The sequence below is a fragment of the Streptococcus moroccensis genome (assembly GCF_030812835.1).
GTDB lineage: Bacteria > Bacillota > Bacilli > Lactobacillales > Streptococcaceae > Streptococcus > Streptococcus moroccensis.
Genome location: NZ_JAUSTM010000013.1, coordinates 1 through 57,671 on the forward strand (window position 1 = coordinate 1; position 57,671 = coordinate 57,671).

Consider the following 57,671-nt stretch of genomic DNA (forward strand, 5'->3'; position numbering starts at 1 on the left):
TGAAACTCAAAGGAATTGACGGGGGCCCGCACAAGCGGTGGAGCATGTGGTTTAATTCGAAGCAACGCGAAGAACCTTACCAGGTCTTGACATCCCAGTGACCGTCCTAGAGATAGGATTTTTCTTCGGAACACTGGTGACAGGTGGTGCATGGTTGTCGTCAGCTCGTGTCGTGAGATGTTGGGTTAAGTCCCGCAACGAGCGCAACCCCTATTGTTAGTTGCCATCATTTAGTTGGGCACTCTAGCGAGACTGCCGGTAATAAACCGGAGGAAGGTGGGGATGACGTCAAATCATCATGCCCCTTATGACCTGGGCTACACACGTGCTACAATGGTTGGTACAACGAGTCGCAAGCCGGTGACGGCAAGCTAATCTCTTAAAGCCAATCTCAGTTCGGATTGGAGGCTGCAACTCGCCTCCATGAAGTCGGAATCGCTAGTAATCGCGGATCAGCACGCCGCGGTGAATACGTTCCCGGGCCTTGTACACACCGCCCGTCACACCACGAGAGTTTGTAACACCCGAAGTCGGTGAGGTAACCTATTAGGAGCCAGCCGCCTAAGGTGGGATAGATGATTGGGGTGAAGTCGTAACAAGGTAGCCGTATCGGAAGGTGCGGCTGGATCACCTCCTTTCTAAGGAAATGGAACTGCACGATCGTCTTATTTAGTTTTGAGTGGTTTTAGTAAACCAATTGAAGATGTGGGGCCTTAGCTCAGCTGGGAGAGCGCCTGCTTTGCACGCAGGAGGTCAGCGGTTCGATCCCGCTAGGCTCCATAGACAACGAAGTCTATAAAATAGGAGACCATTGAAAATTGAATATCTATATCAAATTCCACGATTCAAGAAATTGGATTGTAGAAAAGTAACAAGAAAATAAACCGAAACGCTGTAGTATTGAGTTTTTTAATATTATAAAGAATTAATTTAAAGGTTAAGTTAATAAGGGCGCACGGTGGATGCCTTGGCACTAGAAGCCGAAGAAGGACGTGACTAACGACGAAATGCGTTGGGGAGCTGTAAGTAAGCGAAGATCCAGCGATGTCCGAATGGGGGAACCCGGCAGCTAATGGCTGTCACTCACCACTGTTAAGGTGGTGAAGAGGAAGACGCAGTGAACTGAAACATCTAAGTAGCTGCAGGAAGAGAAAGCAAACGCGATTGCCTTAGTAGCGGCGAGCGAAACGGCAGGAGGGCAAACCGGAGTGTTTACACTCCGGGGTTGTAGGACTGCGACGTGGGACTATAAAGGATAGAAGAATGACCTGGGAAGGTCAGCCAAAGAGAGTAACAGCCTCGTATTTAAAATCCTGAGTAGCCCTAGCAGTATCCTGAGTACGGCGAGACACGCGAAATCTCGTCGGAATCTGGGAGGACCATCTCCCAACCCTAAATACTCTCTAGTGACCGATAGTGAACCAGTACCGTGAGGGAAAGGTGAAAAGCACCCCGGAAGGGGAGTGAAATAGAACCTGAAACCGTGTGCCTACAACAAGTTCGAGCCCGTTAATGGGTGAGAGCGTGCCTTTTGTAGAATGAACCGGCGAGTTACGTTATGATGCGAGGTTAAGTTGAAGAGACGGAGCCGAAGGGAAACCGAGTCTTAATAGGGCGGATTAGTATCATGATGTAGACCCGAAACCATGTGACCTACCCATGAGCAGGTTGAAGGTGCGGTAAAACGCACTGGAGGACCGAACCAGGGCACGTTGAAAAGTGCTTGGATGACTTGTGGGTAGCGGAGAAATTCCAAACGAACTTGGAGATAGCTGGTTCTCTCCGAAATAGCTTTAGGGCTAGCGTCGACATTAAGATCTCTTGGAGGTAGAGCACTGTTTGGGTGAGGGGTCCATCTCGGATTACCAATCTCAGATAAACTCCGAATGCCAAAGAGATATGGTCGGCAGTCAGACTGCGAGTGCTAAGATCCGTAGTCGAAAGGGAAACAGCCCAGACCACCAGCTAAGGTCCCAAAATAACTGTTAAGTGGAAAAGGATGTGGGGTTGCACAGACAACTAGGATGTTAGCTTAGAAGCAGCTATTCATTCAAAGAGTGCGTAATAGCTCACTAGTCGAGTGACCCTGCGCCGAAAATGTACCGGGGCTAAACAGTTTACCGAAGCTGTGGATAACACGTAAGTGTTATGGTAGGAGAGCGTTCTATATGTGAAGAAGGTGTACCGTGAGGAGCGCTGGAACGTATAGAAGTGAGAATGCCGGTATGAGTAGCGCAAGACAGGTGAGAATCCTGTCCACCGTAAGACTAAGGTTTCCAGGGGAAGGCTCGTCCGCCCTGGGTTAGTCGGGACCTAAGGAGAGACCGAAAGGTGTATCCGATGGCCAACAGGTTGATATTCCTGTACTAGAGTATATAGTGATGGAGGGACGCAGTAGGCTAACTAAAGCAGGCGATTGGAAGAGCCTGTCTAAGCAGTGAGGTGTGAGATGAGTCAAATGCTTATCTCTATAACATTGAGCTGTGATGGGGAGCGAAGTTTAGTAGCGAAGTTAGTGATGTCACACTGCCAAGAAAAGCTTCTAGCGTTAATTATACTCTACCCGTACCGCAAACCGACACAGGTAGTCGAGGCGAGTAGCCTCAGGTGATCGAGAGAACTCTCGTTAAGGAACTCGGCAAAATGACCCCGTAACTTCGGGAGAAGGGGTGCTGATTTAGGTCAGCCGCAGTGAATAGGCCCAAGCAACTGTTTATCAAAAACACAGCTCTCTGCTAAATCGTAAGATGATGTATAGGGGGTGACGCCTGCCCGGTGCTGGAAGGTTAAGAGGAGCGCTTAGCGAAAGCGAAGGTGTGAATTGAAGCCCCAGTAAACGGCGGCCGTAACTATAACGGTCCTAAGGTAGCGAAATTCCTTGTCGGGTAAGTTCCGACCCGCACGAAAGGCGTAATGATTTGGGCACTGTCTCAACGAGAGACTCGGTGAAATTTTAGTACCTGTGAAGATGCAGGTTACCCGCGACAGGACGGAAAGACCCCATGGAGCTTTACTGCAGTTTGATATTGAGTATCTGTACCACATGTACAGGATAGGTAGGAGCCAATGAAGTCGGGACGCCAGTTTCGACAGAGGCGTTGTTGGGATACTACCCTTGTGTTATGGCTACTCTAACCCGGATTGGTTATCCCAATCGGAGACAGTGTCTGACGGGCAGTTTGACTGGGGCGGTCGCCTCCTAAAGCGTAACGGAGGCGCCCAAAGGTTCCCTCAGATTGGTTGGAAATCAATCGCAGAGTGTAAAGGTATAAGGGAGCTTGACTGCGAGAGCTACAACTCGAGCAGGGACGAAAGTCGGGCTTAGTGATCCGGTGGTACCGTATGGAAGGGCCATCGCTCAACGGATAAAAGCTACCCTGGGGATAACAGGCTTATCTCCCCCAAGAGTTCACATCGACGGGGAGGTTTGGCACCTCGATGTCGGCTCGTCGCATCCTGGGGCTGTAGTCGGTCCCAAGGGTTGGGCTGTTCGCCCATTAAAGCGGCACGCGAGCTGGGTTCAGAACGTCGTGAGACAGTTCGGTCCCTATCCGTCGCGGGCGTAGGAAATTTGAGAGGCTCTGCTCCTAGTACGAGAGGACCAGAGTGGACTTACCGCTGGTGTACCAGTTGTCTCGCCAGAGGCATCGCTGGGTAGCTATGTAGGGAAGGGATAAACGCTGAAAGCATCTAAGTGTGAAACCCACCTCAAGATGAGATTTCCCATAACTTTATGTTAGTAAGGGCCCTGAGAGAAGATCAGGTTGATAGGTTAGGAGTGTAAGTATGGTGACATATGAAGCGGACTAATACTAATCGCCCGAGGACTTATCCGAGAATAAGTTAAGAGAACGTTAAGAAAAGCGTATGATTTCAGGAAATCCACGCAGAAGTCTCAGGACTTCAAGAGGATTTATCTAAATCACTAGCTTTTTAGTTCGAATACAATTAAACAGTATTGACAGCATTTGGAAAACTTGTTATAGTATAGATATTCAATTTTGAGTGGTTTCACTCAGCGATAGTTAAGCGATGATAGCCTAGGAGATACACCTGTACCCATGCCGAACACAGCAGTTAAGCCCTAGAACGCCTGAAGTAGTTGGGGGTTTCCCCCTGTGAGATACGGAAGTCGCTTAGCGCATAGGGAGTTTAGCTCAGCTGGGAGAGCATCTGCCTTACAAGCAGAGGGTCAGCGGTTCGATCCCGTTAACTCCCATTTTAATAAGCGGGTGTAGTTTAGTGGTAAAACTACAGCCTTCCAAGCTGTTGTCGCGAGTTCGATTCTCGTCACCCGCTTTGAACATAGTGTTCATATACCAAGCATATTTATGGCTTGGGCGCGTAGCTCAGATGGTTAGAGCGCACGCCTGATAAGCGTGAGGTCGATGGTTCGATTCCATTCGTGCCCATTAACTGAATAAGTTAAAAATGGTCCGTTGGTCAAGGGGTTAAGACACCGCCTTTTCACGGCGGTAACACGGGTTCGAATCCCGTACGGACTATTTTAGGAGGATTACCCAAGTCCGGCTGAAGGGAACGGTCTTGAAAACCGTCAGGCGTGTAAAAGCGTGCGTGGGTTCGAATCCCACATCCTCCTTTTTTTATTATCGCGGGATGGAGCAGTTAGGTAGCTCGTCGGGCTCATAACCCGAAGGTCGTAGGTTCAAATCCTGCTCCCGCAATGTTGGCTCGGTAGCTCAGTTGGTAGAGCAATGGATTGAAGCTCCATGTGTCGGCGGTTCGATTCCGTCTCGCGCCATATTAATTTAATAATTCTGGAGAGATAGCGAAGAGGCTAAACGCGGCGGACTGTAAATCCGCTCCTTCGGGTTCGGGGGTTCGAATCCCTCTCTCTCCATACCTTTACGGGCATAGTTTAAAGGTAGAACTAAGGTCTCCAAAACCTTCAGTGTGGGTTCAATTCCTACTGCCCGTGTAATAATATGGCGGGTGTGGTGAAGTGGTTAACACATCAGATTGTGGCTCTGACATTCGTGGGTTCGATTCCCATCACTCGCCTATTTTATTTATGGGGTATAGCCAAGCGGTAAGGCAAGGGACTTTGACTCCCTCATGCGTTGGTTCGAATCCAGCTACCCCAGTAATCATTGTGCCGGCGTGGCGGAATTGGCAGACGCGCTGGACTCAAAATCCAGTGTCCTCACGGACGTGCCGGTTCGACCCCGGCCGCCGGTATCGCATAATGTAGTTGAAAAGACAAGGCCTAACTAACCTTGTCTTTTCTCTTTGTCGACTTTTAGGCTAGTTTTCAACTGTTGTGGGTTGGTGAATATTGAAGTTAGGAGGACTACATAGGTTCACATTTTTGTAACGACTAAAGGTATGTCGGATATCTGGATCCAATCCTGAGGGTGTGCATTAATTAGTTGTGGGATAGCTTTTCGAAAATATTACATATAATGAAATTTTATAGTCATCAAAATGATACTATTGTCATATAACGCTTTCAATACTTGATATATTAGCTTTTTTTATGTCATACTACACTAACCTTAAAAGAATCTTAAACTTTTTCTTAAAATTACCTTAAAAATGATTGACATTTATTCAGGTGTGTTATATACTATAATCAATCCCGATGGGAAAAAAATAAAATTTTAGGAGATTTTTTAAAATGAAAAAATCAGTTCTTATGCTTGCTTTGGCAGGTTTGTTGGTAGCTCCAACTGCAGTTCTTGCTGGTGAAGTTGGCTCTTATGTTGATGGTTCTTTAATTGTGGAAAAAGATTTAACATCTGATGAAGATCAAGAGCGTAACCGTACTGAAGAGCATGATCCAGTATTTATCGTTGATAATGAAGGTGGTAAAACTGATAATCGTGGAGCTGCTCCAGTTGGACCAGATGGAAAACCTCTTCCACGTGTAAACATCGATGTTCCTTTCGGTGAGCCTACTCCATTCTCTCCAGCTGAAGAAACTCCAGCTCCAGAAGTTAAAGAAGAAACTAAAGCTTCTGAAGACAAAAAAGCTGAAGGCGCTAAAGAAGTTAAAGCTGCTGCAACTAAAACTGGTTCAAAAGCACTTCCAAAAACATCTGCAGCTAAATAATTTAGTTTGCTAAATGAAAAGTTGCCTTCGGGCAACTTTTTCTATTTTTAGAGGAGAAATCATGACAAACAAAAAATTGTGGTCAAGACTTATAGCTCTCGTGACTGTTGCCCTTTTATTTTTAGCAGGTTGTGGAAATAAGGAAGCTGAGAAAGCTGAAAAAACAACAACACCGCTTCAGATTGAATCGACTTACACAGTTAGTGATGAGGAAAAAGCAGAACGTCAGGCTCAGTTTGAAAGCTTAAAAGCGATAAATAGTGAAGCTGTTGCCTATATTTATGCTCCGGGTACCTTGCTAGATGAACCTGTTGTTCAGACGACAGACAATGCTACCTACCTCGACAAAACCTTTGAGGGTGGCTATGAGCCATATATGGGGACTGTCTTTATGGATATGGATAATGCGGCTGACTTTAGTGATAATCTCACCTGGCTATTTGGTCATGCTCGTGGTAGCACGGTTCCTGATCACCGGATGTTCAATGATGTCAACTATTATGATGATCAGGCCTTCTTTGATGAGCATCCTTATGTGGTGGTTCAAACCCCTGAGAGAAACTATTATTATGAAGCAGCCTTCTTGATTATCGTTCCTGAGACGACAGCTTACTACCGGACAGAGTTTGATAGTGATGAGCAGTTTGCTCAGCAGTTAACGGAAGTGAGTGAGCAGGCCCACACGAAGAATGCTACTATCAAAATCTCTGAGTCAGATAAGTACTTGGTCTTGTCAACCTGTCGTGAGGATGATGAAACGATTCGTTCGAACCTATACTTGCGTCAAATTCCTGATTCTGAGTTGACAGAATTCTTGGCTGAGAATGAAGGGAAATTGGCTTACACGCCAACCCGTTAATAAATAAAAAGAAGTTGGGAGTCCAGCTTCTTTTTTGCTTATTTTAAAAGTAGGGCTATTTGTGTAGGTGCGTGTCCCATTTGGTCTGAAAAGATAGTATAATAGAGACAGATGAAAAGGAGGATACTATGGCTAAGTTTGGTTTTTTAGAGGTGTTGGATGAGCTGTTAGAGCAGCGTTTCACTTATGACTACGAGATTAACTGGGATAAGAAGAATCATGCGGTGGAACTTGGTTTTGTGCTTGAGGTGCAAAATGCGTCTGCTGTGCAGACGGTGGATGCGGATGGGGAACTGTCTGATCAGGATATTCTTTTTGAAGATGTGTTGGTCTTTTATAACCCAGAGAAAAGCAAGATTGACGTGGATGACTACCTGGTTGCTCTGCCTTATGAGCCGAAAAAAGGCCTCTCACGAGAGTTTTTGACCTATCTGGTTCAGTTCCTAGATGAGACTGCAGAACGTGGTCTGGATGATTTGATGGACTTTCTGGCTGATCCTGAGGCTGAGGCATTTGCTATTGTCTGGGACAAGGAGGCTTTTGAGGCTGGCTTAGAGAAGCTAGAGGAGTCTACTTTTTACCCCTATCCGAGGTATTAGGATGTTAGATAAACGGTTTTCTTTTTCAGGGGTGAAGCTGGCGCTTTTTTGTGAGGGTCAGGTCTTGACGATTTTGAGAGATGATATAAAGAGCATTCCTTTTCCGAATTTTTGGGACCTGCCAGGTGGTGGCCGTGAGGAGAATGAGACGCCTTTTGAGTGTGTGGCTCGTGAGGTTTATGAGGAACTTAACATAAGGCTGAGTCCGGAGCAAATTGCTTGGGTTAAGGCCTATCAGGGAGTGGTCGATCCTGATCAGACCTCGGTTTTTATGGTTGGTGAGTTAGCTCGGTCGGAGCATGAGGCGATAAGATTCGGCGATGAAGGGCAGGGGTACAGGCTCATGCCTGTTGACGATTTTTTGACCGACAAGCAGGTGATTCCGCAGTTGCAGGAGCGGTTATGGGATTATGTAAGGGATTAATACAGTAGTTATTCGACTAGCGTGTGATGAAAGGGACGAATGATAAGATGAACAACTGGCAAGAATTAACCATCACCATCAACCGTGAGGCGGAAGAGATGGTGAGCAACTTATTGATTGAGACAGGAAGTCAGGGTGTGGCCATTAGCGACACGGCAGACTACCTGGATAAGGAAGACCATTTCGGAGAGATTGTACCGGAAGTGGCACAGTCTGACCGGATCGCAGTGACTGCCTATTACCCTGATACGGTGGCTATTGATGTGGTCAAAGCAGAGCTGGAGACAGGTCTGAAACAACTCGCTGAGTTTGGAGTGGACGCTGGGGATATCCAGATTTTCAGCCAGGAATTGGCCGAGGAAGATTGGGCGGACAACTGGAAGAAATACTACGAGCCTACTCGGATTACTCATGACTTGACCATTGTGCCAAGCTGGACAGACTATGAAGCAGGAGCGGGTGAGAACATCATCAAACTAGACCCAGGCATGGCCTTTGGGACAGGGACCCACCCGACGACCAAGATGAGTCTTTTTGCCCTGTCACAAGTCTTGCGTGGTGGAGAGACCGTGATTGATGTGGGGACTGGTTCGGGGGTCCTTTCGATCGCTAGCTCACTCCTCGGGGCAAAAGAAATTTTTGCCTATGATTTGGACGATGTGGCGGTGCGCGTGGCTCAAGAAAATATTGAGCTCAACCACAATATGGACAACATCCATGTGGCAGCAGGCGACCTTCTAAAAGGTGTGGACCATGAAGCGGATGTCATCGTGGCCAATATCTTGGCAGATATTCTCATTCATCTGACAGAAGACGCCTACCGATTGGTCAAGGACGAAGGTTACCTGATCATGTCGGGTATTATCTCTGAAAAATGGGATATGGTCCGTTTGGCAGCTGAAAGTGCAGGCTTTTTCCTCGAGACCCATATGATCCAGGGCGAGTGGAATTGCTGCGTCTTTAAGAAGACGGATGACCGTTCCGGTGTGATTGGAGGCTAGATGCAACAGTATTTTGTAAAAGGCAACGCAGAAAATCCAGTGACCATCACCGATAAGGAAACGGCCAAGCACATGTTTTCGGTCATGCGCTTGGCAGCAGGCGATGAAGTGGTCTTGGTCTTTGATGACGGGGTGAAACGCCTGGCGCGTGTCCTTTCTAGTCAAGACCAGCAGTTTGAACTGGTCGAAAACTTGGCAGAAAATGTCGAGATGCCTGTCGAGGTGACCATCGCTTCAGGCTTTCCAAAAGGGGACAAGCTGGAACTCATCAGTCAAAAAGCGACTGAACTGGGTGCATCGGCTATCTGGGCCTATCCTGCTGACTGGTCTGTGGTCAAGTGGGACGGCAAGAAGTTGGCTAAAAAAGAGGACAAGCTGGCTAAGATTGTCTTGGGGGCTGCAGAGCAGTCAAAACGCAACCGTGTGCCTGAAGTCAAACTCTTTGACACTAAAAAAGACCTGCTAGCTCGCTTAGCAGACTTTGACAAGATATTTATTGCCTATGAGGAAACAGCTAAGGCAGGAGAACGCTCTGCGCTGGCTCAGGAGCTGGCCCAGATCACACCGGGCCAAAAACTCCTCTTTGTATTTGGGCCAGAAGGTGGGATTTCACCACAGGAAATTGAATCCTTCGAGGCGGCTGGTGGGATTAAAGTGGGCCTTGGCCCTCGGATTATGCGGACAGAAACAGCTCCTCTTTATGCCCTATCAGCAGTGAGTTATGCTTTGGAACTAGCTGATCATGATTGAGAGAGTGGGATAGAAGTCATGATTTCAAAGAAATTGACTTCCCCTCGCTTTTGCAGTTTTTCGGTTCAGGCTGAGAAGGTCTATCCCCAGACCTTCTCACTCCCACCCCCGCATAGCTCAAACAGTCAGAAAGTGACTGTTTGAGGTTGGAAATAGTGGAAACGGCGTTTCCCTCTTTTGTTAGGGCTATAATAGCTGATTAAATCGGCGACTTAGAGCCCACTCAGCAGTGGCTCATCGGTGCTAAAGCATCTAATGACCTGTGCAGGGGTAACACTAAAACTGGCATAGCCAGTGAGTGTTACTCCCAACCACTGCGTCTTGTTTAACTGATGATAAATGATTAGGAGGCTGGGACTTGTCCCAGCTTCTTTTTTTGAAGCGTTTTTGTCAGAAGTTTTCCACAGGTTGTGGAAAATCAGTGAAAATTTGACTTGAAAAATTTGGAAAACAAGCGGTTATAAGTCTAAAATGAGGTTTTGTTTTCCACATTAGAACGTATTTATCCACAAAACTGTGGATAAGTCTGTGTACACAAGAAGATTTTGGCTGTATCAGTTGAAAAAAGCAGGCCGCTCTGCTATTTTTCCAAAAAAATGGTAAAATAAGAACAAGATTTCAAGGAGATGTGCGGGTATGCCGAAAGAAGTGAATTTGACGGGCGAAGAGGTTGTGGCTTTAACAGCTCGCTATTTGAGTGAGAGCGATGTTACTTTTGTAAAGAAAGCTTTGGATTATGCAGTGGAGAGCCACGAGGGGCAGTTCCGTCAGTCGGGGGAACCCTACATTATTCATCCGATTCAGGTGGCTGGGATTTTGGCTGGTCTGCATCTGGATGCTGTGACCGTTGCCTGTGGGTTTTTGCATGATGTGGTTGAAGACACGGAAATCACTCTGGATGATCTAGAACGTGATTTTGGTGAGGATGTTGCTAAGATTGTGGATGGGGTCACTAAGCTCGGTAAGGTTGAATATAAGAGCCACGAGGAGCAGTTGGCAGAAAATCACCGCAAGATGTTGATTGCTATGTCAGAGGACATGCGGGTGATTTTGGTTAAGCTGGCAGATAGGCTCCATAATATGCGCACTATTAAGCATCTGCGTAAGGATAAGCAAGAGCGGATTTCACGTGAAACCATGGAAATTTATGCACCTTTAGCTCATCGTTTGGGGATTTCCTCCATGAAGTGGGAGCTGGAGGACATGAGTTTTCGTTACCTTAACGAAGAAGAGTTTTACCGAATTTCACGGCTGATGAAGGAGAAGCGTCGTGAACGCGAGGCCTTGGTTGAAGAGGTTGTGGAAAAGATTACAACCTATACAGAGGAACGGAATTTAAGGGGCCAGGTTTATGGGCGTCCTAAGCATATTTACTCCATTTATCGTAAGATGCACGATAAGCATAAGCGCTTCGATGAGCTATATGACTTGATTGCCATTCGCTGTTTAATGGACACTCCGAGTGATGTTTATGCCATGCTAGGTTATATTCATGAGCTTTGGCGTCCGATGCCTGGTCGCTTTAAGGATTATATTGCCAATCCTAAGGCTAATGGCTACCAGTCCATTCATACGACGGTTTACGGGCCTAAAGGGCCGATTGAGTTTCAGATTCGGACCTATGAGATGCATGAGGTGGCAGAATATGGGGTAGCAGCTCACTGGGCCTATAAAAAAGGGGTCAAGGGCAAGGTCGATGAGAAGGAAACAGCACTTGGCATTTCATGGATTGCTAATATGCTGGACCTCCAGGCCGATAGTGATGACGCCCAAGGTTTTGTGTCATCGGTTAAAGAAGATATCTTTACCGAGCGTATCTACGTCTTCACACCAAATGGCGATGTTCGGGAATTACCTAAAGATTCAGGGCCGATTGACTTTGCCTATGACATTCACACTAATGTCGGTGAGAAGGCAACAGGGGCTAAGGTGAACGGTCGGATGGTGCCTCTGACGACCAAGCTTAAGACGGGTGATCAGGTGGAAATCATCACCTCAAGCAATTCCTTTGGTCCGAGCCGTGACTGGATCAATATTGTCAAAACTCACAAGGCTAGAAATAAGATTCGCCAATTTTTCAAAAACCAAGACAAGGAGCTCTCCATCACTAAGGGGCGCGAAATGCTCCAAGATATTTTGCAGGAAAATGGTTATGTCGCCAATAAATATTTAGACCGCAAGCATATGGAAGAGGCCTTGCAAAAAACGGGTTACAAAACCGAGGAGGCTGTCTATGCCGCCATTGGGTTTGGCGAGGTGTCACCGGTCTCTATTTTTAACCGTTTGACGGAAAAAGAACGCCGTGAAGCCGAGCGGGCTAAGGCCAAGGCGGTCGCGGACGAGTTGGTCAAGGGCGGAGAGATCAAGCAGGAGAACCACAAAGAAAATCTCAAGGTTAAGCATGAGGGAGGTGTCATCATTCAAGGGGCATCTGGCCTGATGATGCGGATTGCCAAATGTTGTAGTCCTGTGCCGGGTGATGAGATTGTGGGTTATATTACCAAAGGCCGTGGGGTAGCTATTCACCGGACGGACTGTATGAACCTTAAGAGTCAAGAAAACTATGAGCAGCGTTTAATCGATGTGGAATGGGAAGACTCTAACTCTAATAAGGAGTATTTGGCTGAAATTGATATTTATGGGCTGAACCGTTCTGGTCTTTTGAACGATGTTCTTAAGGTTTTGACCAACTCCAATCACAATATTTCAAGCGTCAATGCCCAGCCGACCAAGGATATGAAGTTTGCTAATATCCATGTCAGCTTCTTTATCTCAAACTTATCGAGCCTGACGACCATTGTTGACAAGGTCAAGTCAGTTCCTGAGGTCTACTCTGTTAAACGAACCAATGGTTAAAAAGGTCTGGGGGACCTTTTTAATCCGGAAATAGGAAAGAGATTATGAAAATTATTGTACAGCGCGTGTCCGAGGCTCAGGTAGAGATTGAGGGGCGCGTGCAGGGAAAGATTGGCCAAGGGCTTCTGCTGCTAGTCGGCATAGCGCCTGAAGACACATCGGCAGATTTGGACTATGCTGTCCGAAAACTCGTCAACATGCGGATTTTTTCAGATGCAGCAGGAAAGATGAATCTATCTGTTCAGGATATTGGTGGGCAAATCCTCTCGATCTCTCAGTTTACCCTTTTTGCGGATACCAAGAAAGGCAATCGTCCAGTCTTCAATGGTGGTGCTGCACCTGACAAAGCAAGTCAGCTTTATGACCAATTGAATGCCCTGTTAGCCCAGCATGTTCCTGTGGAAACAGGTCTCTTTGGCGCTGATATGCAGGTCAGTCTAGTCAATGATGGTCCTGTGACGATAGTGCTCGATACACAGATGACATAAAAATTCTCCAAGTTTGGCTTGGAGAATTTTTTTAAGTATTTGATTAACAGGGGCTTTTCCGTTATAGGTAAAGAAAACTGGCGATGCCCATCATGATGGGGAAGCTGATGAGCGACAGGACAGTCGTTAGGAGGACTAGGCGTGAACCGTACTGGTAATCCCCACCATAGACTTGGCTGAGAAGGGCTGCATTCATGGCTGTTGGGGAGCAGGAGGCGATCGTTAAGGCCAGCTTGAGTGCTGGGACATTTAAAGGAAGCAACCAGATAATGAGGGTAGAAATGAGGGAGGTAAGGATTAGTCTAAGAAAAGCTGTCCAGTATGCAGGCAGATAGCAGAAAACTTCGCGCCAATTTGCCTTATAAAAATAAGTTCCAAGGACAAGGGTTGATAAGGGGGTATTGAGTTGGGCGAAACTGCTGACAGCATCAATAAGAACAGTTGGCAGGGCAAATGGGAGGAGAAAACAGATGAGACCTATTGCCGTAGAAATGGAGGCAGGGTTTAGCAGAGCTGTGCGAAGCGAAACCTTGGATTTGTCTTGCGTGATAAGGTAGATGCCATAGGTCCATTGCATGATTTGGTTGGCAACGACAAAGCCTGAAATATAAAAAACGGCATCATTACCGCCAACGGCGAGGGCTAGTGGGGTACCTAGGAACCCCACATTCGCAAAAAGAACAGCGTATGTATCAATCGGACGCCCTTTTGGAACTAAAAATCGGGTGAGTACAATACGGGTAATGAGGATAAAGAAGGCCATGGCGATGGTGACCAGGAGGTAAATCAGGCGATCTCTGGAAAAATCAGCCTTTAAAAAGGTCGATACAAACAGGCTGGGGGCCACATACATGGTTAAGAGCTTTGAGAGTTGGCGCGTGATGTCTTTGGTTAGGATGTTGCGGGCCAGAAAATAGCCCATTCCCATGAGGAGAAAGAGGACAAGAAGTTTTTGAAAGACCATGAGGGCTATTGACATGAGGACCACCTTTCTAACTATTCATTATAGCACAATATGGCAATGTTGATTTTGAAAAATCAGCCATTTTCAGAAAAAATTACGAAACTGGTTAAAAAGTTTTGACTATTTAACTGGTTAATGATAAAATAGTCTATGTTAACAAAAAATAAAGGAAATCATGATGACCGAATTAGCAAAACAAATTGATCAAGCGATCAATACCATTATTCTCAAATCTGAGAACCATTTAGAACTTTTGGTTGGGGACTGTAAGAGTGACGTGTCATTGACCAATACGCAAGAGCATATTCTCATGCTCATTAATGATGGCATTGTCAATAACTCGGACCTAGCCAAGGCTCTCAATGTTAGCCAGGCTGCTGTGACCAAGGCCATTAAATCTTTGATTGCTCAAGGGATGTTGGAGTCTGCCAAGGATGCCAAGGACGGCCGTATGACTTATTATCAGTTGACTGACTTGGCTAAGCCAATTGCTGAGGAGCATGAACATCACCATGCTCATACACTAAGCACGTATGATACCGTTATTGCCGGTTATTCTCAGGAAGAGCAAGCATTAGTTAGTCGTTTCCTCAAGGACTTGCTTGGCAAGATTGAGGAGGCTTAATGCGCTATATCACAGTTGAAAACTTAGCCTTCCAATATGACAAAGAGCCTGTTTTAGACAAGATTTCCTATCATTTAGACAGTGGGGAATTTGTGACCTTGACAGGGGAAAACGGTGCAGCAAAGACGACCTTGGTCAAGGCAACTCTAGGCATTTTAAAACCCCAAGTCGGCAAGGTTGATATCTCAAAGACTAGTATTTCAGGGCAAAAATTACGAATGGCTTATCTGCCACAACAAGTGGCTAGCTTTAATGCGGGCTTTCCGTCCACCGTTTATGAATTTGTCAAATCAGGCCGCTACCCGCGTCAAGGATGGTTCCGTAAGCTGACTGAGCACGATGAAGAGCATATTAAGGTCAGTCTCGAAGCCGTTGGCATGTGGGAACAACGGAATAGTCGCTTAGGGTCACTTTCAGGGGGCCAGAAGCAACGGACCGTAATTGCCAGGATGTTTGCCAGTGACCCGGATATCTTTATCTTGGATGAGCCGACGACAGGGATGGACATTAGCTCTAAGGAAGAGTTTTATGGGCTCATGCACCATTCCGCTAAAAAGCATGGTAAGTCAGTGCTCATGATCACTCATGACCCTGATGATGTGCAAAAATTTGCCGATCGCAATATCCATCTCGTGCGTAACCAGGACTCTCCTTGGCGATGTTTTAACCTCCACGAGACCCACCACCATCACGTCGAAGAGGAGGTGGACCATGCTTAGTCTGTTTGATTATGCCTTTATGCAACGGGCCTTCCTCGCTATGATTGCCATTGCAGCTTTCGCTCCGATCCTAGGGATTTTCCTGATTTTACGACGTCAGTCTTTGATGAGTGATACGCTAAGTCACGTTTCCCTAGCAGGGGTGGCATTTGGCTTGATTTTGGGAATCGATGTCAGTGTCTCAACCATTATTGTGGTCTTGATCGCTGCGGTGTTCTTAGAGTATTTGCGGACTATTTACAAGGACTTTATGGAGATTGGGACCGCTATTCTCATGTCGACAGGGTTGGCTATCTCTCTGATTGTGACTAGTAAGTCTGGCGGATCCTCCAGCATGAGCCTAGACCAGTACTTGTTCGGGTCGATATTGACCATTACATCGACGCAGGTGATGGCCTTGTTCGCCATCGCGGTGATTGTGCTTATTTTGACGGCTCTCTTTATCCGTCCCATGTACATCCTGACCTTTGATGAGGATACTGCTTATGTCGATGGTTTGCCCGTGCGGACCATGTCTATCCTCTTTAACATGGTGACGGGGGTGGCTATTGCCCTCATGATTCCTGCAGCAGGTGCCCTTTTAGTCTCAACGATTATGGTCTTACCAGCCTCTATCGCTCTGCGTTTGGGCAAGAGCTTTAAAACGGTTATGGCCCTCTCGGTTCTTATAGGATTTGTGGGTATGCTTTCTGGTCTCTATATTTCCTACTATATGGAAACACCGGCCTCAGCAAGTATCACCATGATTTTTATCACCATTTTCTTGGTGGTCAATCTATTGAAAAAGTTTAAAAAATAAAGGAGATTTTCTCATGAAAAAATGGGCTTTACTAGGCTTGTCTTTATCTGTAGCCTTATTAGCTGCTTGTTCCAATCAAGTAGGTTCTGAAGAACCGACGATTGTGACAACCTTCTACCCAGTTTACGAATTTACCAAAGAAATTGCAGGGGATGAAGCGAATGTAGAACTCTTAATCGAAGCAGGGACAGAGGTGCATGGGTATGAGCCATCTGCTAAGGCTATTGCAACGATTGAAGATGCGGATGCCTTTGTCTATGCCAATGAAAACATGGAAACCTGGGTACATGAATTAGAAGAAAACCTTGAAAAATCAAAATCAGATGTCAAGGTCATCTCCGCAACAGAAGGGATGTTACTCCTACCAGGTTCTGATGATCACGACCATGACCATGCCCATGGAGAAGACGGGCATACTCATGAATACGATCCCCATGTTTGGGTCTCTCCTTACCGAGCTGTGAAGATGGTAGAGGCTATTCGTGACCAATTAATTGAAGCTTATCCCGAAGACAAGGATGCCTTCACTAAGAATGCAGAGGCTTATCTGAAAGAACTTGAAGCGCTTGATCAAGAGTATACAGATACTTTATCACAAGCTAAGCAAAAAAGCTTCGTAACCCAGCATGCGGCCTTTAATTACCTTGCCCTTGACTATGGATTGACACAAGTTTCTGTATCAGGATTGACCCCTGAGGCTGAGCCGTCAGCAACCCGTTTGGCAGAATTGTCTGAGTACATCAAAGAAAATGGCATTAAGTACATTTACTTTGAAGAAACAGCTTCCTCAGCGGTGGCTGAAACCTTGGCCAAGGAAACAGGTGTGGAGACAGCCGTTCTTAACCCACTTGAAAGTTTAACAGCTGAAGCTATGAAGGCTGGAGAAACCTATATTTCAACGGCTGAAGCCAACCTTGAGGCCTTGAAATTAACAACAGAGACCGAAGGTCCTGAAATTCAACCCGAAGAAGCCGTAGATACGAAGACGGTTTACAATGGCTACTTTGAAGACAGTGACGTTGCAGACCGTGAGCTTTCAGACTACGCTGGTGATTGGCAATCCGTTTACCCTTACCTATTAGATGGGACATTTGACCAAGTTTGGGACTACAAGGCTAAAAAGTCTAATGGTACCATGACTGCTGCAGAGTACAAAGATTACTATGACATTGGTTACAAGACGGATGTTGAACAAATCAAGATTGATGGCGATACGATGGAATTCTTTGTTGACGGCAAAGGCCACAAGAACACCTACAAGTATGTTGGCTATGAAATCTTGACCTACAAAAAAGGCAACCGTGGCGTACGCTTCCTCTTTGAAGCGACCAACGAAGATGCGGGTGACTACAAGTATGTTCAGTTTAGCGACCACAATATTGCTCCAGTGAAAACAGGTCACTTCCATATCTACTTTGGTAGCGACAGTCAAGAAAAACTGCTAGAAGAAATGGATAACTGGCCAACTTACTACCCAACAGGTATGGATTCCTTTGAGATTGCCCAAGAAATGTTGGCCCACTAATCATATGGACACTTCCTCAAAAATGAGGGAGTGTTTTCTTGACATTTTTTGTTTACAGTTGTAAACTATAGGTATAGATAATGATTACAATTGTAAACGAAAGGAGTAGCTATGGAAAGAGAGAGCATGTCTCAGGCGGAATGGCAGGTCATGCGCGTGCTTTGGGCCAATCCAGGGGCGACTAGTGCCCAAGTGATCGCACATTTAAGCAAGGCTTATAACTGGCAGGCCGCAACCATCAAAACCTTATTGGGTCGCCTGAAAACCAAGGGTTTGGTCAGAACAGAACAAGTGGGTAAGAAATTTGCCTACTATGCCCAGGTTTCTGAAGCAGATCATCTAACCCAGAGCCTTGAGACCATACAAAGCAGTATTTGCAACACTAAGCATGTGGATTTGGTCTCCTTGTTGCTGTCTCAAGGAGAATTCAGCCAGGCTGACTTAGAGCGGATCAGCCAAGAAGCTCTGGCTCAAAAAACTACAGCCCCAGCAACCTTGGCTTGTAACTGTTTAGCAGGTCAATGCACTTGTGGGCAACACGGAGGACACTGCCATGACTGAAAAAACCTTTACATTAACAGGGATGACCTGTGCGGCCTGTGCTGCGACCATCGAAATGGTCGTTGGAGAGTTACCGGGTGTACGCGAAGCAACGGTTAACCTTGCGACAGAGCGTTTGGTCGCTAAGACAGAAGATCCTGATTTTGACTGGGATCAAGTCATAGCAGAAGTTGCAGCAGCTGGCTATGGCGCTAGCGAAAAAACAGAGCGTGGGCAATCGGCTTATCAAGCTGAAAAAGCGGAACGCCAAGCGCGCTACCAAAAGAAGAAGCAGGAAACCTTTCTTGCCCTAGCGCTGACAATTCCCTTGCTCTACCTTTCCATGGGGACCATGGTGGGCTTGCCGGTCCCTGATAGTTTATCTCCAGATCTAGCACCCTTAAATTTTGCGTTAGCGCAGTTGGTTCTGACCTTGCCAGTCATGTGGCTCGGGCGCGGCTTTTACCAAAGAGGGTTAAAAACCCTTTTTAAAGGCCATCCCAATATGGATAGCCTGATAGCAGTAGGTACCGGTGCGGCCTTTGTTTATGGCCTTTATGCTATCTATGGGATTTCTCTGGGAGAGCACCATTTTGCCCACCACCTGTATCTGGAATCAGTAGCAGTTATCATCAGTTTGATCATGGTCGGAAAACTCCTAGAAGCAAGAGCCAAGGGGCAAACCTCACAAGCTATTGAACACCTTATGAATCTGGCCCCTAAAAAGGCGACCGTTATTCGCTATGATCAGGTGGTTGAAATTGACACCGAGGACATCCGAGTAGGCGATATTGTCCGAGTCAAACCAGGAGAAAGTATTCCCGTTGATGGGGAAATCATTGCAGGTCAAACCAGTGTTGATGAAGCGATGATCACAGGCGAGAGCATGCCAGTGACCAAGGCAGTTGGGGATACCGTTATTAGCGCCACCATTAACCAAAACGGTAGTATTGATTATCAGGCCACTCGGGTTGGAGAGGACACGACTCTAGCTCAGATTATTCAACTCGTCGAGCATGCGCAAGGGTCTAAGGCGCCGATTGCTGCGATGGCAGATCGCATTTCCCTCTACTTTGTTCCTATAGTGATTGGACTAGCCCTTCTAGCAGCCTTAGCTTGGATGATTTTTGGAGGGAAGGATATCGATTTCGCCCTTCAAATTTTTGTCTCTGTTCTTGTGATTGCCTGTCCCTGTGCTTTGGGACTCGCTACCCCGACAGCCATTATGGTCGGAACCGGTAAGGGGGCTGAACAGGGCATTCTCGTTAAGTCTGGTCAAGCTTTGGAATCCGCTCATCTCGTGAATACCGTTGTCTTGGATAAGACAGGAACCATTACGGAAGGTCGCCCACGCGTCACGAGTCTCCATCCTCAAGGCTCATGGACCGAGCAGGAACTCTTGCAGCTGGCAGCTTCCAGTGAAGTCGGTTCAGAGCACCCTCTGGCTAAAGCTCTTTTAGATGCGGCTAAAGAGGCAGGACTGGATTTATTGCCTGTCACCGATTTCCAGGCCATATCTGGAAAAGGCTTGACAGCTCGCTATAAGAACCACCAGCTGGCCCTGGGGAATGCCAAGTTAATGGCGCAGCAGGGGGTAGACATTTCCAGTCTAGCTAGTACCGACGCCCTACTGGCCCAATCTGGTCAGACCCCTCTCTATCTCTCCTCTGATGATCAATTGGCAGGCCTTATCGCAGTCGCAGATCAGGTCAAGTCAACCAGTCAGGCTGCCATTGAGCAACTCAAGGCGATGGGATTGACCGTTGTCATGCTGACAGGAGACCACGAAGGCACTGCTCAAGCGATAGCGGCCGAGGTCGGTGTCACCGAGGTGATTAGCCAAGTTCTCCCCGCGGACAAGGTCCAAGCGGTTGAACGCTTACAAGCTAGCGGACAACGAGTAGCCATGGTTGGTGATGGGATTAATGATGCCCCTGCTTTAGTCCAATCTGATGTTGGTATCGCGATTGGTTCTGGCACGGATGTAGCCATTGAATCAGCAGATATCGTGCTCATGCATGGAAACCTTGAAGATGTTCCAGCAGCCCTCAAACTGAGTCGGGCGACCATTCGTAACATCAAGCAAAACCTTTTCTGGGCTTTTGCTTATAACATTCTTGGCATTCCTGTAGCTATGGGCTTGCTTTACCTCTTTGGAGGGCCTTTGCTTGATCCTATGTTAGCGGGCTTAGCCATGAGTCTTAGCTCAGTCTCTGTTGTCACTAATGCTCTTAGACTGCGTTATCTAAAATCCTAACCCACCCTTTGGAAACAAAAACTGACAAGCACCTCTGTATGGTGATTGTCAGCAGTTCCCAATCGTTTTATATGGCCTAGAAAAAGATCTTGGTCATCCATCCATATAGAAAGAAGGTTTATGATGAAACAAATCCTTACCATTGAAAACATGTCTTGTGACCACTGTGTGGCGCGTGTTACCGAAAAATTAAGTCAATTAGCTGGCGTTGAACAAGTAGTGGTTGATCGTGAAAAAGGGGAAGCAGGTGTTTCGACAGCTGAAGCCTATACGCAAGAAGACTATCAAGACGCCCTAGCTAAAACCATCTATAAGGTATCAGCAGTGTCCTAATTGGAATACTATAATTTCAGGAAGCAATTCTTAATGAGTAGAGGCTGAGGCTGGGACAAAAGTCCTAGCCTCTTTTTGGTAGATTTTTAAAAAAGTTTGAGAAAAACATCACAAAATAATTGAAAACGATTGCAAAATGTATTATAATAATCTCGAAAATGAAAAAAGTCACAAGGAGGACTGAACATGAAAGCAGTCGTTGTTAACCAAGAAGGTGTTTATCCTGAAATTGCCGAACATGAGGTAAGAGCTCTTGAAGCGGGAGAGGCCCTCGTTGATATTGAATATTGTGGGGTTTGCCACACTGATTTGCACGTAGCTTTGGGAGATTTTGGGAAAGTTCCAGGGCGTGTCTTAGGACATGAAGGGATTGGGGTTGTTCGTGAAGTGGCTCCTGATGTTACTAGCCTTAAACCAGGTGATCGCGTTTCTGTCGCATGGTTCTTTGAAGGCTGTGGCCGTTGTGAATACTGTACAACAGGTAACGAAACCCTTTGCCGTTCTGTTAAAAATGCAGGCTATTCTGTAGATGGCGGAATGGCTGAACAATGTATTGTGACTGCTGACTATGCTGTCAAAGTGCCAGACGGTCTTGATCCAGCACAAGCTAGTTCCATTACCTGTGCAGGAGTAACAACTTACAAAGCGATCAAATGTGCTAAACCAACTCCTGGCCAATGGGTGGTAATTTATGGAGCTGGTGGGCTTGGTAACCTGGCTATTCAGTATGCTAAAAATGTCTTTAACTGCCATGTCGTAGCTGTTGATATCAATCAAGACAAGCTCGATTTAGCTTTAGAATCTGGCGCTGACTTTGTCGTAAATGGTCGAGAAGTCGAAGATGTCGCAGGACTTATCCAAGAAAAAACAGGTGGTGTTCACGTTGCCGTGGTCACTGCTGTATCTAAGGTTGCCTTCAACCAAGCCATTGATTCTGTGCGTGCAGCAGGCAAGGTCGTTGCGGTTGGCTTGCCGTCAGAAACGATGGATGTGCCAATCGTGAAAACCGTTCTTGACGGTATCGAAATTATCGGTTCCTTGGTTGGAACACGTAAAGACCTTGAAGAAGCGTTCCAATTCGGAGCTGAAGGCAAGGTTGTCCCTGTCGTTGAAAAACGTCCAGTTGAAGACGCTGTTGCTGTCTTTGATGAAATGGCGGCTGGAACTATCCAAGGTCGTATGGTACTCGATTTCACCAAATAACGTCCAAGCAATAGAAGACAAACCAGTTGGCTAAGGCCGGCTGGTTTTTGGTTGCCTGAAATAGGGTTATGTCTTGAAAAGTTATGAAAAACAAGGTAAACTATTATCAGGATAAAAAGAAAACGCTTTCTAAGTTTGTGAAACAAAAAACTTTTTAAGCGAGATAGGAGGAAAAAAACAAGAGCTATCAGCATTGTAAAATCTAAGTGAAAAAAGATTGTGAAATGTTTTGTAAACTATTTACATTTTTTTGAAAATGTAGTACAATAATATTGTGAAAAAATTAACAAACTCATCAAAAAGGAGTCTATACATGAGTGATAAAGCAAAAAAAGTTGCTGTAGAAGATGTGAATCAAGCAATTGATACCTTGGTTCAAAAAGGGCTAGTTGCCTTGGACGAAATGCGCAAGCTCAACCAAGAGCAAGTGGACTATATTGTAGCGAAAGCGTCCGTAGCTGCCCTTGACGCTCATGGCGAACTTGCCATGCACGCCTATGAAGAAACTGGTCGTGGGGTCTTCGAAGATAAGGCAACTAAAAACCTCTTTGCCTGTGAGCACGTTGTCAACAACATGCGTCACCAAAAAACAGTCGGTATCATCGAAGAAGATGACGTTAAAGGATTGACTTTGATCGCTGAGCCAGTGGGTGTTATTTGTGGTATTACACCGACAACTAACCCTACATCAACAGCAATTTTCAAGGCCTTGATTTCCCTTAAAACGCGTAACCCAATCATCTTTGCCTTCCACCCATCAGCTCAAAAATCATCAGCACATGCGGCACAAATCGTTCGTGATGCTGCCATCGCTGCTGGAGCTCCTGAAAACTGTGTGCAGTGGATTGAAGCCCCATCACTTGATGCGACAAATGCCTTGATGAACCACCCAGGTATTGCCACTATCTTGGCGACTGGTGGTAACGCCATGGTTAAGGCAGCTTATTCATGTGGTAAACCAGCCCTTGGCGTAGGTGCAGGTAACGTACCAGCCTACGTTGAAAAATCAGCTAACATTCGTCAAGCAGCTCATGACATTGTGATGTCTAAGTCATTTGACAATGGTATGGTTTGTGCTTCTGAACAAGCCGTTATCATTGATAAAGAAATCTATGATGAATTTGTCAACGAATTCAAGTCTTATCACACTTACTTTGTAAACAAAAAAGAAAAAGCCCTTCTTGAAGAGTTCTGCTTCGGAGCTAAAGCTAACAGCAAAAACTGTGCAGGCGCTAAACTCAATCCAGATATCGTTGGTAAACCAGCGGCATGGATTGCTGAACAAGCAGGCTTCTCTGTACCAGAAGGAACGAATATCCTTGCTGCAGAATGTAAAGAAGTTGGTGAAAATGAGCCATTGACACGTGAGAAATTATCTCCTGTTATTGCTGTCTTAAAAGCTGAAACGCGTGAAGATGGTCTTGAAAAAGCCCGTCAAATGGTTGAATTCCACGGTCTTGGTCACTCAGCTGCGATTCATACAAAAGACGAAGCGCTTGCTAAAGAATTTGGTGGCATCGTGCGTGCTATCCGTGTTATCTGGAACTCTCCTTCTACCTTCGGTGGTATCGGTGACGTTTACAATGCCTTCTTACCTTCATTGACATTGGGTTGTGGTTCATACGGTAGCAACTCAGTATCTGGTAACGTTAGCGCAGTAAATCTCTTGAACATCAAAAAAGTAGGAAGACGTAGAAATAATATGCAATGGTTTAAAGTTCCTTCAAAAACATATTTCGAGCGTGATTCGATCGAATACTTGCAAAAATGTCGTGACGTTGAACGCGTTATGATTGTTACAGACAAAGCCATGGTTGAACTTGGATTCTTGGATCGTATCTTGGAACAACTTCACTTGCGTCGTAATAAAGTGACTTACCAAATCTTTGCTGAGGTTGAGCCAGATCCAGATATCACAACCGTTTACAAAGGTACTGAACTCATGCGTACCTTCAAACCTGACACAATCATTGCCCTTGGTGGTGGTTCTCCAATGGATGCTGCTAAAGTGATGTGGCTCTTCTACGAACAACCAGAAGTGGACTTCCATGACCTCGTTCAAAAATTCATGGACATCCGTAAGCGTGCCTTCAAATTCCCTGAGTTAGGTAAGAAGACTAAGTTTGTTGCTATTCCAACAACATCTGGTACAGGTTCTGAAGTGACACCATTTGCGGTTATCTCAGATAAAGAAAACAACCGTAAGTACCCAATCGCTGACTACTCATTGACACCAACAGTTGCTATCGTTGACCCAGCGCTTGTTATGACAGTTCCAGGATTCATCGCGGCAGATACTGGTATGGACGTCTTGACCCATGCGACAGAAGCCTATGTGTCCCAAATGGCTAATGACTTTACAGACGGTTTGGCTCTTCAATCGATCAAGATTGTCTTTGAATACTTAGAGCGCTCTGTGAAAGAAGCAGACTTTGAGTCTCGTGAGAAAATGCATAACGCCTCTACAATGGCTGGTATGGCCTTTGCCAATGCCTTCCTCGGTATTTCCCACTCAATGGCGCATAAGATTGGTGCCCGCTTCCATACGGTTCACGGCCGTACCAACGCGATCCTCTTGCCATACGTTATCCGTTACAACGGGACACGTCCTGCCAAGACTGCGACATGGCCTAAGTACAACTACTACCGTGCGGATGAGAAGTACCAAGATATCGCGAAATTGCTCGGACTTCCAGCGTCAACTCCAGAAGAAGCTGTGGAATCTTATGCTAAAGCGGTCTATGACCTTGGTTGCCGTCTCGGTATCGAGATGAACCTTAAAGCTCAAGGTGTGGATGAGAAAGAATTGAAGAAATATTCTCGTGAATTGGCCCTTCTTGCCTACGAGGACCAATGTTCTCCAGCCAACCCACGCTTGCCAATGGTTGACCACATGCAAGAAATCATCGAAGATGCTTACTATGGTTATGGCGAACGCCCAGGCCGTCGCAAATAATACGTGACTCCACTAGTCAGACATTAGTCTGGCTAGTTTTTTGCTTGATGTCACTTTACTAAAAGTGTGCTAGTATCTTAATCAGGTAATTTTTGGTATAATAAAAAGAAAATCTTGGAGTTGAATATGAACGAAATTGCTGTTGCTTGGACTCTTGTAAAAGAAACGTATGCCCCTGAAGATGCGGTGAAACTGTTGCTTCCTGACGAAGAAATCATAGCAGCTTTCAAAACGGTTAAGGACATTGCTATTTTTACAGATAAGCGTTTGATTATCAAGGATAGTCCGACCTTAGCTCCTAAAAAAGTAGAAACCTATGTCTTACCCTATCGGACTATTCAAATGTGGTCTGGTGAGAATGGGGGACTCTTTTTAGATTCAGGTTCTGAAGTGGAACTTTGGACAACAATTGGACGGATCAAGATTGGGCTGAAAAAGGATATTGATTTGCAAAAGTTTGAGCAACTCTTATCAAGAGTAATCATTGGTTAATGCAGGCAAGAGGATTACAAGAACCTCGGAGTCATCTCCAAGAGGTTCTTTTTTGGTTCGGAATTAGGATAAAAACGCTATCAAAACAAAAGGTTGGCGCTATTCCTTACAAAATTATGGTAAAATAGTAAAAAAGCTTTGAAGAGGGTAATCCTATGACACTAACATATCAATCAACTCGAGATGCCAATAATACCGTGACAGCCAGCCAGGCTATTTTACAGGGACTTGCTAACGATGGTGGTCTTTACACACCAACAAGAATGCCAGAAGTCAATTTGGACATGGCTGTCTTAAAAGATACTTCCTATCAGGAGGTGGCGAAGCTTATTTTATCTGCCTTTTTAGATGATTTCACAAGTGAAGAGTTGGACCACTGCATTGCCTCCGCTTATGATGATAAGTTTGACACCGATGCGATTGCGCCTTTAGTTAAAATTAGCGACGATCAGTACAATTTAGAGCTTTTTCGTGGCTCAACAATTGCCTTTAAGGACATGGCCTTATCAATCTTACCTCACTTGATGACAACGGCAGCTAAAAAACACGGCCTGGATAAGAAAATTGTCATCTTGACAGCGACATCAGGGGATACTGGAAAAGCAGCCATGGCTGGATTTGCAGATGTTCCAGGAACTGAAATCATTGTTTTCTATCCACGTGATGGGGTCAGCAAAGTCCAGGAATTGCAAATGACCACCCAAACAGGAGAAAATACGCATGTCGTTGCCATTGACGGGAACTTTGACGATGCTCAAACCAAGGTTAAGGAAATGTTTAACGACAGTGCCTTGCGTGACAAACTAGCAGCCAATGGCTTCCAATTTTCTTCAGCTAATTCAATGAATATTGGTCGCTTGGTGCCACAGATTGTCTACTATGTTTATGCCTATGCCCAACTGGTTAAGTCAGGCGAGATAGTAGCAGGTGAGGTCCTTAATTTTGCGGTACCAACAGGTAACTTTGGCAATATCCTAGCCGCTTTCTACGCTAAGCAAATAGGATTACCAATTGGTAAATTAATCTGTGCTTCCAATGAAAACAATGTACTGACAGATTTCTTTAACACAGGAACTTACGACAAAAAGCGGGATTTCAAGGTGACCTCATCACCGTCTATGGATATTTTAGTGTCTTCAAACCTTGAACGCCTGATTTTCCACTTGGTTGGTAACAACTCTGAGCAAACGCTGGAGTTGATGACAGCTCTTTCTGGAGAAGGGCAGTACAGCTTAGGCGATGTAGATCGTGGGATTTTAGATCTTTTTGCGGCGGATTTTGCCACTGAAGCTGAAACGCTAGCTGAAATCAAACGTGTCTACGATGCGGCTCTTTATGTTGAAGACCCACACACTGCTGTGGCATCTGCTGTCCATCAGAAATATAAGACTAAAACAGGAGACCAGACGAAGACAGTTATTGCTTCTACGGCCAGTCCTTATAAATTCCCAGTAGTGGCTGTTGCAGCGATTACAGGAGAAACAGATTTAACAGACTTTGAAGCCTTAGAGCAATTACATGCCATTTCAAAAGTGGCCTATCCAGCTGCTGTTGACGGACTTGAGACAGCGCCGGTACGTCACAAAACAGTTGTTTCCGTTGCGGATATGCAAGGAGCAGTTGAGCGCTATTTGACTATTGCAGATTAAGAAAAAGGAGGGACGGGAAGAGATTTTCCATGACTTATCAAAGAGAGTTGAAGGCCATTGCTTTACCCGTCCTCGTTGAAAATACGCTACAGGCCCTAATGACCTTGGCGGATACCTACCTTGTTTCCCAACTAGGATTAGTTGTGATTTCTGGGGTAGCCCTATCAGGAAATATTCTCGCTATCTATCAGGCTCTTTTTATAGCGGTAGGAGCGGTTGTATCTGCAGCGATCGCTAAATCCTTTGCTCAAAAAAAGGAAAACGAACGTCTCCATCTTAGCCAGATGGCTATTCAATTAACCATATGGCTGAGCGTCATCTTGGGAGGGTTGTCTTTAGGTTTTGGAGAAAGTCTATTAGCCCTTTTAGGAGCGGGGAGGGCAGTCAGTCAAGCAGGTGGTCAGTATCTGGCAATCGTTGGTGGCGCCAGTCTTAGCTTAGGCTTGATGGTTTGCTTAGGCGCAATGCTCAGGGCTCAAGGTCAGACCAAGTGGCCAATGGTTGTCAGTTTTACTGTCAATGCTTTAAACATTCTCTTATCGGGATTAGCGGTGTTTGTCTTTCGTTGGGGTGTGGTAGGAGTTGCCACAGGAACTGTTATAGCCCGGTTTGTCGGTGTTGGGCTCTTGTGGCATCGCTTATCTTATCGTCCAAAACGGTTGAATTTCCAGATTGATAAGCAGTTATTGCAACAAGTTTTTCCGGCTGCAGGAGAACGTCTCATGATGCGTGCGGGGGATTTAGTTGTTGTGGCTTTAATCGTTCAATTAGGAACAACGGTCGTCGCAGGTCATGCTATTGGGGAGACGTTAATACAGTTTAATTATTTACCAGCTATGAGTGTAGCTGTTGCGACAGTTATCTTGTCAGCCCAAGCACACGGCCAACAAGATGATCAGCTCCTAGAGGAGATTCGAAAGGCAAGTTATTGGCTTGCTTTTCGGCTAGTGGCTCTGGTATCAGGGACGGTCTTGCTTTTTAGTCCATGGCTGATTCGTCTCTACACCCACGATGCCCAAGCGATTCTGGCAGCTCAACAGGTCGTTTGGATGGCCTTTATCGGCTTTCCCTTAGCAACAGGCACCCTGATTTTGACGGCGCTTTGGCAGGGAGTAGGCCGAGCTAGAATCCCCTTTGTTGCTACAACAGTTGGCATGTGGGCGCTTCGAGTAGGCTTGGGGTTTCTTTTGACGATTGTCTTGGGATTGGGACTTTCGGGAGTATTGATAGCTACGATAGCTGACAATGCTTTTCGAGTTTTTTACCTAGGTTATCGTTACCAAAAATTATTTAGGAGAGCTATTCTTGCTAAAAAATCATAAAAATCTTATTTTGACCTTATTGGTTACACTGGTTGTTGTTTTAGCTGTTTTTCGCTATTGGGAAAGTGCAGAAAACCTTTTGGGAACACTTTGGCGGGCCTCTCTTCCTTTTATTGGCGGAGCTATGATCGCCTATGTTGTTAATATCCTGATGTCAGGCTATGAACGTATCTATTATCGTCTATTTAAAGGAGACTTGGCACGAAAGTTTTCGCGGTCGATTACGCTATTATTAGCCTATGCTACCTTTGCCATTTTGGTTATTGTTTTACTTGGAATTGTCATTCCAGAGTTAGTTGAAAGCATTCAATCGCTCATTGCAAATGCGCCTAAAGCCATTGAAAACCTTATCCGAGAAGTCGAAGAAAATGAGTGGTTGAGCGCTCAAATCAACCAGTTCTATGGCAGTGATGCGGCCAAGGAATTAAATGACAGAATTAATGCTTATGCGACAGAGGTCTTCAATGGCGCAGGGACCTTCTTGCTAGGCTTGTTAACGTCGGTTACGGATATCTTTTCAGCTATCGTTAATATTTTGATGTCCTTGATCTTCTCCGTTTATGTACTGGTGAGTAAGGAAGATCTAGCCAATCAACTTCGACGTCTCATCCAGACCTATTTACCGACATGGTATGGACCTTTTGATGCTGTGCGAAAAGTCTTTCATGAATCGTTTCGCAGTTTCTTTACGGGTCAAATGACTGAGGCGGTTATCCTTGGGACATTAGTATTTTTGGGAATGACCCTATTCAAATTTCCGTATGCGTCAACGATTGGTATCTTAGTCGGTTTTACCAATATTTTCCCTATTATTGGAGCCTATATTGGTGGAATTGTCGGGATGATTTTGGTGATGACCCAATCGTTCTCTCAAGCCTTATGGTTTCTAGTCTTCATTGTGGTTTTGCAACAGATTGAGAGCAACTTGATCTATCCGCGTGTCGTTGGGAATTCTGTAGGTCTTCCTGGGATGTGGGTGATTGTTTCAGTAACTGTCGGTGGTGCTTTTGGAGGCATTTTCGGTATGTTGATTTCCGTGCCATTCTTTGCCTCGATTTATAAATTAGTTCGCCAAGATGTCTTGCGTCGGGAGGAGGAGCGCTTGTTAAATCAGGAGGAAACGATATGACAGCCCTTATCTGGGATTTAGATGGCACGCTCTTTGACTCTTATGACGCGATTCTATCAGGGATTGAGGCTGCATATGCGCATTATGACCTGGCCTATGATCAGGAAACGGTAAAATCTTTTATCTTAAAAGAATCCGTCCATGCCCTCTTTCAACAAGTCGCTGAAGAAAACGGTATTGACTACCATGCCTTAAATGCGGCGCGTGCGGAAAACCTGACAACCCATAACCATCTGGTTAAGCTCTTGCCAGGCGCTAAGGATATTTTAAAGTGGGCCCATCAAGAAGGCTATGCTCAGTTTATCTACACGCATAAGGGGCATAATGCCCACCGCTTGCTAGCAGATTTGGGTGTTGCTCACTACTTTACAGAAGTGGTCACTGGCGATGATGGCTTCAAACGAAAACCGGATCCAGAAGTGCTCAACTATTTGGCAGACAAGTATGGCTTTGAAAAAGAAGACGCCTATTATATCGGCGACCGCCAGTTGGATGCCGAATCTGCTCGAAACGCTGGAGTCAAGAGCCTCAATCTCACGGTAGAGACGAATAGTTACAACCAACACATTCCAGATTTGCACGCTGTCGCGCAGCATGTCCAAAAAAAGTAAAAAAATCTGTCAAGTAACTTTACTTTACAAAAAAGATGTGTTATTATAGTTGAGTTGATGAAAATCAAAGACATTAACTTTTAAAGAGGGCTGAGCGCGAAACGGTGAGTTTTGCCTATGACTGGCCCAACCAATCTAACGGAGGAAACAAACAATGGCAGTACCTGCACGTCGCACATCAAAAGCGAAGAAAAACAAACGTCGCACTCACTACAAATTGACAGCTCCAACTGTAAAATTTGACGAAACAACTGGTGATTACTCACGTTCACACCGTGTATCTTTGAAAGGATACTACAAAGGACGTAAGATCGCTAAAGCTGGCGAATAAGAAGGAGGAGTCAAATGCGCGTAAATATTACACTTGAACACAAAGAATCTGGTGAACGCTTGTACCTCACTTCAAAAAACAAACGTAACACTCCAGACCGTATCCAATTGAAAAAATACTCACCAAAATTACGTAAGCATGTTGTGTTTACGGAAGTGAAGTAGACCTTCAATACGTGTCACTAGACAGCAAAAACCGCCTATTTTAAGCGGTTTTTTGTTTTGCCAAAATCAGTGTATTACAATATATTGAGATTTAATCTCTACCTTTTTCTCTACCTTTTTTGCCGTCTGATAGAGCCTTAATATCGGGTGCCTATTGCGAAAATCAGATTCAGTAACTGCTTTTTCTTCATGATGGATTTAAGAATATTTTCAGAAAATTTCAAGAATTTGTTAAGGGAAGTTGTTTATCATAAGGGCAATTTTAAAAGATAAAGTGAGATTTTTTATGACTAACGCAAAATCATTCTTTACCAAACAAGGGCAAACAAAAGGGTATGGTAGTATTCGTACCGCTAAATGGGCCAAAGGTGCTGTGGCAACATTGGCATTGGGGGCTACAACTGTTGTGCTAGGAACGGGTCAGGCTGTATCTGCACAGGAGTCGACAGATGCGACAAGTACGACAACGTCATCGGCGACTGAATCCGTTGACAACGAAACACTGGTGACGCAAAGCAGCGAAACAGTCGAGACTTCGGATAATACCGCAACGAATGACGTTTCAGATGCTAGTGAGACAACATCGGATTCAACCCTCACAGCGGAAGTTGCAGCAGAGGAAATCACAACTGATACGGATACAGTCACTGTTGAAACCAATGCAGCAGAGACAACTGCAACAGATGATAGCGATGCAGAAACCACAGATGCTACTGAGAGTGAAGAAGCTGAAGTAACTGAGACTACAACCGCTACTGAGGAAGTTCAAGAAACGACAGCATCGGAAACGTCGACTGACGTAAGCGATGAAACAGAGACAGCTGTTTCTGAAGACGCTTCCGAAGATGATACGAACGGAGAATCAGTGGCAACGACAATTACTTTTGCCGATGAAACAGTGATAGCCTCATCGGATAGTAGCGTGACTATTGATGGTACTACCATCACAATTAATGAGGCAGGGACTTATCAACTAACGGGTTCAGGTTCAGGTTATACTATTACTGTGGCAGATTCTGTCACAGAGGCTGTGACCATTGAACTAGATGGGGTTACCCTAGATGCGACCACCATTACTGCCCTGACAGATCTCTACATCACAGTCTTATCGGATAGTTCATTAACCTCTACAAAAACAACCATTGAAACAGCAGGGGCCCTGTATATTACAAGTAAAAAGAACAGTGAGCTAAGCCTAGCTTCTTCGGAAGGGCATACCATTAAAGCTGACAGTGTGACTTTGGACAATGCGAATTTGGTATTGACAGCAACAGCTAAGGATGGTATTCATGCAACAACTTTCTTAGACATATCAGATTCGACGGTCACAATTATAGCTGGAGATGATGGTATTCAAGTGGAAGACGATACTGATGTCAATTCTGGGGATGTTACAATCACCGATTCGACCGTCACGATTACCTCAGCCGATAAAGGAATTACTGTTAGTGATGCCTTGACGATTAATGGAAACACGGTTCTCACAGTGACAGCTGAAGATGAAGGTCTTGAGGCCCGTCTGATTACCATCACAGATGGTGTTGTTACCATTGATGCGGCAGAAGATGGTATTAATGCAACAGAATGGACCACCAAAGATGATGCGGACTTGTCTAATTTAGTAGATGCTAGTGCAACTATTGAAAATGATGTAGCCATCGTAATAACAGGTGGCACAGTGACGGTTATGGCTGGTGCAGATGGTTTAGATTCTAATGGCGATATCACTATTACTGGTGGGCAGGTTTATATTTCTCAGACGGGTTCAGGGGATTCGGCCTTAGACTATGATGGGACTGCTATCATTACAGCAGGGACGGTCTGGGCTATTGGGAATCAAGGCATGGCCCAAGGCTTTTCAACAGGATCAAGCCAATCCTACCTTATGGCTAATGTTTCAGGAAATGCAGGTGATACGATTACAATCACAGATGAATCAGGAAATGTGATTGCTAGTTCAACGGCATCGGTAGCTTTTGGGCATCTTGTCTTTTCGACGGAAGCTCTAACTTCTGGATCTACGTATACAATAACTGTTTCAAGTGGCGCGACTGTAAGTGTTACAGCTTCCCAAGAAACATCGACGAGTGGATTTATGCCAGGCGAGATGGGGGTAATGACACCTCCAGAAGGACAAATGGGATCATTTCCAACTGATGGTAACATGCCAACTCCACCGACAGATGGTTCAACGCCCCCAGAAATGCCCAGCGGCACACCCCTGAATGTTGAGGAGGCAACCCTGCCAGAGGTTACATCTAATGCTAGCACGACTGACTTTGATACCTCATTAACCACTGAAGCAGAGCTTAATGCTGAACCTGCCGACGTCGAAACCGAGGCTACCCAAGTGTCGTCAGATGCCAATCCTATTACTGAGGAAGAGGACTCAAGCGTTCTACCAGCAGAAGAAATAGAAGAGACTACTCGCTTACCTCGTAGCCCGATGGGACATGCAACCCTTCCAACAGAATATGGTAAAATAAGTGAGTCACCCGCTACTCCTGACCCAAGACGTAAGGCTGACATAGGGAAACTTCCAAGTTATGACGCCCATGTGGAACCAGCATTTACCTATCAAGCGGGAAGAAAGCCGAATAATCATGGACAGAGTGATAGCAAGCAAGTGGTTACAAACGCAAAAGCATTATCGACAACTGCTAGTAAACCAAAGAAAGCCTTAACTCAATCATCATCTTCTTTGACCAGTCTTCCATCGACTGGGACTGAAGACGCGACAGAAGTATCCACCTTTGGCATGGCAGGGTTGACAACTGCCATTGGCGCCTTTCTTTTCCGCAGAAAAAGAGTGCATAGCCAAGAGTAATTATCCTTAGCAGAGAATCCTAGTTTTTCAAAGTTTTTAAAATCGTTTTGTTAGCATGGCATAGGACTGTTATGCAAATAGACTAATGATAAAAAAGAGAACCCGAAATGTTACAATCGTCTAAACTAGAGTGAGTCTAAAACTTGTCAACACGATGACACAACCCCCTATGAAACGTCTGTTTCATAGGGGGGTTCATGGGGAGAACTGTTTATTGAGGGATCAGCTTAAATCGGTGAGACGCCTTATAGCTGGAAAAGCCCTAATTTTGCTTCAATCCAGTCACTCATAGGTTTTCATAATCTTTTCTCATAGCCTGGTAGACAAGATGGGTTAGGTAGCAGTCGTTCAAGGCTCTGTGCAAGGAGCGTTGGTCGAAGTGGTAATAGCTTACTAGATCATCTAGGCGATTTCGAGGAAGGCTCAGATAGCGCCTAGCTAGTCTCAGGGTATCAATCATGTCATTTGGGAAGGGCTCGTTAATAAAGCGATAAGAATGGTCATATAAAAAATTGACATCAAAATGAACATTGTGGCCAAGAACAATGTCATTTCCTAAGAAACGCTTGAATTCTTTCAGAACCTCTCCGATTTCAGGGGCTCCGCTGACCATGTCATCTGTGATACCGGTTAACTGTTTAATAAAAGGGCTCAGTTTTTCATGGGGATTAATCAGTGTCGAGAAATGCGCATCAGGTTCATTATTTCTGATGCGGATGGCAGAAATTTCAATGATTTTGCCCAGTCTTTCAATTTTACCGTTTGTTTCGATATCAACAACGGTATAGTCAGAAGTAAATAGGAGGAGGCTTTTTCCTTTAAATTCTCTTTGATATACCATCATAGCCCTTTCTAGTTTTTGAGTAGGTATTGTGCCAGACCATCATGAGTTGGAACTCTCTTGACCACCAAAAAGTCTCAGGCTCGTTTCAGCTACTGGAAAACCAATGATGGTATGAAGATCGCCTGAAATCTTACTGATGAGTCTAGGGTCCAGTTCCTGAATGCCATAGGCGCCAGCCTTATCCAGTTGTTGTTTTTGATGGACATAATCATCAATGACCGTTTTTAATGCAGGATAGTAAGGGGAGAAAGTGACCTCGGCAAGGGTGTAAAAAACATCGAGGTAGTCTCTTGTCCTGAGGCAGACTGATGTGACCACATAATGGGTTTTCCCTAAATAGGATAGGAGCATTTGCTTGGCTTGGAACAAGTCCGCTGGCTTATTTAAAATAGCATCTTCAGAAACGACGATGGTGTCGGCAGAAATGTAGAGAGTATCTTCTGATAAGGGCCGGTTGGACTTGGCTTTGGAAATTTCACAGCAGGTCATAGCGGCGCGTGTTAAAAACCCCTTATCGGCAAAGAGTCCCATAAAGTGTTCTTCAATCACGCGTTCATCAATAGTTACTGGACAAATATCTGGGTTAAGGAAGTCCAATAACGCTTTGCGACGCGGTGACGCTGATAATAGGGTAACGTGATGAAAGGGCTGCAGATGCCCCCTTTTTTCGTAATTGTAGACAAAAGACACGACTATTTGCCTCTCTTTCTTGGGTTAAGTGGGCAGACTTCATTTCTTCGGGGCTCTAAAGTACTGCTGCCTTTTTTTGGTCTGGCGGATGCTAGAAGTTTTGGATAAAAAAGGCAAGCTCTGTCAGTGATTCTGACAAGATGCCTGCCTTTTTATTTATCCTTATTTATCAGGGGTTAAAATCATTGGAATGATAATCGGCTCGCGCTCAGTCTTCTCAGATAGGAAAGGTCTGAGGGCATTTACGATAGCACCGTTAACTGTTTGAATAGAGGCATCCTTGTTTTTGAGGGCAACACGAATAGCGTTAAAGAGCAGACGCTGACTTTCGCGAATCAGCTCACCAGACTCCCGCATGTAAACAAAGCCACGGCTGAGGATATCTGGACCAGCCAGAATCATCTGGGTCTTAAAATCAACAGTAGCAACGGCAATGACAACACCATCTTCTGAGAGATCATGGCGGTCGCGCAGAACTGCGGCTCCGATGTCACCGATGCGGTTCCCGTCTACATAGATATCTTGAGCATTAAAGTGACCCGAAATGCGGGCAGAATCTTTGGTTAGCGCCAATACATCTCCATTTTCCATGATGAAAGTATTTTCTTTAGGAACACCAGTATCAACGGCAAGGCCAGCATGAATTTTTTGCATGCGGTATTCCCCGTGGACGGGCATGAAATACTTGGGCTTGATCAGGCGCAGCATGAGTTTTTGCTCTTGCTGACCACCGTGACCTGAGGTATGGATGTTGTTGATTTTACCATGAATGACATCAACACCAGCTTCGGTAATGGTGTTGATTAATTTGTTAACACTGGTCGTATTGCCAGGAATTGGGCTAGAGGAGAAGATGACTGTATCACCTGGTTGCAAGGTCACTTGACGATGAGTTCCGTTTGCGATACGGGCTAGAGCTGCCATGGGCTCTCCTTGGCTTCCTGTACAAAGAATTAACACTTCACCAGCTGGGTAATCTTTGATCGCATTTGGCTCAATCAAAGTCCCTTCAGGAACCTTAATGTAACCCAGCTCAATCCCATTGACAATGGCTTTTTCCATGGATCGTCCAAAGACAGCAATCTTACGTCCTGTTTTGACTGCAGCATCTGCCGCCTGTTGAAGGCGGAAAATATTGGAGGCAAAGGAAGCAAAGATAATCCGTCCATGGATGCCTTCGATGATTTTCATGATCGACTGACCAACCATTTTTTCTGAATTAGTAAAGGTTGGGATTTCAGCGTTAGTGGAGTCAGAGAGGAGACAGAGGACGCCTTCTTCCCCAAGCGCTGCCATGCGGTGCAAGTCAGCCGGCTCCCCCACAGGAGTAAAGTCAAACTTAAAGTCACCGGTACAGACAATCTTTCCTTGAGGGGTATCAATCACCACACCAAGGGGCTCTGGAATAGAGTGGGTGGTGCGGAAGAAGGACACGCTAAGGTGCTTGAAAGTCAAGACTGTATTGTGGTTAATTTCGTGGAGTTTGGCATTTCGCAAGAGACCATGCTCTTCGAGTTTACCACGAATCAAGGCAAGGGCAAGTGGACCAGCATAAATAGGGACGTTGGCTTGCTTGAGTAAGAAAGGAATGCCCCCGATATGGTCCTCGTGTCCATGGGTGATGACAAGAGCCTTGACACGGTTGAGGTTTTCGACAATATAAGAGTAATCTGGAATGACGTAGTCGATACCGAGCTGGTCATCTTCTGGGAATTTAATACCCGCATCGACGATGATGATCTCATTTTGGTATTCGATTCCGTAGGTGTTTTTCCCGATTTCCCCTAGACCACCGATGGCGTAAACGCCGACTTCTTCGGATTTTAGGTTAATACTGGACATAGATTAGAACTCCGTCAATTCAAAGGCACCAGTCTCTTTTTCGTAGGCGAGGTGCTTATCTGATAGCAACTCGATGAATTCGATATGGTAAGTGGTGTTGGCTTCAACAACTTGACGTGCCTTAATGCGGCCTTCTAATTCGTTAGCAGCATCTACTTCGAGATAGAGAGCTTTCGTCATCTCACGCTTAGGGTTAGTTGTTTTTGTTTCTTGGTAAAAAACTTTGTAAATCATAGGTTTCCTTTCATTAGTGACGGTCAAAATTGTCTGTAGGAAAATGCCCAGCTCGTAAACACAAGCTGAGAAGGGGTTATCCAATTAAGGGTAATAAATTGACCTGAATGTAATCGTACTAAAATTATATCATAGTTTTAGGGAAATGAGCAAGTTGCAGAAACGAAGGAAAACGGTTTAACAGGGATTGGTCGAAATTTGAGACTTTTTCAGTTTCAGATAGTGAACATATACTCCTAACATTCCTCTTTCTAGGTCGACTAGCTCTGGCTTCAAGATGAAAAGCTAGGTTCAGGCGGTTCAAGTTTCCTTTTTGCCATTTATTTAGTAAAATAGAGGGTGATCCTTCGGTCATAGAAATGATAGACCGAATCGTAGGGAAAGGGAATAGAATGAATATTTTAGCTATAGATACCTCGAACAAAACCTTATCTGTTGCCCTTTTATCTGGCAATGAACTATTGGCAGAAGCAACCCTTAATATTAAAAAAAACCACTCAGTCACTCTCATGCCAACAATTGACTTCTTGATAGCTCAAATTGACTGGAAGCCTGCGGACTTGGAGAGGATTGTGGTGGCTCACGGGCCTGGGTCTTATACCGGGCTTAGGATAGCGGTCGCAACAGCCAAGGTTCTGGCTCAAGCACTGGCGATTGACCTGGTTGGGGTGTCCTCCCTAAAAAGCCTTCTGAGAGATGACGCACCTGGTCTTGTTGTGCCCCTGATGGATGCTAGACGTAACCACGTGTACACTGGGTTTTATGAAAATGGCAGAGCTGTTGAGCCTGATGGGTACCGCAGTTTTGAGCAGGTGTTAACAAAACTTGCTCACATAAATCCTGACCAGCTGACCTTTGTGGGGGAGACGGAAACTTTCGCTGAGCAGATTCAAGAAATGTTGCCAAATGCAAGTGTTATCCCGAGCTTGCCCTCAGCCCATCACTTGGGTTGCTTAGGAGCTAGCATGGAACCTGTTGACATTGATCGCTTTGAACCCCAGTACCTCAAGCGTGTTGAGGCAGAGGAAAATTGGCTTCAAAACCATGAGGAGACGGACCGAGATGCCTATATTAAACGGGTCTAGCCTGACAGCCTCCGACGTGCATGAGATTTTAGAAGCTGTCTATGGAGTCTCACCTTGGACACTGGAGCAGATTGAGGCGGATTTGGAGAGGGCTGAGACAACCTACTTTGCACTAGCAGAAGCAGATAAAGTCATCGGCTTTTTAGCGATACAAGACCTAGCAGGGGAGCTGGAAATGACACAATTGGCAGTCATACCTGAGTGGCAGGGCAAGGGGTATGGGCAACAGCTTTTAGGGGCACTAAAAGATAGACCAGAGGCCATCTTTTTAGAAGTCCGAGCCAGCAATCAACCAGCCATCAGCCTGTATAAGAAGCACGGCTTTGAAGAAGTGGGTAGGCGTCAGGCTTATTACCATAATCCAACAGAAGACGCCCTCTTGATGACGCGAGCCGAGAGGAAAAAGCAGAATGAAAAACGAGAATGAGAACATGAGTGATAGATATATATTGGCTTTCGAGACATCCTGTGATGAAACAAGTGTTGCCGTCCTTAAAAATGAGGCTGAGCTTCTCTCTAATGTGATTGCCAGCCAAATTAAGAGCCATCAGCGCTTTGGCGGTGTGGTGCCAGAGGTGGCTAGTCGCCATCATGTTGAGGTCATTACAGCTTGTATTACCGAAGCCTTAGAGGAAGCGGGTGTTACTGCCAAAGACTTGTCCGCAGTAGCAGTCACTGAGGGTCCAGGCCTTGTAGGGGCCTTGCTCGTCGGGGTATCAGCAGCTAAGACCTTTGCTTGGGCGCATGGTCTGCCCTTGATTCCTGTTAACCACATGGCCGGACACCTGATGGCTGCTCGTCACGTTCAGCCTTTGAACTACCCACTCCTGGCCTTATTGGTCAGCGGAGGTCATACGGAACTGGTCTATGTTGCAGCGCCGGGTGATTATAAAATTGTCGGTGAAACGCGAGATGATGCTGTTGGAGAAGCTTATGATAAAGTCGGTCGTGTGATGGGGCTTCCTTATCCCGCTGGCCGATTGATTGATGAATTGGCTCATAAGGGTCAGGACACCTATCACTTTCCCCGCGCTATGATTAAAGAAGACAATCTGGAATTTTCATTTTCCGGCTTAAAATCAGCCTTTATCAACCTCCATCACAATGCCGCCCAGAAAGGCGAGGACTTAGTTCCAGAGGACTTAGCAGCCTCCTTTCAGGCGGCCGTTATGGATATCCTCATCGCTAAAACCCAAAAAGCGCTTGAGCGCTACCCGGTTAAAACCTTAGTCGTAGCAGGGGGTGTTGCGGCCAATCGGGGTTTACGTGAGCGGTTGGCAGCGGACATCAAGGATGTAGAGGTCATCATTCCTCCTCTGAGACTCTGTGGGGATAACGCAGGGATGATTGCGCTAGCAGCGGCGGTCGCTTATGATCAAGGTCAGTTCGCAGATTGGTCCTTAAATGCTAGGCCTAGCTTAGCTTTTGATGGGTTAGAGGATTAACTGAATATCAGAAAAATTGGGTAAAGTAATGGATAAACAAGCTTTTCGTTCGGGTCTAAAATCAGCCATTCCAACAGGAATGGGGTATTTGGGAATCGGACTAGCTTTAGGAATTATTGCGACAACAGAAGGGATGTCTCCCTTTCTTGTTTTATGGAGTAGTCTTGTGATTTATGCAGGAGCTGGCCAGTTTGCTCTGGTCAGTCTTTTAGCAACGGGTGCCAGTTTACAGGCTATTGGAATGACCATTTTTTTGATCAATCTGCGTCATTTTTTAATGGGCCTTCATACAGCAACCCTCTTTCCGTCAATGAGTCCGGCTCAAACAATTGGAGTCAGCAGCCTGTTGACAGATGAAACCTATGGGGTCATGCTAGGGCAAGATATTCGGGATGACGGGCTCTCTCCAGATTGGATGTTGGGAAATAATATTCTTAGTTACACTGTTTGGGTAGGAGCGACCTTTTTAGGGGCTTTGTTGGGAGAGCGTGTGCCAGATCCCTATCGTTTAGGTCTCGATTATGCCTTGCTTGCTATGTTTATCGGTATCTTCTCCTCTCAGTTTAGGGCCTTGGAGAAAATTGATGGGCTGGGGAATAGCCTTAAAATTTTAGGGGTTGTCGGACTTGCTTTTCTGGTAGGTGTGCTTGTTCTGCCAAAGTCTTTAGCAGTACTTGTTGCCACGCTTTTGGGGTGTGCTGTGGGGGTTTACTTAGATGAAAAATAGTTATGTGTTAGCAGCCATTTTAGTGTCCAGTTTGGTGACTGTCTTTCCTAGATTGCTTCCCTTTTTGCTGTTAAAGAAAGTGCAACTGCCAGAAAAAATCCTCAAGTTTTTAAAATACTTACCGGTATCTATTATTTTTGCCTTGACTTTTTCGAGTTTGTTTGATGTGTCCTCAGATGGTTTTCCAAAGTTACTCCCCTTAGAAACGGTCGCAAGTCTTGTTGTGGTTTGGGTTGCCTTTCGCTATAAGAATCTTCTTTTTACAGTCGGTGTTGGAGTTGTTCTAATGGCCCTCTTAAGATTAGTGTTTTAACTGATTAAGATTCAAAAAACAGACTTAATCACATCAAAGGTATCCAAAGAGTTTGTTCAGTAGGGTTGCGTACGACCTATCGGGACATTCATGGCACTGATTACTTTGACCAAGTGATTGAAGAATACTATAACCTCAAAAGGTTGGAAAAAGAGGTGACTGTCCATAATCATTCATGGACAGGCTATTGTGTGGCTTTAGAAAATGGGCAAGTTATTACAGGGAGCTTCAGAGGATACGCTCATCTCTTCTCCTGCATTTTCCAAAGCCATTCCAGGGAAACGTGGTATAATAGGGTGATTCGATTTCAGGAAAATCCCCAGGAAATGGTTGCGATAAGATCACAGAAGGTGCGCAAATCTTAGGATTTCTATTGACTGGGAGACTGCTATCAGTCGTTAGGAAAGGATTTTTGGTTGTAAAAAGCTTTCTTGAAATAGCATATGGCTTTTTCTGCACTTCCGATTTGAGCGAATAAGAGTGAGAATGGATGGCTTCGGTAATGGTGGTTATCGTAAGGAGCCGATTTAATAAGGGTTTGAACCTTTTTTGTCCTGAACATTAGAGGAGATAAAAGAGACATGGCAAAGACAGCACAAGGACGTGCCAGTGGCAAGATTATACTGATGGGAGAGCATTCGGTGGTTTATGGGAAACCAGCGATTGCCCTGCCTTTTGAGGCGGTTGAAGTATTGACAACCGTTACAGAAGGAGAAGGAGACTTAACGGTTAACTGCGCCTTTTATGACGGTTTGGTTCATGAGATGCCCAAGGTCTATGAAAGCTTAAAACATGCTATTCGGTTTTCTCTCTATCGCCTAGGCGTATCGCAAAACCCCGCTATAAAAATCGAGATAACCTCAACCATTCCTGCAGAGCGGGGAATGGGGTCGAGTGCTGCTGTAGCTGTATCAGTCGCTAGAGCTCTATTTGCGTCCTATGAAAAAGAACTGACCGAGAGCGAACTTTGGGATATTGCCCAATCCTCAGAAAAAATTGCTCACGGGAACCCTTCTGGCGTCGATGTTACCACTATCAGTCGGGAGCAGTCGGTCTACTTTGTCAAAGGACAGCCGATTGAAATCTTAGATGTCGATTTGCCAGGTTATCTAGTGGTGGCCGATACCGGGCATATTGGGCATACCCTTGAAGCCGTCCAACATGTGGCGGACTGGATAGACATAGAAAATCAGGGTGGTGCGGACCTTTATTTTAGCCCGCAAGGGCATATTGAGATTTTGGGCGAGCTTGTTGCCGCTAGCAAGGAAGCCTTACTAGATCGAGATATCAATCGCTTAGGAAAGCTGATGAATCGTGCCCAAGGGTATCTTTATGACCTTGGCGTTTCGGATGCCTCTTTAGAGCATTTAGTGCAAACAGCCAGAGAAGCAGGAGCTCTTGGAGCAAAATTAACAGGTGGTGGCCGTGGTGGTTGTATGATTGCTCTAGCCTCATCAGCCGATCAGGCTCACTCTATCGCCCAAGCTCTCGAACAAGAAGGTGCTAGTCAAACCTGGATTCAGTCCCTAGCAAAAGTCTAGCTTCTCACTAATCTGAAACTGATAAGGAGATAAGATGACAGCCATAGGACGGGCGCGTGCCCATACCAATATTGCCTTGATTAAATACTGGGGAAAGAGGGATAAGGCCCTCTTTTTACCCATGAACAGCTCCCTTTCCCTGACCTTAGATGCTTTTTATACGGACACTCAAGTGATTTTTGATGAGGCCTTAACAGAGGATCAGTTTGTCCTCAATGGGCAAAATCAAACGGATTCTGAAGTGATCAAAATTAGCCAATTTCTAGACCTTTTTCGCAGGGCATTCAAGGAAACGCGTAGGGCCCAAGTTCTATCTTATAACTTTGTACCTACTGCAGCAGGTCTAGCCTCGTCAGCGTCAGCCTTTGCGGCCCTAGCTATGGCGGTCAATCAGGCCTTAGGCCTTGGCTTAGACCGAGAAACCTTGTCGACTTATGCGAGGCGAGGGTCAGGATCTAGCACTCGTTCCCTTTTTGGAGGGTTTGTCGAATGGGATATGGGGACGACATCAGAAAACTCAGTTGCACAACCCGTAGATGATGCCGATTGGGATGTGGGGATGATTGTTATTGCTATCAATACCTCCAAAAAAACAGTCTCAAGTCGAATAGGTATGGATCATACAGTTTCTACATCGCCTTTTTATGAGGCATGGAAAGAAAGTGCCAAACATGACTTAGTAGCGATCAAAGAGGCTATTCTAGCTCGTGATTTTCAGACCGTGGGCCAGATAACTGAACACAACGGTATGAAAATGCATGCGACAACCTTATCTGCCAACCCACCGTTTACCTATTTTGAACCAGAAACCTTGCGTGTACAGAATCTCGTGAGGCAAATTCGTGAGGTTACAGGGCTTTCAGCTTATATGACCATGGATGCTGGTCCCAATGTGAAAGTGTTGTGCCGAGCCTCTGAAATGGAGCGTTTGGTTGCTGAATTGGCTAAGGACTTCCCTAACGACAAAATCATTACCAGCCTTCCTGGTCAGGCAGCTTACTGCTTGACAGAAGAAGAGTGGCGGGAAAGCGAGAGGCGTTTTTATGACGACTAAAGATAAGGTAAGGGTCCAGGTTCCCGGTAAACTCTTTATTGCAGGTGAGTATGGCGTCGTTGAGGGAGCGCCAGCCATCATAGCTGCAGTTGATAAGTATTTAACGGTTACTGTCGTGGTAGCGAGTACTGACCAAGGGAGTCTGCAGTCCTCCCAAGATCCCAACCTAACCTTGGCCTGGACCCGTTCTTCGGGCAAGATTCAGTTTCAGGAGCACCACCCCTATACCCTAGTTGCTAGAGCTATGCAGATGGCTGAAGACTACATCAGCAGTCAAGGGACTGTCGTAGAAGATTATTATAGCCTCAAAATTACTAGCCATCTAGATGATACCAGTACAGGTCAAAAATATGGTTTGGGCTCTAGTGGCGCGGTGACTGTAGCTGTTTTACGGGGCATCCTTGAATATTACCACTGCCCAGTACCAGCCTTAACCCTCTATAAGCTTGCAGCCCTTACTCATACGAGACTCAGAATGAGAGGCTCCATGGGCGATCTGGCAGCTTCAAGTTTTGGAGGACTCATTGCCTACCAACGACCAGATCGAGACTGGTTGTTAGGAAGAATGGCAGAGCAGTCTATCTTGCCTCTTATCGACCAAGTTTGGCCGAATCTACGGATTGAGCGTTTGCCTTTGCCCCAATCTCTCAAACTCTTAGCCGGCTGGACCAAAACCCCAGCCTCTACAGAACGTTTAGTGGGGCAAATGCAAGGAGGCCTCTCAGAAGAACAGGTCGATCAGCTTCATCAGGCTTTCCTAGCTGATAGCCACTCCTGCGTCGATGGCTTGATTTCTGCGTTTTTCCAAGGAAAGACCAAGGCTATTTTAGCTGGCATACGTCAAAATCGTGAGCTTCTTTTGGCTTACACCAAGCAACGCGGGATTCTCCTTGAGACTCCTCTATTGGAGACGCTCATTGCTATTGCAGAGGGAGCAGGTGCAGCCAGTAAAACCTCTGGTGCAGGTGGAGGAGACTGTGGGATTAGCTTAGTTGAAACAGCAGAGCAGGCCTTAGAAATCACCACTAATTGGGAACGAGCAGGTATTTTACCGCTTGACCTCTCCCTTGCACCCATTACGGACTAAAAAGGAACCTTTATGACCCAGCAAACGAACCGCAAGGACCAGCACGTTGGCCTTGCTAACCAACAATACCAGACTACATCTGGACCTGATCTGGAAGCTATTCGCTTTGTCCACCACGCTTTTGCAGAGTTAGATGTGGCTGACGTTTCGGCTGACAGCCAAGTAGCAGGGCTTGATTTTTCAACCCCTTTCTTCATCAATGCTATCACAGGAGGCAGTCCTCAAACCACCAAGATTAACCAACGCTTAGCGGTACTTGCTCGGGAGACAGGCCTAGCGCTGGCCACAGGCTCCGTCAGCATTGCCATGAAAGATCCCGAGGCAGCAGCATCCTTTAAAATTATCCGGCAGGAAAACCCCGACGGCTTAGTTTTCGCTAATCTTGGGGCCCACCATGGCCTTGAAAATGCCAAGCGGGCGGTTGATTTGTTAGAAGCCGATTCCCTTCAAATCCATGTCAATGTCCCTCAGGAAATCGTGATGCCAGAAGGGGAGCGTGCCTTTCGAGGCTGGCTAGATAATGTGGAAACTATTGTAGCCAATCTAGCTGTCCCTGTCATTGTCAAGGAGGTCGGCTTTGGCATGAGTAGAGAAACCATCGCTGACCTCTATCAGCGTGGGGTGCAGGTAGTGGATATCTCCGGTCGCGGTGGCACTAACTTTGCCCGTATCGAAAATGCGCGCAGGCGGAACGCTAAATATGATTTTTTAGAAGATTGGGGGCTAACGACTGTAGAGAGCTTGCTAGAAGTAATGAGTTTGCCAGCGGACAAGCGTCCACAAATGATTGCCTCTGGCGGGGTACATCATGCCCTCGATGTCGTTAAATGTCTGGCCCTCGGGGCAGACTTGGTTGGTCTTTCAGGTCAAGCCCTTCAGTGGGTGCGCCAGCCAGATAGTCTGGATACAGCTATCGAGACAGTTAAGGCTATGCAGGACCAAGTTCGTGAACTCATGACCATCTTAGGCGCCAAAAGAATTGCCGATTTGCGCCAGACCGATCTGGTCTTGCCAGCTAGCGCATACCACTGGGCCCAAGCCCGTGGTATTGACGCGACGGCTTATGGACAGCGGTCTCGCAAGTCATTTTAAGAAAAACGACACTCGATTTCGGTCGAGTGTTTTTGGTCGCCTAGGATTTTTTACAGAAAGTCAATTGTTCCGAAAAACAGAACGCTTCCCTGTTTTAACTTGCAAAAGAATTCTTTTTCCTCTAAAATAAGGAAAAATAGATTTGGTCACAGGAGGTCAGGTATGAAGGCGATTGTAACAGTTGTTGGTAAAGATAATACAGGTATTGTAGCGGGGGTAGCGAACAAACTGGCTACACTGAATATCAATATTGATGATATTTCGCAAACAGTACTAGATGGGTACTTCACCATGATGGCTATGGTGTCGACGGATGAGAAGGTTGATTTTACAGTGGTTCGTCAAGATTTAGAGGCATTTGGCCAAGAGCTCAATGTCAAAATCAATATTCAAAGCACTGCCATCTTTGACGCTATGCACAATTTGTAAGGAGCTGACCTATGGATATTAGACAAGTCACAGAAACGATCGCCATGATCGAGGAGCAGCACTTTGATATACGGACCATCACCATGGGAATTTCTCTCTTGGACTGTATTGATGCGGATATCGACAAGGCAGCTGAGAAAATTTACCACAAAATAACGACCAAGGCAGCTAATCTGGTCTCTGTTGGCGATGCCATTGCAGCAGAACTTGGGATTCCTATCGTCAACAAGCGCGTGTCGGTCACCCCGATTGCCATCATTGGGGCGGCAACGGATGCGACGGATTACCTGCCTCTAGCCAAGGCTTTAGACCGGGCGGCTAAGACCATCGGCGTTGACTTTATCGGTGGTTTTTCAGCCCTAGCGCAAAAAGGCTATCAAAAGGGCGATGACATCCTCATTAATTCCATTCCTCGTGCCCTGGCAGAGACGGACAAGGTCTGTGCTTCAGTCAATATCGGTTCCACCAAAACAGGCATTAACATGACAGCGGTTCGTGATATGGGCCGTATCATTAAGGAAACGGCGGAAGCCTCAGACATGGGCGCGGCTAAGCTGGTGGTCTTTGCCAATGCCGTAGAAGACAATCCTTTCATGGCTGGAGCCTTTCACGGTGTCGGCGAGGCAGATGTGGTCATCAATGTCGGGGTGTCAGGTCCAGGTGTTGTCAAGCGGGCTCTTGAAAAAGTTAAGGGTGAGAGCTTTGATGTGGTTGCCGAGACCGTTAAAAAGACAGCCTTCAAGATTACCCGCATCGGTCAACTGGTCGGGACTATGGCTAGCGAGCGTCTCGGGGTTAAGTTTGGGATTGTTGACCTGTCACTAGCGCCAACACCGGCAGTTGGAGACTCCGTTGCTCGTGTTCTTGAGGAGATGGGGCTTGAGATGGTCGGGACCCATGGCACAACAGCAGCCCTAGCGCTCTTGAATGATGCTGTTAAAAAGGGTGGCGTTATGGCTTGTAACCAGGTCGGTGGCCTCTCCGGTGCCTTTATCCCGGTTTCAGAAGACGAGGGCATGATTGCTGCTGTTCAGGCAGGGTCACTCAATCTGGAAAAATTAGAAGCCATGACAGCCATTTGTTCGGTGGGGCTAGACATGATTGCTATTCCAGCAGACACGCCTTACGAGACCATTGCTGCCATGATTGCTGACGAAGCAGCCATCGGCGTCATCAACCAAAAGACAACAGCTGTCCGCATTATTCCAAAAGGAAAAGAAGGTGACATGATTGAATTTGGCGGTCTGTTAGGAACAGCGCCTGTCATGCGGGTTAACGGTGCGTCCTCTGCTGATTTTATCAATCGCGGAGGCCAAATTCCTGCGCCCATTCACAGTTTCAAGAATTAATATTATTGGTTTAGAATGGATGCCTAGCATCTGTTTTAAGCCTTTTTTGTCCAATTTAAGAAAGGGGATAAAATGTTACTTGGGTTACAGGGCGGAATGGCAGTTGGGAAAACATCTGTTATTCAGTACCTTTACGACTATTCTCCAATCATTCGAGGGGTCGCTGAGGATAATCGTGAGGTGATTGAACGGTTAAATCGTCAGCAATTGGATAAAACTGTTTATGAAGATTATCTTGAAATCCAGCGGTATTGGATAGCTCATGAGATTAAACGTTTTCGTCAGATACAGGATTATCCCTATCATCTCATTGATTGGGGTGCAGAGGAGATCGCTTTTTACACCCTGCATTACCCGAGGTCTATAGGAAAGGACTGGGATATCGAGCAGGCTTTGGCACCAGAGCTAGCAGCCTTAAAGGCTTGTTATCCGGAACGGGTCCTCTATTTGGAAGCAAAACCTGAAACCCTTCTTGCTAGAAAGGCTGGAGACGTGACAAGGGAGCGGAGCTTTTTCGAACACTACACGACTAAACTCCTTCCTTATAAAAAAGAATGGCTGATGACGCAATTGCCTGTCGATGTCTTGGTGGTAGATAACTTGTCAAAAGAACACGTAGGACAATTGGTCGTCAAGTGGGCAGAACATCATTTTGAGATAGAAAGTAGTTCTTGAAATCAAAACAAGTGTTCCCTGTTTATGGTATAATGGAAGAAATAGCGAGCTAAGGAGAATGGACATGACAAAGACAACCTTATATATTGCCCGTCACGGGAAAACCATGTTTAATACGATTGGCCGAGCGCAAGGGTGGAGCGATACCCCTTTGACAGTGGTTGGTGAGCGTGGTATTAAAGAATTGGGAGTAGGTTTGAAACAGTTTGACCTGACTTTTAATGAAGCTTTTTCCAGCGATTCAGGACGGACAATTCAGACCATGGAAATCTTGCTCAACGAGCTTGGCCAGATCGATATTCCTTACACTCGGGACAAACGGATCCGTGAGTGGTGTTTTGGGAGTTTGGATGGTGGCTATGATGCTGAGCTGTTCATGGGGGTTCTGCCACGGATTTATGGGACTGAAACTGAATTTCGTAATTTAACCTACGAAGAGATGGCAAATGGCATCATGGAAGCTGATACTGCAGGGTGGGCGCAACCTTGGGATGTTATCAAAGAGCGTATCCTCTCTGGTTTTACAGACATTGCTCAAAAAATTGAAGCCCAAGGTGGAGGGAATGCTCTCGTGGTTTGTCACGGAATGACCATCAGTACCTTGGTTTACCTCATTAATCCTGACATTCCTAAACAAAGTCTTGATAACGGTTCTGTGACCGTTCTGACCTACGAAAATGGACAGTTTACAGTCGATATCGTAGGCGATATGTCCTATCGTGCTCATGGGGCAGAGGTGCTTGATGGAAGAGTTTGATATGCTAGAACCTGTTCTAGAGGACACTGTTAGCGAGGATGGTGGGACAGAAGAGGATGAGCAGGCTACGCTGAGCGAATCAGACACACCTGATAAACCGATTAGCCTGTTTACGATTTTTGTGGGATTATTGCTGGCCTTGGCCGCCTTTATTGGGATTATTTTTGTACAAGAGTTTAGCAACCCGCAATTGAGTCGAGCAAAAGAACCATTGGCTCAGGCGACGACGGATACAAAATTGCTGACCTCCTTACAATCCGCTCAAGATTTGCCCGATCTGTCTCTCGACAGCTGGGATTTAGTCTTAGTTGGACCGAACTATGTAGCAGAGGAAATGAATCCTGAACTTAGTGAGGTATCGGGTGTTCTGGTGGATAGCCGAATCGCAGAAGCGACCGCTAATTTCTTAGCGGCAGCCCAGACGGTTGATCCAAACGTACATCTTATTTTAGGCTATCGCAGTCTAGCAGATCAATCGGGTCTTTATGAGACCTTCATTGCTCAAGAAATGGAAGCACAAGGAATTACACGAGAGGGAGCTATATCTTTTGTGGATGCCTATTTCCAAGCGCCAGGAACCAGCGAACACATGACAGGTTTAGCGATTGATATGTCAACGGTGGATTATGTGAATCTCATGGATCCAGCCATTACAGCACAGTTAGCAGCGATGGCTCCTGATTACGGTTTTGTTTTACGCTATAAGGAAAGCTACCAGGCTCAGACAGGGGTTGCGGCAGAGGATTGGCATTTCCGCTATGTCGGTGTGGAGGCGGCCCGTTACATGACAGATTATGACATGCCTCTAGAAACCTTCTTAACCCGGATCGCCGCTGCCACAGGCACTGTCTTGGAATCCCGTCCATCGAGCAGTGCAGTGACGGATCAGGCAGACGTTATCGAAGCCGAAGAACAAATGGATGAAACTACTCCAGAAATGACGGAGATCACGGAGTGAACTGCATTGTTGTCAGTACTAGAACACATCTAAGGAGAGCCCTGTGCCTCTCTTTTTCATATAAAAAAGTAAGGGGTACCATCATAGGAAAAACCTATTATCCAAGCTCTTAAAATTATGGTATCATAAGATATTCTATTTTTTTAGGGGGAGTTATGGATAATCATAATTTTGAAAACGAAGGGCAGTTTAAGCGCGAGATGACTAGTCGTCACTTGCAGATGCTCTCGATTGGTGGGGTTATTGGGACAGGTTTGTTCCTGAGCTCGGGTTACACCATCGCTCAAGCTGGACCGTTTGGAGCTATCTTTTCTTACCTATTTGGTGGGATCATGGTGTATTTAGTCATGTTTTCACTGGGTGAGTTGTCGGTGGCGATGCCGGTAACGGGTTCCTTTCACACCTATGCCACTAAGTTTATCAGTCCTGGAACGGGCTTTATGGTGGCTTGGATGTACTGGCTTTGTTGGGTGGTTGCCTTGGCGTCGCAATTTATCGGGGCAGCACAGTTGACCCTTCGCTGGTTTCCAAGTGTGCCGATTTGGGTTTTTGCGACTCTTTATGCGGTGTTAGTCTTTGGTCTCAACATGCTCAGTGTGGGTTGGTTTGCTAAGGCCGAGGATTATTTCTCCAGCATTAAGTTTTACGCCATCATTATTTTTATCGTTCTTGGTGGTCTGGCTATTTTTGGTATCCTTCCATTTGAGGGAGCTTCTTCTGCACCACTTTTTGTTAATATTACGGCTAATGGCCTCCTGCCAAATGGAATCATTGGCGTCGTATCGGTCATGCTTGCAGTCAACTATGCTTTTTCGGGAGTCGAGATGATTGGGATTGCAGCTGGGGAGACGGATAACCCTAAGGCCGAAGTGCCCAAAGCCATCAAATCAACCATCGGCCTTCTGGTGGCCTTCTTTGTCTTGACCATGGTGGTCTTAGCCTCACTTCTTCCGATGGAGGCGGCTGGCGTCACAGAGGCCCCCTTTGTCACAGTTCTTGATAAAATCGGGATTCCTTATGCGGCAGACATCATGAACTTTGTTATCTTGACGGCCATCTTGTCAGCGTCAACTTCAGGTCTATACGCGTCTAGCCGGATGCTCTGGTCGTTAGCTAACGAAAGTATGATTAGTAAGAGTGTCGTGAAAATCAATAAATACGGGGTGCCCATGCGAGCTATGATTCTGTCGATGGTAGGTGTAGCCATTGCTCTTGTAGCCAGCATTTACTTTGAAGACACGATCTTTTTAGCCCTAGTTTCCATTGCAGGTTTCGCTGTGGTCATTGCTTGGTTGGCTATTCCACTGGCTCAGATTGGTTTTAGAAAAGCATTTTTAAAAAACCATACGGAAGATGAACTCGATTACAAGGCACCATTTTCACCAACATTACCATGGATAACGGTTATCTTGCTGGTGATTTCCATTGTCGGAATTGCCTGGGATCCATCTCAGCGAGCAGGCCTCTATTTTGGAGTGCCGTTCATGATTTTGTGCTATGTTTATCATTATCTACGCTTTAAAAAATGGTAGGAGGCTCTTGTGGGACGCTTAAAAGAACAGTTAGAAACAAAGCCAGTCTTGATTTTAGACGGGGCTTTGGGAACAGAATTAGAGTACCGTAGTTATGACGTGTCTGGCAATCTCTGGTCAGCTAAGTACCTGATCGAAAAACCAGAGGCCATTCAAGACTTACACGAGACCTATATGGAAGCAGGTGCGGATATTTTGACGACCTCTACCTATCAAGCGACCTTTCCCGGACTTATTGAAGCTGGTCTTTCAAAGACGGATGCTGAGAAAGTCTTGCGCTTAACAGTCGCCTTGGCTAAGACTGCGCGTGAGAAGGTCTGGAGTAGTCTCTTAGAAGAGGAAAAAGCCAAACGCTCTTATCCCCTTATCGGAGGGGATATCGGCCCTTACGCCGCCTATCTGGCAGATGGCTCAGAGTACAGTGGGGATTATGGTGAGATCACTGTGGAGGCGCTTAAAGCCTTTCACCGTCCTCGCATCGCCATCTTATTAGAAGAAGGTGTGGATTTCTTGATTTTAGAGACCGTGCCAAATGGGAGAGAAGCCCAAGCCCTAGTGGAATTGCTCAGCGAGGAGTTTTCAACGGTAGAAGCCTACCTCAGTGTGACCTCACCTAATGGGGCAAGTTTGCCAGATGGGACTCCCATAGAGCAGATTGGTAGTCTAGTCGAAATGTCTAATCAAGTCTTAGCGGTTGGGATCAACTGTAGCGCTCCTAAGGTTGTGACTGAAGCATTGTCAGTTTTAAGCCGATCAACCAGTAAGCCTTTAGTGACCTATCCCAACTCAGGAGAGATCTATGATGGCGCGACCCAGACCTGGTCTGAGGATGCAGACCACAGTCACAGCCTCTTGGAAAACACCCAAGCGTGGCAAACACAGGGCGCCAAAATCGTGGGTGGATGTTGCCGGACCAGACCAAGCGACATCGCAGACTTGAGTCAGGGGTTGCGGGGATAACTTATAAGAGGTTGGATTGGAATCCAGCCTCGTTCTATTTTTATAGAGAAAGTCCAAAAGCGTATTGGCTAGACATAACGTTAGAGAACGGAAAGTCAGTATTTCGATGAAATTGATTTTCTTGCCTTACCTCTTCGGCAGTTGATTAGGCTGGTCATTAAGAATTGTATAGCAAGGGTTACGGATCTCTAATCAAACTTAAAAAAATCTTAAGTAGTAAGCAGTAAACGTGAGTCCAGTTTCAATGAACCGTTGCTGATTAATCGTTTTTTCTATATCCGAAATTGTCTAGTCATCTGTGTAAGGGTGGAGTAGAACTCTGTTTAACTGATAAGAGTTCTACTCCACTCTTTTTTCATTCAAAAGCATCTATTTTCTTGACAGACTATATCGCAGTGTGATATATTTTATATATCGAGAGGCGATACATCGAATTTCTATATAGGAGATGCATTATAATGGAAGAAAAAATTAAGCGTGTCTATATTCCCATGACGGAGTCAGCCTTTTATATCCTATTTGCTTTGCAGGAGGAACGGCATGGTTACGAGATTACCCAGCGAACTAAGGAGCTGACAGCTGGTCAGGTGGTCATTAGTCCAGGAACCATGTACGGAACTCTCTCCAAGATGGAGAAGGATGGCTTGATTGCCTTTGTGACGGAAGTCGAGAAACGTAAGCTCTACCGGATTACAGACTTGGGAAAAGAAGTCTTAGCAATTGAGCTAGCACGGATTGAACGGTTGTATAAAAATAGTAAGGGAGAAATCTTATGAAAATAAAAAAAGAATTCAAACTATTTCTGCTGACTGATTTTGAAAAAGAGGAAATCTATCTATCGGAAATGCACCGGAAAGGCTGGAAATTTACAGGCATTCAAGGAAGATTGCTCTATTGTTTTGAAGCTTGTGAACCGGCAGATGTGGTCTATAAAATTGATTTCAAGCGTAATAACCTGTCCGATCAGGAAAGTTATCATCAGCTTTATCAGGATTACGGTTGGAAATACGTTGCAGTTTGCAATGGTTTTCATACCTTTCGCAAGTCTAATGTTGAGGATGGAGACATAGACATTTTCAGTGATGACCCTAGTAAGTTAGATATGATTGAGCAGATTTTCAGGCGTCGTTTTTTACTATTATTATTTTTTTACCTAATAGCCTTCGGCTATGGATGGGTGTTTAAGAAACCAGATTTTGTATTAGGAGTGGCGACGATTGCCGTTCCGCTGACCGTCTATCTGTTCTATCGTTTTTACCAATTGCGTAAAGAGTTAAAGGAGTAAGGAAGTTGAAGAATTGGACACCTAAGGTGCTACCAGCCCTCTCATTAAATGTGATTACTTTAGCCCTCTTTGTTTGGCCTCGTGTTGATTTCAAAACCACCAGTTTTGCAGGTTGGGCCATCAATGGTTTGGCTCTGGTGCAACTGGTGATGATTGTTGCTCTAGTGGTATTTCTTTTCAAAAAGAAAAAAGACTAGGTCCCCAGACTGATTTTTAGCACTCTTGTTAAAAGAGTGCTAATTTTTTGGTTTTTCCTCTTGACTTTGTCCCAAAAAGGGGTATAATGAAATCATGAATTAGCACTCGGTTTATTAGAGTGCTAAATATAGGGAGGTGAGGTTTTGATTACAGATCGTCAGAAGGCGATTCTCGATTTGATCGTTGACATATTTTCTCAGACACATGAGCCTGTCGGATCAAAGGCGCTCCAAGAGCGGATTAATTCCTCCAGTGCCACAATTCGTAACGACATGTCTACGCTTGAGAAGTTGGGGCTGTTAGAAAAAGCTCATACCTCGAGCGGACGGATGCCAAGTGTCTCAGGATTCCAATATTTTGTGGAAAATTCTTTGACCTTGACCCAGGTTGCGGAACACGATGTCTATCAGGTACTTAAGGCTTTTGATGATAACTTTTTCAAAATTGAAGATCTCTTACAGAGAGCGGCAGATGTTCTAGCTGACTTGACGGGTTACACTGTTTTAGCGCAGGATGTTGAAGCTAGCAGGCAGAAATTGACGGGGTTTGAGATTGTAACGACCTCTACACATACGGGTCTCGCAGTCTTTACCCTTGATGAGTCCTCGACCTTAACAAGCCAATTTGCCATTCCTAAGAACTTCTTGCCCCAGGACCTGACAACGGTTCGCCAGTTGGTGCATGAACGGTTTATAGGAAAATCAGTCCTAGACATCCATTACCGTCTGCGAACAGAGATTCCACAGATTGTCCAGCGCTACTTTACAACGACGGACAATGTGCTCGATCTCTTTGACCATCTTTTCAAGGATATTTTTTCTGAAAAGGTCTTGGTAGCTGGCAAGGTTAAGCTCTTAGAAGTCGCTGATTTTTCAGCCTACCAATATTTGGATAACCTTCAAGCGGTTGCGTCTGAAATTCGTGAAGGACTTGGCGAAGAGCAGATGCAGGTTGTTAAGGTGGCGGATAATCGTCTCTCTAAACTCTCTCAATTGACAGTGATCAGTCAGAAATTTCTAGTCCCCTATCGGGGTTATGGGGTTCTAACATTGATTGGGCCGATTACCCTTGATTACAAGCGAACAGTCAGTCAAGTCAATCTTGTCAATCGTGTGCTAAGCATGAAGTTAACAGATTTCTATCGTTACCTAAGCAGTAACCATTACGAAGTCAATTAAAAAGGAGGAAAAAGTGTCTAAGAAAAAAGAAGAAAATAAGGAGCAAGAAGAAATTTTGGCAGACCAAGAAGAGGTCTTAGAAGAGGTTATAGAAGATATAGTAGAGGAAGAAGCTCCTGAGACAACTGAAGCTACTGAACCTGAAAAATCAGAACTTGACTTGGCCAATGAGCGAGCAGAAGACTTTGAAAACAAGTATTTGCGCGCCCATGCTGAGATGCAAAACATCCAGCGCCGTTCTAACGAGGAACGTCAAACCTTGCAACGCTACCGTTCGCAAGACTTGGCCAAAAAAATCTTGCCAAGCCTTGATAATTTGGAGCGTGCTCTAGCTGTTGAAGGATTGACCGACGATGTTAAAAAAGGCCTTGAAATGGTTCAAGATAGCTTGATTCAAGCTTTAAAAGAAGAAGGAGTCACCGAAGTTTCGATGGAGAGCTTTGACCCGAATTACCACATGGCTGTTCAAAGCATTCCTGCTGACGATGACAATCCAGCAGATAGCATTGCCCAAGTCCTCCAAAAAGGCTACCAACTCCATGAGCGCTTATTAAGACCTGCTATGGTGGTGGTTTATAATTAACTAGTCACTAATGATGGGGACTAAAACGTCTTGTCATGATACAGCAACCGCTATGGTAGTTAATTCATAAACTAAAACTAATCAAGTCCGAAAAGACGGTAAACTAGGCGGTAAGTCAGAAATCTTTGATTTCGTTGACGCACCCCCGCAAGGTTGACTAGCACTTTATAGCCTGGAAGGCATATAAAGTGCAGTCAACTACTGCGCAATAAAGAGAAAAGCAAGCCAAAGGCTTGCAAAGGCGATGGTTTTCGCCGTGGTGATCGTCAGATAACAAGGATTGTTATCTGACAGGGAAATGTTGAAACCTTGGGTTCAACATTTAGGCATGGAACTCCGGAGGAGGTCGCTGCCGTCCCCACCACTTAAGAAAACTATCAAAAAAGAAATAAGATTAAAGAGGAAAAACATATGTCTAAAATTATCGGTATTGACTTAGGGACAACCAACTCAGCAGTCGCAGTTCTTGAAGGAACTGAAAGCAAAATCATCGCAAACCCAGAAGGGAACCGTACAACACCATCCGTTGTGTCTTTCAAAAACGGTGAAATCATCGTTGGTGACGCGGCTAAACGCCAAGCGGTAACAAACCCAGATACGATCCTGTCTATCAAGTCAAAAATGGGAACGTCTGAAAAAGTAGAAGCTAACGGCAAAACTTACACACCACAAGAAATCTCAGCAATGATTCTTCAATACCTTAAAGGGTACGCTGAAGAATACCTTGGCGAAAAGGTAACCAAAGCCGTTATCACTGTTCCAGCTTACTTTAACGATGCCCAACGCCAAGCGACAAAAGACGCTGGTAAAATTGCAGGCCTTGAAGTAGAACGTATCGTCAACGAACCAACTGCAGCAGCTCTTGCTTATGGTCTTGACAAGACAGATAAGGACGAAAAAATCTTGGTCTTCGACCTTGGTGGTGGTACCTTTGATGTGTCAATCCTTGAACTCGGTGATGGTGTCTTTGATGTCTTAGCAACTGCTGGTGACAACAAACTTGGTGGGGATGATTTTGATGAAAAAATCATGGACTACTTGGTGGCTGAATTCAAGAAAGAAAACGGCATTGACCTTAGCAAAGACAAGATGGCGATGCAACGTTTGAAAGACGCTGCTGAAAAAGCGAAAAAAGACCTTTCAGGTGTGACATCTACTCAAATCAGCTTGCCATTTATCACAGCTGGTGACGCTGGACCGCTCCACTTGGATCTGACACTTTCTCGTGCCAAATTCGACGATTTAACACGTGATCTTGTCGAGCGTACGAAGACACCTGTTCGTCAAGCCCTTTCAGATGCAGGTCTTTCCTTGTCAGAAATCGACGAAGTTATCCTTGTCGGTGGGTCAACTCGTATCCCTGCTGTGGTTGAAGCGGTTAAGGCTGAAACTGGTAAAGAGCCAAATAAATCGGTTAACCCTGATGAAGTCGTTGCGATGGGTGCTGCTATCCAAGGTGGCGTGATCACTGGTGATGTCAAAGACGTTGTTCTTCTAGATGTGACACCATTGTCACTCGGTATCGAAACCATGGGTGGTGTCTTTACTAAACTTATCGATCGTAACACGACCATTCCAACATCTAAATCTCAAGTCTTCTCAACGGCGGCTGATAACCAACCAGCGGTTGATATCCATGTCCTTCAAGGTGAGCGCCCAATGGCAGCAGACAACAAGACGCTTGGACGTTTCCAATTGACAGACATTCCTGCTGCGCCTCGCGGTATCCCACAAATCGAAGTAACCTTTGATATTGACAAGAACGGTATCGTATCGGTTAAAGCCAAAGACCTTGGTACGCAAAAAGAGCAAACCATTGTTATCAAATCAAATGATGGCCTTAGCGAAGAAGAAATTGACCGCATGATGAAAGACGCTGAGGCTAACGCTGAAGCCGATGCCAAACGCAAAGAAGAAGTAGACCTTCGTAACGAGGTAGACCAAGCTATCTTTGCGACTGAGAAGACCCTCAAAGATACAGAAGGGCAAGGCTTTGACACTGAACGTGATGCCGCTCAAACAGCCCTCGATGAGTTGAAAGCTGCGCAAGAAGCGAACAACATCGATGACATGAAGGCTAAATTAGAAAACCTTAACGAAAAAGCCCAAGCTTTGGCAGTGAAACTCTATGAACAAGCAGCTGCAGCTCAACAAGCCCAAGCAGGCGCAGAAGGTGCTGAGCCAACAGGAGCAGCTGACGGAAACGACGATGTCGTTGATGGCGAGTTTACGGAGAAGTAAGATGCAAAGACCGTTTGAAAATCCGTATGAAAATAGGGGACTGACGCAGTGTTCTTGCACACAAGGAAGTTCATCA

General features: G+C 45.6%; 53 protein-coding genes, 13 tRNA genes and 3 rRNA genes. 64 read left to right on the forward strand and 5 right to left on the reverse strand.

What is annotated here, in order from left to right:
• The 24 genes from J2S23_RS07030 to dtd form a co-directional block, all read left to right on the forward strand.
• Positions 1-638, forward strand: a 16S ribosomal RNA gene (locus J2S23_RS07030); the annotation flags it as partial.
• A 69-nt stretch (positions 639-707) separates the two neighbouring features.
• Positions 708-780: transfer RNA gene (locus tag J2S23_RS07035), tRNA-Ala, on the forward strand.
• Positions 781-935: 155 nt separating this feature from the next.
• Positions 936-3,836 (forward strand): 23S ribosomal RNA (locus J2S23_RS07040).
• A gap of 189 nt (positions 3,837-4,025) precedes the next feature.
• Positions 4,026-4,141: ribosomal RNA gene (gene rrf, locus J2S23_RS07045) — 5S ribosomal RNA — on the forward strand.
• 5 nt (positions 4,142-4,146) lie between these two features.
• A tRNA-Val gene (locus tag J2S23_RS07050) sits at positions 4,147-4,219 on the forward strand.
• Between the two features lie 9 nt (positions 4,220-4,228).
• Positions 4,229-4,299: transfer RNA gene (locus J2S23_RS07055), tRNA-Gly, on the forward strand.
• A 39-nt stretch (positions 4,300-4,338) separates the two neighbouring features.
• Positions 4,339-4,412 (forward strand) — tRNA-Ile (locus J2S23_RS07060).
• Between the two features lie 21 nt (positions 4,413-4,433).
• Positions 4,434-4,505 (forward strand) — tRNA-Glu (locus tag J2S23_RS07065).
• 5 nt (positions 4,506-4,510) lie between these two features.
• A tRNA-Ser gene (locus J2S23_RS07070) sits at positions 4,511-4,600 on the forward strand.
• Positions 4,601-4,611: 11 nt separating this feature from the next.
• A tRNA-Met gene (locus J2S23_RS07075) sits at positions 4,612-4,685 on the forward strand.
• Between the two features lie 4 nt (positions 4,686-4,689).
• Positions 4,690-4,762: transfer RNA gene (locus J2S23_RS07080), tRNA-Phe, on the forward strand.
• 18 nt (positions 4,763-4,780) lie between these two features.
• Positions 4,781-4,861: transfer RNA gene (locus J2S23_RS07085), tRNA-Tyr, on the forward strand.
• A 7-nt stretch (positions 4,862-4,868) separates the two neighbouring features.
• A tRNA-Trp gene (locus J2S23_RS07090) sits at positions 4,869-4,939 on the forward strand.
• Positions 4,940-4,949: 10 nt separating this feature from the next.
• A tRNA-His gene (locus J2S23_RS07095) sits at positions 4,950-5,022 on the forward strand.
• 11 nt (positions 5,023-5,033) lie between these two features.
• Positions 5,034-5,105 (forward strand) — tRNA-Gln (locus tag J2S23_RS07100).
• A gap of 10 nt (positions 5,106-5,115) precedes the next feature.
• A tRNA-Leu gene (locus J2S23_RS07105) sits at positions 5,116-5,199 on the forward strand.
• Between the two features lie 439 nt (positions 5,200-5,638).
• Positions 5,639-6,073, forward strand: coding sequence for an NADH-quinone oxidoreductase subunit E (locus J2S23_RS07110; RefSeq protein ID WP_307122040.1), 435 nt, complete (start codon positions 5,639-5,641; stop codon positions 6,071-6,073).
• Between the two features lie 61 nt (positions 6,074-6,134).
• A complete protein-coding gene (srtB, locus tag J2S23_RS07115; protein ID WP_307122041.1) occupies positions 6,135-6,932 on the forward strand; it encodes a class B sortase, LPKTxAVK-specific in 798 nt (265 codons plus the stop codon).
• A 128-nt stretch (positions 6,933-7,060) separates the two neighbouring features.
• Positions 7,061-7,531 carry a DUF3013 family protein gene (locus J2S23_RS07120; RefSeq protein WP_307122042.1) on the forward strand — a complete coding sequence of 157 codons (471 nt, stop codon included), beginning with the start codon at positions 7,061-7,063 and terminating at the stop codon, positions 7,529-7,531.
• 1 nt (position 7,532) lies between these two features.
• A complete protein-coding gene (locus tag J2S23_RS07125; protein ID WP_370868702.1) occupies positions 7,533-7,955 on the forward strand; it encodes an NUDIX hydrolase in 423 nt (140 codons plus the stop codon).
• 47 nt (positions 7,956-8,002) lie between these two features.
• Entirely contained in the window at positions 8,003-8,956 is a 954-nt protein-coding gene (gene prmA / locus J2S23_RS07130) for a 50S ribosomal protein L11 methyltransferase (protein ID WP_307122095.1), read from the forward strand.
• Positions 8,957-9,706, forward strand: a complete 750-nt coding sequence (locus tag J2S23_RS07135) for a 16S rRNA (uracil(1498)-N(3))-methyltransferase (protein WP_307122043.1) — start codon at positions 8,957-8,959, stop codon at positions 9,704-9,706.
• A 636-nt stretch (positions 9,707-10,342) separates the two neighbouring features.
• A complete protein-coding gene (locus tag J2S23_RS07140; protein ID WP_307122044.1) occupies positions 10,343-12,562 on the forward strand; it encodes a RelA/SpoT family protein in 2,220 nt (739 codons plus the stop codon).
• Positions 12,563-12,606: 44 nt separating this feature from the next.
• Positions 12,607-13,050 (forward strand): D-aminoacyl-tRNA deacylase, encoded by a 444-nt coding sequence (gene dtd, locus J2S23_RS07145; RefSeq protein ID WP_307122045.1) that lies wholly within the window; start codon positions 12,607-12,609, stop codon positions 13,048-13,050.
• 61 nt (positions 13,051-13,111) lie between these two features.
• Here the strand turns inward: dtd and J2S23_RS07150 are convergent, their stop codons facing one another.
• Positions 13,112-14,029, reverse strand: coding sequence for an AEC family transporter (locus J2S23_RS07150; protein ID WP_307122046.1), 918 nt, complete (start codon positions 14,027-14,029; stop codon positions 13,112-13,114).
• A 163-nt stretch (positions 14,030-14,192) separates the two neighbouring features.
• Here J2S23_RS07150 and J2S23_RS07155 point away from each other — a divergent pair, with 163 nt between their 5' ends.
• From J2S23_RS07155 to J2S23_RS07235, 17 genes are all read left to right on the forward strand, one after another.
• Positions 14,193-14,639: a zinc-dependent MarR family transcriptional regulator gene (locus J2S23_RS07155; RefSeq protein WP_307122047.1), complete on the forward strand. Its 447-nt coding sequence runs from the start codon at positions 14,193-14,195 to the stop codon at positions 14,637-14,639.
• A complete protein-coding gene (locus J2S23_RS07160; RefSeq protein ID WP_307122048.1) occupies positions 14,639-15,358 on the forward strand; it encodes a metal ABC transporter ATP-binding protein in 720 nt (239 codons plus the stop codon). Before J2S23_RS07155 ends, J2S23_RS07160 begins: the two co-directional genes overlap by 1 nt.
• Entirely contained in the window at positions 15,351-16,157 is an 807-nt protein-coding gene (locus J2S23_RS07165; protein ID WP_307122049.1) for a metal ABC transporter permease, read from the forward strand. The genes J2S23_RS07160 and J2S23_RS07165 overlap by 8 nt, the downstream gene beginning before the upstream one ends.
• Positions 16,158-16,170: 13 nt before the next feature.
• Positions 16,171-17,682, forward strand: coding sequence for a metal ABC transporter solute-binding protein, Zn/Mn family (locus J2S23_RS07170; RefSeq protein ID WP_307122050.1), 1,512 nt, complete (start codon positions 16,171-16,173; stop codon positions 17,680-17,682).
• Between the two features lie 111 nt (positions 17,683-17,793).
• The gene (locus J2S23_RS07175) at positions 17,794-18,243 is read left to right on the forward strand and encodes a CopY/TcrY family copper transport repressor (RefSeq protein ID WP_307122051.1); all 450 of its coding nucleotides are present in this window, start codon (positions 17,794-17,796) and stop codon (positions 18,241-18,243) included.
• Positions 18,236-20,479 carry a heavy metal translocating P-type ATPase gene (locus tag J2S23_RS07180; RefSeq protein WP_307122052.1) on the forward strand — a complete coding sequence of 748 codons (2,244 nt, stop codon included), beginning with the start codon at positions 18,236-18,238 and terminating at the stop codon, positions 20,477-20,479. The genes J2S23_RS07175 and J2S23_RS07180 overlap by 8 nt, the downstream gene beginning before the upstream one ends.
• A 120-nt stretch (positions 20,480-20,599) precedes the next feature.
• The gene (locus J2S23_RS07185) at positions 20,600-20,812 is read left to right on the forward strand and encodes a heavy-metal-associated domain-containing protein (RefSeq protein WP_370868703.1); all 213 of its coding nucleotides are present in this window, start codon (positions 20,600-20,602) and stop codon (positions 20,810-20,812) included.
• A 186-nt stretch (positions 20,813-20,998) separates the two neighbouring features.
• Positions 20,999-22,015, forward strand: coding sequence for an alcohol dehydrogenase AdhP (gene adhP / locus J2S23_RS07190; RefSeq protein WP_307122053.1), 1,017 nt, complete (start codon positions 20,999-21,001; stop codon positions 22,013-22,015).
• 313 nt (positions 22,016-22,328) lie between these two features.
• Positions 22,329-24,971 (forward strand): bifunctional acetaldehyde-CoA/alcohol dehydrogenase, encoded by a 2,643-nt coding sequence (adhE, locus tag J2S23_RS07195; RefSeq protein ID WP_307122054.1) that lies wholly within the window; start codon positions 22,329-22,331, stop codon positions 24,969-24,971.
• Between the two features lie 126 nt (positions 24,972-25,097).
• The gene (locus J2S23_RS07200) at positions 25,098-25,463 is read left to right on the forward strand and encodes a PH domain-containing protein (RefSeq protein ID WP_307122055.1); all 366 of its coding nucleotides are present in this window, start codon (positions 25,098-25,100) and stop codon (positions 25,461-25,463) included.
• Between the two features lie 155 nt (positions 25,464-25,618).
• Entirely contained in the window at positions 25,619-27,112 is a 1,494-nt protein-coding gene (gene thrC, locus J2S23_RS07205; protein WP_307122056.1) for a threonine synthase, read from the forward strand.
• Between the two features lie 29 nt (positions 27,113-27,141).
• Positions 27,142-28,434 carry an MATE family efflux transporter gene (locus J2S23_RS07210; RefSeq protein WP_307122057.1) on the forward strand — a complete coding sequence of 431 codons (1,293 nt, stop codon included), beginning with the start codon at positions 27,142-27,144 and terminating at the stop codon, positions 28,432-28,434.
• Positions 28,418-29,563: an AI-2E family transporter gene (locus J2S23_RS07215; protein ID WP_307122058.1), complete on the forward strand. Its 1,146-nt coding sequence runs from the start codon at positions 28,418-28,420 to the stop codon at positions 29,561-29,563. The genes J2S23_RS07210 and J2S23_RS07215 overlap by 17 nt, the downstream gene beginning before the upstream one ends.
• Entirely contained in the window at positions 29,560-30,174 is a 615-nt protein-coding gene (locus tag J2S23_RS07220) for an HAD-IA family hydrolase (protein WP_307122059.1), read from the forward strand. The genes J2S23_RS07215 and J2S23_RS07220 overlap by 4 nt, the downstream gene beginning before the upstream one ends.
• Before the next feature lie 154 nt (positions 30,175-30,328).
• On the forward strand, positions 30,329-30,505 hold the full coding sequence (gene rpmF, locus J2S23_RS07225; protein ID WP_307122060.1) for a 50S ribosomal protein L32: 177 nt from the start codon (positions 30,329-30,331) through the stop codon (positions 30,503-30,505).
• 14 nt (positions 30,506-30,519) lie between these two features.
• Entirely contained in the window at positions 30,520-30,669 is a 150-nt protein-coding gene (gene rpmG, locus J2S23_RS07230; protein ID WP_049618424.1) for a 50S ribosomal protein L33, read from the forward strand.
• Positions 30,670-30,955: 286 nt separating this feature from the next.
• Positions 30,956-33,496 carry a carbohydrate-binding domain-containing protein gene (locus J2S23_RS07235; RefSeq protein WP_307122061.1) on the forward strand — a complete coding sequence of 847 codons (2,541 nt, stop codon included), beginning with the start codon at positions 30,956-30,958 and terminating at the stop codon, positions 33,494-33,496.
• A gap of 286 nt (positions 33,497-33,782) precedes the next feature.
• Here J2S23_RS07235 and J2S23_RS07240 read toward each other — a convergent pair whose 3' ends face one another.
• The 4 genes from J2S23_RS07240 to J2S23_RS07255 all read right to left on the reverse strand — a co-directional run bounded on the left by J2S23_RS07240 (position 33,783) and on the right by J2S23_RS07255 (position 37,106).
• On the reverse strand, positions 33,783-34,340 hold the full coding sequence (locus J2S23_RS07240) for a 3'-5' exonuclease (RefSeq protein ID WP_307122062.1): 558 nt from the start codon (positions 34,338-34,340) through the stop codon (positions 33,783-33,785).
• A gap of 39 nt (positions 34,341-34,379) precedes the next feature.
• Positions 34,380-35,030 (reverse strand): Maf family protein, encoded by a 651-nt coding sequence (locus tag J2S23_RS07245; RefSeq protein WP_307122063.1) that lies wholly within the window; start codon positions 35,028-35,030, stop codon positions 34,380-34,382.
• Positions 35,031-35,192: 162 nt separating this feature from the next.
• Positions 35,193-36,872, reverse strand: coding sequence for a ribonuclease J1 (gene rnjA / locus J2S23_RS07250; RefSeq protein WP_307122064.1), 1,680 nt, complete (start codon positions 36,870-36,872; stop codon positions 35,193-35,195).
• 3 nt (positions 36,873-36,875) lie between these two features.
• A complete protein-coding gene (locus tag J2S23_RS07255; RefSeq protein ID WP_307122065.1) occupies positions 36,876-37,106 on the reverse strand; it encodes a DNA-dependent RNA polymerase subunit epsilon in 231 nt (76 codons plus the stop codon).
• A 392-nt stretch (positions 37,107-37,498) separates the two neighbouring features.
• On the opposite strand from J2S23_RS07255, the gene tsaB reads away from it, so the two are divergent.
• The 23 genes from tsaB to dnaK all read left to right on the forward strand — a co-directional run bounded on the left by tsaB (position 37,499) and on the right by dnaK (position 57,595).
• Entirely contained in the window at positions 37,499-38,191 is a 693-nt protein-coding gene (gene tsaB, locus J2S23_RS07260) for a tRNA (adenosine(37)-N6)-threonylcarbamoyltransferase complex dimerization subunit type 1 TsaB (protein WP_307122066.1), read from the forward strand.
• Entirely contained in the window at positions 38,169-38,618 is a 450-nt protein-coding gene (gene rimI, locus J2S23_RS07265) for a ribosomal protein S18-alanine N-acetyltransferase (protein WP_307122067.1), read from the forward strand. Before tsaB ends, rimI begins: the two co-directional genes overlap by 23 nt.
• 4 nt (positions 38,619-38,622) lie before the next feature.
• Positions 38,623-39,636 (forward strand): tRNA (adenosine(37)-N6)-threonylcarbamoyltransferase complex transferase subunit TsaD, encoded by a 1,014-nt coding sequence (gene tsaD, locus J2S23_RS07270; RefSeq protein WP_307122097.1) that lies wholly within the window; start codon positions 38,623-38,625, stop codon positions 39,634-39,636.
• A gap of 28 nt (positions 39,637-39,664) precedes the next feature.
• A complete protein-coding gene (locus tag J2S23_RS07275) occupies positions 39,665-40,363 on the forward strand; it encodes an AzlC family ABC transporter permease (RefSeq protein WP_307122068.1) in 699 nt (232 codons plus the stop codon).
• Positions 40,353-40,676, forward strand: a complete 324-nt coding sequence (locus J2S23_RS07280; protein WP_307122069.1) for an AzlD domain-containing protein — start codon at positions 40,353-40,355, stop codon at positions 40,674-40,676. Before J2S23_RS07275 ends, J2S23_RS07280 begins: the two co-directional genes overlap by 11 nt.
• 65 nt (positions 40,677-40,741) lie before the next feature.
• Positions 40,742-41,041, forward strand: a complete 300-nt coding sequence (locus J2S23_RS07285) for a hypothetical protein (RefSeq protein ID WP_307122070.1) — start codon at positions 40,742-40,744, stop codon at positions 41,039-41,041.
• Between the two features lie 216 nt (positions 41,042-41,257).
• The gene (mvk, locus tag J2S23_RS07290; protein WP_307122071.1) at positions 41,258-42,217 is read left to right on the forward strand and encodes a mevalonate kinase; all 960 of its coding nucleotides are present in this window, start codon (positions 41,258-41,260) and stop codon (positions 42,215-42,217) included.
• A 34-nt stretch (positions 42,218-42,251) separates the two neighbouring features.
• The gene (mvaD, locus tag J2S23_RS07295; protein WP_307122072.1) at positions 42,252-43,271 is read left to right on the forward strand and encodes a diphosphomevalonate decarboxylase; all 1,020 of its coding nucleotides are present in this window, start codon (positions 42,252-42,254) and stop codon (positions 43,269-43,271) included.
• Positions 43,261-44,358 (forward strand): phosphomevalonate kinase, encoded by a 1,098-nt coding sequence (locus J2S23_RS07300; protein ID WP_307122073.1) that lies wholly within the window; start codon positions 43,261-43,263, stop codon positions 44,356-44,358. The genes mvaD and J2S23_RS07300 overlap by 11 nt, the downstream gene beginning before the upstream one ends.
• A 12-nt stretch (positions 44,359-44,370) precedes the next feature.
• On the forward strand, positions 44,371-45,450 hold the full coding sequence (gene fni, locus J2S23_RS07305; protein WP_307122074.1) for a type 2 isopentenyl-diphosphate Delta-isomerase: 1,080 nt from the start codon (positions 44,371-44,373) through the stop codon (positions 45,448-45,450).
• 162 nt (positions 45,451-45,612) lie between these two features.
• Positions 45,613-45,879 carry an ACT domain-containing protein gene (locus J2S23_RS07310; RefSeq protein ID WP_307122075.1) on the forward strand — a complete coding sequence of 89 codons (267 nt, stop codon included), beginning with the start codon at positions 45,613-45,615 and terminating at the stop codon, positions 45,877-45,879.
• Between the two features lie 11 nt (positions 45,880-45,890).
• Positions 45,891-47,228, forward strand: coding sequence for a PFL family protein (locus J2S23_RS07315; protein WP_307122076.1), 1,338 nt, complete (start codon positions 45,891-45,893; stop codon positions 47,226-47,228).
• 72 nt (positions 47,229-47,300) lie between these two features.
• Positions 47,301-47,903 (forward strand): nucleoside/nucleotide kinase family protein, encoded by a 603-nt coding sequence (locus tag J2S23_RS07320; protein ID WP_307122077.1) that lies wholly within the window; start codon positions 47,301-47,303, stop codon positions 47,901-47,903.
• A gap of 64 nt (positions 47,904-47,967) precedes the next feature.
• Complete coding sequence (locus J2S23_RS07325) at positions 47,968-48,660, forward strand: histidine phosphatase family protein (protein WP_307122078.1); 693 nt, start codon at positions 47,968-47,970, stop codon at positions 48,658-48,660.
• Entirely contained in the window at positions 48,647-49,618 is a 972-nt protein-coding gene (locus J2S23_RS07330; protein ID WP_307122079.1) for a M15 family metallopeptidase, read from the forward strand. Before J2S23_RS07325 ends, J2S23_RS07330 begins: the two co-directional genes overlap by 14 nt.
• Positions 49,619-49,773: 155 nt before the next feature.
• Complete coding sequence (locus J2S23_RS07335; protein WP_307122080.1) at positions 49,774-51,150, forward strand: amino acid permease; 1,377 nt, start codon at positions 49,774-49,776, stop codon at positions 51,148-51,150.
• Positions 51,151-51,159: 9 nt separating this feature from the next.
• Complete coding sequence (gene mmuM / locus J2S23_RS07340) at positions 51,160-52,110, forward strand: homocysteine S-methyltransferase (protein WP_307122081.1); 951 nt, start codon at positions 51,160-51,162, stop codon at positions 52,108-52,110.
• Positions 52,111-52,568: 458 nt separating this feature from the next.
• The gene (locus J2S23_RS07345) at positions 52,569-52,886 is read left to right on the forward strand and encodes a PadR family transcriptional regulator (protein ID WP_307122082.1); all 318 of its coding nucleotides are present in this window, start codon (positions 52,569-52,571) and stop codon (positions 52,884-52,886) included.
• The gene (locus tag J2S23_RS07350) at positions 52,883-53,395 is read left to right on the forward strand and encodes a DUF2812 domain-containing protein (RefSeq protein ID WP_307122083.1); all 513 of its coding nucleotides are present in this window, start codon (positions 52,883-52,885) and stop codon (positions 53,393-53,395) included. Before J2S23_RS07345 ends, J2S23_RS07350 begins: the two co-directional genes overlap by 4 nt.
• A gap of 5 nt (positions 53,396-53,400) precedes the next feature.
• A complete protein-coding gene (locus J2S23_RS07355) occupies positions 53,401-53,592 on the forward strand; it encodes a hypothetical protein (protein ID WP_307122084.1) in 192 nt (63 codons plus the stop codon).
• Positions 53,593-53,736: 144 nt separating this feature from the next.
• The gene (hrcA, locus tag J2S23_RS07360) at positions 53,737-54,771 is read left to right on the forward strand and encodes a heat-inducible transcriptional repressor HrcA (RefSeq protein ID WP_307122085.1); all 1,035 of its coding nucleotides are present in this window, start codon (positions 53,737-53,739) and stop codon (positions 54,769-54,771) included.
• Positions 54,755-55,354, forward strand: a complete 600-nt coding sequence (grpE, locus tag J2S23_RS07365; RefSeq protein WP_307122098.1) for a nucleotide exchange factor GrpE — start codon at positions 54,755-54,757, stop codon at positions 55,352-55,354. The genes hrcA and grpE overlap by 17 nt, the downstream gene beginning before the upstream one ends.
• A 411-nt stretch (positions 55,355-55,765) precedes the next feature.
• Positions 55,766-57,595 carry a molecular chaperone DnaK gene (gene dnaK, locus J2S23_RS07370; RefSeq protein ID WP_307122086.1) on the forward strand — a complete coding sequence of 610 codons (1,830 nt, stop codon included), beginning with the start codon at positions 55,766-55,768 and terminating at the stop codon, positions 57,593-57,595.
• Positions 57,596-57,671 lie beyond the last annotated feature (76 nt).

Bases quoted from the DNA above. Each gene is read 5' to 3' on its own strand.
- J2S23_RS07110 (WP_307122040.1), top strand. From the start codon at position 5,639: ATGAAAAAATCAGTTCTTATGCTTGCTTTGGCAGGTTTGTTGGTAGCT.
- srtB (WP_307122041.1), top strand. From the start codon at position 6,135: ATGACAAACAAAAAATTGTGGTCAAGACTTATAGCTCTCGTGACTGTT.
- J2S23_RS07120 (WP_307122042.1), top strand. From the start codon at position 7,061: ATGGCTAAGTTTGGTTTTTTAGAGGTGTTGGATGAGCTGTTAGAGCAG.
- J2S23_RS07125 (WP_370868702.1), top strand. From the start codon at position 7,533: ATGTTAGATAAACGGTTTTCTTTTTCAGGGGTGAAGCTGGCGCTTTTT.
- prmA (WP_307122095.1), top strand. From the start codon at position 8,003: ATGAACAACTGGCAAGAATTAACCATCACCATCAACCGTGAGGCGGAA.
- J2S23_RS07135 (WP_307122043.1), top strand. From the start codon at position 8,957: ATGCAACAGTATTTTGTAAAAGGCAACGCAGAAAATCCAGTGACCATC.
- J2S23_RS07140 (WP_307122044.1), top strand. From the start codon at position 10,343: ATGCCGAAAGAAGTGAATTTGACGGGCGAAGAGGTTGTGGCTTTAACA.
- dtd (WP_307122045.1), top strand. From the start codon at position 12,607: ATGAAAATTATTGTACAGCGCGTGTCCGAGGCTCAGGTAGAGATTGAG.
- J2S23_RS07150 (WP_307122046.1), bottom strand. From the start codon at position 14,029: ATGTCAATAGCCCTCATGGTCTTTCAAAAACTTCTTGTCCTCTTTCTC.
- J2S23_RS07155 (WP_307122047.1), top strand. From the start codon at position 14,193: ATGACCGAATTAGCAAAACAAATTGATCAAGCGATCAATACCATTATT.
- J2S23_RS07160 (WP_307122048.1), top strand. From the start codon at position 14,639: ATGCGCTATATCACAGTTGAAAACTTAGCCTTCCAATATGACAAAGAG.
- J2S23_RS07165 (WP_307122049.1), top strand. From the start codon at position 15,351: ATGCTTAGTCTGTTTGATTATGCCTTTATGCAACGGGCCTTCCTCGCT.
- J2S23_RS07170 (WP_307122050.1), top strand. From the start codon at position 16,171: ATGAAAAAATGGGCTTTACTAGGCTTGTCTTTATCTGTAGCCTTATTA.
- J2S23_RS07175 (WP_307122051.1), top strand. From the start codon at position 17,794: ATGGAAAGAGAGAGCATGTCTCAGGCGGAATGGCAGGTCATGCGCGTG.
- J2S23_RS07180 (WP_307122052.1), top strand. From the start codon at position 18,236: ATGACTGAAAAAACCTTTACATTAACAGGGATGACCTGTGCGGCCTGT.
- J2S23_RS07185 (WP_370868703.1), top strand. From the start codon at position 20,600: ATGATGAAACAAATCCTTACCATTGAAAACATGTCTTGTGACCACTGT.
- adhP (WP_307122053.1), top strand. From the start codon at position 20,999: ATGAAAGCAGTCGTTGTTAACCAAGAAGGTGTTTATCCTGAAATTGCC.
- adhE (WP_307122054.1), top strand. From the start codon at position 22,329: ATGAGTGATAAAGCAAAAAAAGTTGCTGTAGAAGATGTGAATCAAGCA.
- J2S23_RS07200 (WP_307122055.1), top strand. From the start codon at position 25,098: ATGAACGAAATTGCTGTTGCTTGGACTCTTGTAAAAGAAACGTATGCC.
- thrC (WP_307122056.1), top strand. From the start codon at position 25,619: ATGACACTAACATATCAATCAACTCGAGATGCCAATAATACCGTGACA.
- J2S23_RS07210 (WP_307122057.1), top strand. From the start codon at position 27,142: ATGACTTATCAAAGAGAGTTGAAGGCCATTGCTTTACCCGTCCTCGTT.
- J2S23_RS07220 (WP_307122059.1), top strand. From the start codon at position 29,560: ATGACAGCCCTTATCTGGGATTTAGATGGCACGCTCTTTGACTCTTAT.
- rpmF (WP_307122060.1), top strand. From the start codon at position 30,329: ATGGCAGTACCTGCACGTCGCACATCAAAAGCGAAGAAAAACAAACGT.
- rpmG (WP_049618424.1), top strand. From the start codon at position 30,520: ATGCGCGTAAATATTACACTTGAACACAAAGAATCTGGTGAACGCTTG.
- J2S23_RS07235 (WP_307122061.1), top strand. From the start codon at position 30,956: ATGACTAACGCAAAATCATTCTTTACCAAACAAGGGCAAACAAAAGGG.
- J2S23_RS07240 (WP_307122062.1), bottom strand. From the start codon at position 34,340: ATGATGGTATATCAAAGAGAATTTAAAGGAAAAAGCCTCCTCCTATTT.
- rnjA (WP_307122064.1), bottom strand. From the start codon at position 36,872: ATGTCCAGTATTAACCTAAAATCCGAAGAAGTCGGCGTTTACGCCATC.
- J2S23_RS07255 (WP_307122065.1), bottom strand. From the start codon at position 37,106: ATGATTTACAAAGTTTTTTACCAAGAAACAAAAACAACTAACCCTAAG.
- tsaB (WP_307122066.1), top strand. From the start codon at position 37,499: ATGAATATTTTAGCTATAGATACCTCGAACAAAACCTTATCTGTTGCC.
- rimI (WP_307122067.1), top strand. From the start codon at position 38,169: ATGCCTATATTAAACGGGTCTAGCCTGACAGCCTCCGACGTGCATGAG.
- tsaD (WP_307122097.1), top strand. From the start codon at position 38,623: ATGAGTGATAGATATATATTGGCTTTCGAGACATCCTGTGATGAAACA.
- J2S23_RS07275 (WP_307122068.1), top strand. From the start codon at position 39,665: ATGGATAAACAAGCTTTTCGTTCGGGTCTAAAATCAGCCATTCCAACA.
- J2S23_RS07280 (WP_307122069.1), top strand. From the start codon at position 40,353: ATGAAAAATAGTTATGTGTTAGCAGCCATTTTAGTGTCCAGTTTGGTG.
- mvk (WP_307122071.1), top strand. From the start codon at position 41,258: ATGGCAAAGACAGCACAAGGACGTGCCAGTGGCAAGATTATACTGATG.
- mvaD (WP_307122072.1), top strand. From the start codon at position 42,252: ATGACAGCCATAGGACGGGCGCGTGCCCATACCAATATTGCCTTGATT.
- J2S23_RS07300 (WP_307122073.1), top strand. From the start codon at position 43,261: ATGACGACTAAAGATAAGGTAAGGGTCCAGGTTCCCGGTAAACTCTTT.
- fni (WP_307122074.1), top strand. From the start codon at position 44,371: ATGACCCAGCAAACGAACCGCAAGGACCAGCACGTTGGCCTTGCTAAC.
- J2S23_RS07310 (WP_307122075.1), top strand. From the start codon at position 45,613: ATGAAGGCGATTGTAACAGTTGTTGGTAAAGATAATACAGGTATTGTA.
- J2S23_RS07315 (WP_307122076.1), top strand. From the start codon at position 45,891: ATGGATATTAGACAAGTCACAGAAACGATCGCCATGATCGAGGAGCAG.
- J2S23_RS07320 (WP_307122077.1), top strand. From the start codon at position 47,301: ATGTTACTTGGGTTACAGGGCGGAATGGCAGTTGGGAAAACATCTGTT.
- J2S23_RS07325 (WP_307122078.1), top strand. From the start codon at position 47,968: ATGACAAAGACAACCTTATATATTGCCCGTCACGGGAAAACCATGTTT.
- J2S23_RS07330 (WP_307122079.1), top strand. From the start codon at position 48,647: ATGGAAGAGTTTGATATGCTAGAACCTGTTCTAGAGGACACTGTTAGC.
- J2S23_RS07335 (WP_307122080.1), top strand. From the start codon at position 49,774: ATGGATAATCATAATTTTGAAAACGAAGGGCAGTTTAAGCGCGAGATG.
- J2S23_RS07345 (WP_307122082.1), top strand. From the start codon at position 52,569: ATGGAAGAAAAAATTAAGCGTGTCTATATTCCCATGACGGAGTCAGCC.
- J2S23_RS07350 (WP_307122083.1), top strand. From the start codon at position 52,883: ATGAAAATAAAAAAAGAATTCAAACTATTTCTGCTGACTGATTTTGAA.
- dnaK (WP_307122086.1), top strand. From the start codon at position 55,766: ATGTCTAAAATTATCGGTATTGACTTAGGGACAACCAACTCAGCAGTC.